Below are 57,671 nucleotides of genomic sequence, written 5' to 3'. Positions count from 1 at the left end.
AAGATAGCCATATTTATCATTTATGTGTTTTCCTACTTTTGTTTTAAAGCCTAATTTTGTAATGAAATCTAGTCCTTTTTGTATAGATTCTGGTTTTTCAGGACTTGATGGGGATATAACACCTATGGTATCACCATAATTTAATTTTTTACCAAGCAAAAAAATCACCTTCCTAATTAACAATTTTTGCAAAACAGTTTCGTTTATAATTAATTAACTTACATGTGTATATCTTTTTTATATAAAGCGATGGCAGCTATTATTACTGCAACAAGGGAAATTCCACAAATTACTTCAAAACCATATTTATAATTTGCGAGAGGTATGCCTTGCACATTCATTGCGAATAAGTTAGATATCATTGTAGGTATTGAAAGTATTATTGTTATTGTAGTTAAAAATTTCATGACTAAGTTTTGATTATTTGATACAACTGAAGCAAATGCATCCATAGTTCCACTTAAAATATCACTATAAATACTTGCCATTTCTATAGCTTGTTTGTTTTCTATTATTACATCTTCAAGAACATCTTGATCTTCAGGATATTTTTGAGTTATTTCAAGTTTTAGCATTTTTTCAAGAGTTATTTCATTTGATTTTAATGATGTTGAAAAATAGACAAGAGATTTTTCAAGTGATAAAAGTTGAATAAGCTCTTTATTTTTAAGTGACTTATGAAGTCTTTTTTCTATCATAACACTTTTTTTATCTATTTGTCTTAAATATATTAAGTAATAAGTTGCAACTTTATAAAGAATTTGAAGAATAAATCTTGAACGTTTAAAAGTAAAAAATGTTTTAACCTTACCTTCGATAAAATCTGTTACAGCCTTACTATTTTTTAGGCATATAGTTATAATTTCTCTTTTTGTATGTATTATTGCAAGTGGATACGTATCGTAAGTTAAAGAGTTATCTTCCATCTCAGTGAAAGGAATGTCCACAATAACTAATATATTTTCATCTTCTATTTCAAGTCGTGAAGTTTCTTCATCATCTAGTGCAGCTTTTAAAAAATCCATAGAAACGCCAGTCTTTTTATTTATCAGCATGAGTTCTTGTTCTGAGGGAGCTACAATGTTTATCCAACAACCTGGTTCTATATTTTCTAGCAGTTCAAGCTTTGATGGATTGGACTGATCCTTACTTTTGTATATAGATATCATTGTTCACCGCTATCCTTTTATAGGTTAACGGCTTTTCACCTTCCTTTCGCTATTAAATTCCATATTAATTATAACTTAAGGGGAATGAAATTAAAACAGTGGTTATGCCATAATATAAATTATTGCAAAGTAACTTAATCAATTCACAATTCACAGTTCACAATGCACAATGAAGGAGGATTTGCCTTCCTTTCGTAAGGTAAATCTTAAATTTAGATGTTATAAGCTTCGCTTAGCACCATAAATGGTGCCATTGCGTAAGCAATAAAAAATGAGTTTTAAGATTTTCCGTAGCAAAGCGGAAGAAAATCACCTTTCATTGTGAATTGTGCATCGTGAATTGTGAATTGATTTAGTTGGTTCGTATTTTTTAAACATGTGAAAATCCAATTATAATTAAATATAATGTTCACTATACTTCATGTTTGTTGTATTGCTTTTTAATTCTGTTTTGGCTTCACCAATTAAGGATTGTTTTGAAATAAGGTCAAAGGCTGTAAAAGCTAAAGCTGCTGCTGATTTCATTATTACATCTTGGGCGTATGCGGAAATAGTTGCATCAGCAAATTGCTTTGTACCATATTTTATTGAATTATTTTCAACAATTGAAACATAGGGATGTATGCATGGTACCACATGGCTTACGTTCCCAAGAGTTAAAGGTGAATATATATTTTTAACTCCATCAATATTTATTATTCCACTTTCTTTAAGATTATGCGAAAATAGCCTATCTAATGTTGAGTTTGTTATTAATTCTTTACAAGGCATACCATAAAGATGAAGTTCTGAGGATATATTTAATAATGAGCAGGTCATATTTATAAAGTTTTTAATTTTATCTTCTATGGCATTAGCTATCATGCTTGATGGTGCTCTTAAGCAAAATTTTGCCTCCACACTTTGAGGAAAAGCATCATTGATACTATTTACATTTACACCGTTTATAAAGCAGTTATCTCCAAAACCTTTTGAAAGCATATTTAAAGCATCAAAAGTAAATAAACATGCATCAAGAGCACTGTAATTTCCTGTTATATCATTATTATTTTGATTTTCAGTATATTTAATTTGAAGCGGTAGAACTGCCATGGAATTTCCACTTTCACAAGTAACAACGTGTGGTTGAACCATTAAAACAGCATCTAAATCTTCAAAGGTACCTTGTTCTAACATGGTAATTTTGGAACCGCTGAGTATTTCACCGGGGCAACCGATAACTATACAGCTTCCACCAACCTTTGGTATTATCCTTGAGAGGGCAAGAGCAGCAGCTGTAGATATTGCACTTTCAGCATTATATCCATATACATGACCTTTCTCCTTTAAAGCATCGTATTCACATATAAAACAAATTTTTGGGTGCCCTTCACCGTACTGAGCATAAAATGAAGTTGGCATGTTTAAATAGTTTGATTCAACTTTAAAACCAAATCCTTTTAATAATCCAGATATATAATTATAGGCTTTGTATTCATAAAAACTTTCTTCAGGATTGTTGTAAAGGTATTTTGTAAGATCTAAGATATCATCTTTCAGAACACTTAAAAAAGTAACCATTTCTTGTTTCAAGATACCACCTCATTTTTTATTATTATCAGTAGTATTACCATAAAAATAAAAAATATAAAATAAAAAATTTATTGGGACAAAATAAAAATAGCTACTTTACTGAATAAAATATAGTATAAGTGGCAATGATTTTAACTGATAATATTCAAGGAGGAAATAATTTTATGAAAAAAAACTGCATTATATGTGGAAAGCCCCTCAAAGATGGTATAATATTTAGTGGTAAGGGTATGTGTAAAACTTGTGAGGAAAGATTGGTTAAACTTAAAAATGGAAACGATATTTATGAATACTATAAAGAATGTATAAAAAGAGAGATTGTTCATAATATAGCAAGGGGAGCGGATTGCGAGTGTCAAAATTACCACTTATAGATGGTGTTATGAAATATATAAGAGAAAATAATAGTTTGCTTTGCATGCCTGGACATAAGGCAGGGAAAGGATTTTTATGTACGGAAGCAGGTAAAAAGTTTTATGATAATGTTGTAAAATTTGATTTAACTGAAGTAGATGGTCTTGATAATTTGCATCATGCAGAGGGAATTATTAAGGAAGCTCAAGAGAAGTTGAGAGATTTTTATGGTACTAAAAAGTCATACTTTCTTGTAAATGGAAGTACAGGTGGAAACTTAGCTATGATATTTGCAAGCTTTAATGAAGGGGATAAGGTAATAGTAGAGAGAAATTGTCATAGATCGATATTTAATGGCATAATAATGAGAAAATTAAAACCTGTTTATATAAAAAATAATTTTAATACTCATATTAATGCTCCTTTATCAATTGACGAGGAGTATTTTTTAAGTGTTTTAGATAAAAATAGTGATGCTAAAGGAATAATTATTACTTATCCCAATTATTATGGAGTGTGCTGTAATCTTCAGTTTATAGCTAATGAAGCCAAGAAGAGAGGAATGAAAGTACTTGTAGATTCTGCTCATGGTGCTCACTTTGGGTTATGCGATGAATTACCTGAAAGTGCTGTTAATTTAGGATGTGATGCTGTTGTAATGAGTTCACATAAAACGTTGCCAAGCTTTACTCAAACTTCATATCTTCATTTATGTAGTGATGATATAGAACTAGACAAGCTAGATTTTTATGTAAGTGCATTCTCGACTACTAGTCCATCTTATATGCTTATGAGTTCTATGGATTACGCGAGATATTATATTGAGGAATTTGGAAGAGAAGAATATAAAAAACTTATAGGAATGTGCAATGAATATTTAAAGAAAATAAACACAATTAAAGAAATTCATATTTTAAATGAAGAAGATTTAAAGAAAAGTGAGTGTATTGATAAAACAAGGTTTATAATAAATGTTTCTAAGGGATACAGTGGCTTTAAACTTTATAACCATTTAAAAAATAATTCAATTCAGCCGGAAATGTGTGATAGTCAAAATGTGATTCTGATATTCTCGCCATTTAATACAGAGGATGAATTTGAAAAATTATACGAAGTGATTAAAAATTGTAATTTAGATGAAATAAAAATAGATGGAATGAGTGATGATGTAAACTTTCAATATATTTCTAGAGGAAGTACTTTCCCGAATATAAAAATGAATCCATGGGAAGTATTTAATAAAAAAGGCATTCAATTAGGTCTCGATGAAAGTGAAGGTTGTATATGTAAGGATGCTATTGTACCATATCCACCAGGAGTTCCGATACTTATGCCAGGAGAAGTTATAAGTAGTTCACTAATTAAAGAAATAAAATATTATTTACATAATGAAACAGTAGTGCTTGGGATAGAAAAAGGTGAAAAAGATAATTATTTAATAAACATCGTATAGATTGGAGAGTTATTAATGGGTAAAATTTTTTGCGTTATGGGAAAAAGTAGTTCGGGTAAGGATACCATATTCAAGGCATTGAGAGATGACAAAGCTTTAATGCTAAAGCCTATTATAACGTATACCACAAGGCCTAAAAGAATTAATGAAACAGATGGCATTGAATATCATTTTATTAATGAGGATGTTTTAGAAGGATATAAAAGGGCTGGAAGGATAATAGAAGAAAGAGTTTATAACACAATAAACGGCAAATGGCATTATTCTACTATAGATGATGGACAGGTTGAATTAGAAAAATATAATTACATTTTAATAGCTACCTTAGAATCTTACCAAAATTTAAAGAAATATTTTGGTGATAATAATGTTGTTGCATTCTATATAAATGTTGAAGATGGAGAAAGATTAGAAAGAGCAATAAGAAGAGAAAAAAACCAAATGAATCCAAATTACAATGAAGTTTGTAGAAGATTTTTAGCTGATAATGAAGATTTTTCTGAGGAGAAACTTAAAAAATGTAATATCTATGATTTTTATAATAATTTAAATTTAAAAAAATGTATACATGATATAAAGAATGATATATTGAAGTTTATTATATAATTTTTAATAGACAGAGAAAGTATCTTAAACCATAGCCAAATAAAAAGCTGCCTTTAAATAAAAGTTACTAATTTTTATTTAAAAGGCAGCTTTTTTATTTGTAAATAAACCTCAATTACTTGTAATGGTGCAAGATTATTTGCTGAAGTTCGTGTTTTTTTCATAATTATTCATGTAGGATAATATTTTATCAAAAACATTAATTTGAGGTTTTAATACAGGATTATTTGATAAACTTAATAAATTTTTGTACTCATCGTTGATATTTTTCTTTAATTCAAACCAAGCTGCACGGTAATTGACATCAATGGAATCTTCAATATCTTCGGTTAATGGCTCCATATTATATATATAGTCCCAGTATTCATAAACCTTTTTTCCGTCTCCGTAGATTAGCGGCTTATCAAGTGTTACTATACAATATTCATTTATATCCCATAGGTCCTTTATTGTCCCCGTCATTCCATCTACTCTTGAGTCACATCCATAATCGATGTCAGCTTTAGTATAAGGTCTCCTCAAGTTAAATTTTATTTTTGTCCCAATTTTAAATTCATCTTTATTCATGTATATCACCACACCTTTTGATTATTATATTCAGTTTAATTATATAATAATTATAATTAAAATAAAAATAATTGTAAAGAGTAATATAAATTGTGATAAAATATATATAATAAATAATGTTAAAAAAGTGTAAGTTATAGGAGGGGGATAAAATGAAATTAATAATTGTTATTGTTCAAGATGATGATGCAGGTGACTTAATAGATATTCTTACAGATGGAGGTTTTAGAGTTACCAAGCTTGCTACAACTGGTGGATTTTTAAAGGCAGGAAATACTACGCTTATAATAGGCGTTGAAGAAAAAGATGTCGATAAAGTAATAAATACCATACAGGATGAATGTAAAACAAGAGAACAGATTGTAACATCACCTTCTCCAGTGTCTGGTTCAACTGGAGTATACGTACCTTATCCTATTGATATAGAAGTTGGAGGGGCAACAATATTTGTTGTGGATGTAGATAAGTTTATAAAAATATAGATGGAGGCAGTTTAATGAATTTTAGCGATATAATAGGACATGAGAAAATTAGAAATCAGCTTGAATTGTTAATAAAAGAGGGAAAATTTTCTCATGCGCATATTATATGTGGAGAAGATGGTATAGGAAAAAGTTTAATTGCACAGGAGTTAGCCGCTAAAATTTTAGAAAAAACTGAAATAAAGCAGTATGCGGATGTAATTGAATGGAAAATAAAATCTGGGAAGAAAAGCATATCCGTAGATCAAGTTAGAGATATAATTGATGAAGTTAGTAAAAAACCTTATGAGGGCGATAAAAAAGTTATAATTGTTCATGATTTAGACTACATGACAATTCAAGGACAAAATGCTTTCTTAAAAACTATAGAAGAGCCGCCGAAGGGTGTTTTTATATTTTTATTGTGTCAAACACCAGGAAGGCTTTTAGATACTATAAAGTCTAGATGTCAAATGCATAAACTAAAAAAGTTATCTAATGAAGAAATGGCAAAATTCGTGAGAAATAAATACCCTAATTTAACTGAAGCTGAAGTTAAGACTGTCCTTGCATTTAGTGAAGGTATTCCTGGAAGGTCCGAGAGCTTTATTGAAAATACTTCACTTAAAGTTATAAGAGATAAAATTGTAGAAATTTTATTAAATATAAAAAAATCTAATTACGAAGATGTAATTAACTATTCCGAAGAACTGGTAAATTATAAGGGATATTCTGAAGAAATTTTTGAATGTTTTATTCTCTATATAAGAGATAGTTTAGTATATAAAGAAACTGGAAAAGATGACTTGATTATAAATAATGACAAGATAGAAAATATAAAGAAGATATCTATGCAGTTTTCAATGAATAGGCTAAATAAAATTTCGGATATAGTAGATTATGCCAAAAGCAATATAGAAAGTAATGTAAGCAGTGAATTAACATATAGTATGATGCTATTTAAAATACAGGAGGTTTAATATGGTAACGGTTGTAGGAGTTAGATTTAAAAAGGCGGGTAAAATCTACTATTTTTCGCCTGGAGATTTTAAAATAAATAAATTAGATAATGTAATAGTGGAAACAGCAAGAGGTATAGAATTTGGAACATGCGTGATAGAACCTAAAGAAATCAAGGAAGAAGATATTGTAAGTCCTCTTAAGGGAGTAATAAGAATTGCCACCGAAGAAGATAAAGCTAAATATCTTGACAATAAATCTAAAGAAAAAGAAGCACTTAAAATATGCAGTGAAAAGATAAGTAAACATAAGCTTGTGATGAAATTAATTGATGTAGAATATACTTTTGACAATAATAAAATAATATTTTATTTTACAGCGGAAGGTAGAGTTGACTTTAGAGAACTTGTTAAGGATTTAGCATCAGTTTTTCGAACAAGAATTGAACTTAGGCAAATAGGTGTAAGAGATGAGGCAAAAATGATAGGCGGACTTGGTGTTTGTGGTAGACCTATGTGCTGTGCTGTTCATCTTGGCGATTTTGCACCAGTTTCAATAAAAATGGCTAAGGAACAAAATTTATCTTTAAATCCAACAAAAATTTCAGGCGTCTGTGGTAGACTTATGTGTTGTCTAAATTATGAGCAGGAAACCTATGAAAGTATAAGAAAAAAATTGCCTCAAGTAGGTTCAGTGGTACATACTGAAGAATATGGAAATGCAGAGGTAATGTCAAATAGTGTTGTAAAGGAAATGGTAAAAGTAAAGTATACCAATAAAGAAGGTGAAGATGCCATTGCCGAAGTGCCAATTAATGAGCTCACTCTTGTATCAGGAAAGTATGAAGGAAGTATAGATGAATCTCAAATAAAACTTGAAATTCAAAAAGAGGGTTCAGAAGAAATAAAACAATTGTATAGAGCTGATTAGGAGGCATATTTAGTATGAAATCTGTTTTAAAGGTAAGCAATATGAACAACTTAAATGATGTAAATAAAATAAGAAATTTAATCTCTCAAAATGAGGGCGTAGTTGCTTGTTATGTAGATAGAAAAAGTTCAATAATAGAATTAATATATGATGAATACCTTTTAAAATTAGATGATATTATAGACTCAATGGAGAGTTTAGGATATATTATTGTATAAATATGAAAAATAAGTCATTAATGTTTATGTAAGGCTTGGACAAAAAAATAAGTTCCAAATTTCAAGGATTCGTGATACAATGTAATGGGTATTAGTGCTTTAAAATACCAACGATGGTAAGGAGGTGTGTTAATATGGCATATAAAATAACAGATGCATGTGTTAGCTGTGGATCATGTGCTTCAGAATGTCCAGTTAGTGCTATAAGCCAAGGAGATACTCAATTTGTTATCGACGAAGCTACATGTATAGAATGTGGAAACTGTGCTAACGTTTGTCCAGTAGGAGCTCCAGTTCAAGAATAGTCTATAGGCAGTTTTGTATAAAAAGTTCGCATTTATGCGAACTTTTTTATTTTTTGGCAATTTTGCTAGAAGTATACCGTTTCAAAATTTATATTAGCAAGCTTTAATTTGTAGAAAAAACAAATAAAATATAATATAATGAAATATATATATTAAAACAAAATAAGGACAAGCTAGTCAATAAATTTTAAATATAAATGTAGATTGTTGTAAATTTATATTTAATTTTTACGATAATAGCACTATGAGTAATTTTAATCTTAAGTTAAATTATTTTTTAGTTAAATTATAAAAATTTACATATATAAAGAGATTAAATAACTACATAAAGGGTATTAAGGAGGAGAAAAGTTTGGATAGTATTATATTTTTAGTAGTGGCACTTGTTGCAATTGCAGCAGGATATACAATGGATAAGGGACAAATTAGCCATCTTTTTCACTTGTCACCAGCTCTAATTGTTTTTGGAGGAACAATTGGTGCCATTGGTGTAGCCTTTCCTATTTCTGAATTGAAAAACTTAGGAGCGGTTTTTAAAGTCGTATTTTCAAAACCAAAAACAAATATGGTTGAATTAGTAGCGTATTTTAAGCAAATTGCTTTTAAAACTAGAAAAGAAGGTTTGCTTAGTATTGAAGAGATGATATCTGGAGATGATATAGATCCGTTTATAAAAAAAGGACTTCAAATGGTTGTTGATGGAATAGAGCCTCAAACTGTAAAAGATACTCTTGAACTTAGTGTTGAGCTTATAGAAGAAAGACATAAAGGTGGTATAGCTATATTTGAAGCTGCCGGAGGTTTTGCACCTACACTTGGTATCATAGGTACAGTTACCAGCCTTGTTGTTGTTCTTGGAAATCTTAGTTCGGATACTTCTGCACTTGGAGAAGCAATATCAAGTGCATTTATAGCAACACTTTATGGTATTAGTTCTGCCAATCTTTTATGGCTTCCTACAGCAAGTAAGCTTAAAAGATATAATGCCATGGAAATGAAAGAAAAGAACTTGATAATTGAGGCTATATTATGCATACAGGAGGGTATAAATCCTAATACACTTGATGAGAAATTGAAGGGCTTCTTGGATAAAAAAGAGCTTCAAGAGTATGAAAGTCAAAATGGAAAAGAGGGAGAATAAGCATGGCAAGGAAGAAGAAAGGTGGGGAACCACCAGAAAATGCAGAACGTTGGCTGCTTACTTATTCCGATTTAATAACGCTTTTAATGGCATTTTTTATAGTAATGTATGCATCTAGTACAGCAGATTCGGCTAAAATGGCAAAAGTAGCAGAAGCAATAAAAGCAGGTATTAGTGGTGGAAGTGGAAAAACACTTATTGCTAATGAAGATGCTATCGACATAAAAGCCAATGCAAGCTATATACAAGAGGCACAAAAGCAGCAAGCAGATGCAAGTACAGGAGCAGCTAAAGCAGAGGAAAATAAGCTTCAACAGGTAAAACAAAAAATAGATAACTATACTGCACAAAATGGATTAAGTGGGAAGGTTAGCACTATAATTCAAGAAAAAGGTTTGGTAATAAATATTGTGGATTCTGTTATGTTTGATCCAGCAAAGGCAGATATTAAACCTGATGCTCAAGCAAGTCTTGTAGGAATAGCTAAAATATTAAAAACAGTAAACAATCTTATAGTTGTAGAAGGCCATACAGATAGTAGACCACTTGTAAATGCACCTGAATTTGAAAATTCTAATGATGTTTTATCAGCGGTAAGAGCAATACATGTTCAGAATATTTTGGTTGGTGGTGGAGTAGCACAAAATCAAATATCTGAACAAGGATATGGGGCAACTAGACCGGTTGCTACAAATGATACAGAAGATGGAATGGCTAAGAATAGAAGAGTTGATATAGTTGTAGTTAATTCTAAATTTAGTGCAGCAGAACAAAGCGGCATTGGAAATAGCAGTATTAATACAACACCTAGTGTTACAAATGGTAGTGGACAATAAAGGGATGTAATACAGAATTATTTTATACACAAATCTTAAAAATAGAGTAGAGAGTAGAGAGTAGAGAGTAGAGTGAAGGATGATTTACCTTTCCTTACGTCAGGTAAATCTTAAACTTAAATGTTGTTCAGCGAAGCTGATCAACATGATAGAGGATGATTGCGTAAGCAATCAAAAATAAGTTTTTAGATTTTTCAAAGCGATAGCGGAGAAAAGTCATCCTTCACTCTACTCTTTACACTCTACTCTCTACTCTTGTTTAATGTATAAGTTTGATTATAATACAATAATAAATTATAATATAAAGGATTTAAGAGGTGATATAGATGGATTTTTTAAAAGAAGATGAGACTTTAGATGATTTGCAATTAAAAGGTATTCAAGTTATACAAAAAAAGAATGCTTTTAGATTTGGAATAGATGCTGTGCTTCTAGCAAATTATGCAAGGGTTAAAAAGAACAGCAGGGTAATTGATTTATGCAGTGGAACGGGGATAGTACCATTTATAATTGCGGGAAAAACAGAAGCTGCATCCATAACTGGAATTGAGATACAAGAAGAACTTGTGGAAATGGCAAATAGAACTGTGAAATATAATAATTTGAAAGATAAAATTAATTTTATACATGGAGATTTAAAAAATAAAAATTTAATTAAAAACATAGAAAAAGCAGATGTTGTAACAGTTAATCCACCATATAAGCTTTATAATTCTGGAATAATAAATGAAAATGATAGAAATGCTATTTCTAGGCATGAAATATGCTGTAATATCGAAGATGTAATTGTAGCCTCTAGAACACTGCTTAAGGATAATGGAAGGCTATACATGGTTCATAGGCCGGAGAGAATAGTTGATATAATTTGTGCCATGAGAAAGTATAAAATAGAACCAAAATCAATTAGAATGATACATCCAAATACAAAGAAGGCTCCTAACATAATGTTAATCGAGGGGCAAAGAGATGGTGGCAAATTTTTAAAATGGGAAGCACCCTTATATGTACATACAGAAGATGGTGGATATACTGAAGAAATAGAAAAAATATATGGAAGAGATAAGATGGGAGAATAAGAATGTCGGGAAAATTATTTTTAGTTGGTACACCTATAGGTAATTTACAGGATATAACCTTAAGAGCACTTGAAACTTTAAAAAGCTGTGATATTGTAGCGGCTGAGGATACAAGACAAAGCATAAAGTTATTGAATCATTTTAATATAAAAAAGGCACTTATGAGTTATCATAAGTTTAACGAAAAGGAAAAAAGCGGTGAAATCATAGATCTTATAAAATCAGGAAAAAACGTAGCGATTATAACAGATGCAGGAATGCCCGGAATATCAGATCCTGGAAGCGTGATTGCATTAAAGTGTATAGAGGAGGGGGTTGAATTTGAAGTTATCCCAGGGCCTACAGCGCTTATAACGGCTTTGGTTTATTCTGGATTAGATACTTCAAAATTTTTGTTTAGAGGTTTTCTACCTAGGGAAAGTAAGGATAGGAAAGCCGTAATAGAAGAAGTTAAAAATGTACGTGATACTTTGATTTTTTATGAAGCACCTCATAGGCTTAAGAATACTCTTGAATTTTTGCTAGATAGTTTAGGAAATAGAAATATAAGTATATGCAGAGAACTTACAAAAATGCATGAGGATATAAAAAGATGTAATTTATCAGAGGCCTTGAATTTTTATAATGAAAATTCTGCAAAAGGTGAATATGTATTAATTATTGAGGGAAAAAGTGATGAAGAAATTAAAAATGAAGAGATGGCTAAATGGGATGGCGTTAGCGTAGAAGACCACATAATTAAATACATTGAAGAAGGATTTTCAAAGAAAGAAGCAATAAAAATGACGGCAAAAGATAGAAATATGCCTAAATCTGAAATATATAAATTTTCTATAAATTTAAAATAAGTTATAATTGTAGAATATACTAAACTATATTGTAATTTTATAAAGAATACTTTAAATAACTTTCATATTGTACTGTATATGAAAGTTGTAACTTTCTGAATAATGATGGTATAATATATTAAAATATTATAGTTATAAAGTTGCATAAGGGCAATGTAGCTTTAAAATATTTTAAAAATATTTACACAGCGTATCCAGGGGGGAGATATTAGTGCACAAGAGGATTTTGTCAACTATTGTTGCAGCGAGTGTAGTCCTTTCAATAGGTACTACTGCATTAGCAACTCCATCGCAAGAACAGTTGAACCAAAGTAAGACAAATCTTAGTCAAGCTGAACAGAAAGTTCAAGATTTGAACACTCAAATTCAAAAACTCGACAGTCAAATAGAGACAACTATGAGACAAAAAAATGACATAGATAATCAAATTACTAAAATACAAAAGAACATAAAGAATGTACAAGCTAGTATAACTGATACACAAAATAAAATAAGTACAGAACAAAAGTTATATAGTGACAGAATAAGGGCAATGTACATGAATGGAAAGAACGAAGGCTATTTAGGTATTTTACTTGATTCTAAAAGCTTTGGTGAATTAATTTCTAATGTAGAGGCTATAAAAAGGATTACAGACTATGATAAGAATCTTGTAAGCAATTTAAATGATGCCAAAGCAAAAGTAGAAAGTGAAAAGCAAAAATTAAGCGATCAAAAAACTAAACTAGTATCATTAAATGCTGAAAATGCGAAGAAAATAAGTGATCTTCAAACAAATAAGGCTAAGGCAGTGGCTCTTTCAAATCAGGCAGAAGACGAAGTGGCAAAAAATAAATCTGTATTTGATAAACTTCAAGCTCAAGCAGATGCAGAGAAAAAGACGCTTTTAGCGCAGGCAACAACAGCGTCGACTTCAACTTCAACTTTTGTTTCACATGATAGAGGTGGAATTACTGTTACTAATGCTGCTAATGTAATTCAATTTGCAGCACAATTTGCAGATAAAGTGCCATATGTTTATGGAGGTACAAGCCCATCACCTGGTTTTGATTGTTCAGGTTTTGTGCAGTATTGCTATGCACGTTTTGGTGTAAATCTTCCAAGAACTACTGGGGAACAGGTGCATGTTGGAACGACAGTAAGTTCTTTGCAGCCAGGAGATTTATTGTTCTTTGGATCAGCATCAGCACCATATCATGTTGCAATGTATGTTGGTAACAACATGATGATTGAAGCACCTAGAACAGGAGAAGATGTCCATATTACACCTGTTAGAGGTTACAGTATTGCCAAAAGGGTAAATTAACATTGAATATAATTAGGGGCACAATTTAGTATGCCCCTTTTTCATTTTTAATAATCTATACATAATAAGAAAGAAGGATGATAAAAGTGCATAAGAAATTATTAGCTGCATTTGTTGCTTTAGGAATAACACTGTCTTTTAGTGGAAATGCATTTGCTAGTCCTCTTCAGGATCAGTATAATAGTAGTTTGCAGCAATATCAAAACGCAATGAAAAACGTACAAGCATTAGAGAGTCAAATTGAAATTATGGATGGAGAAATTGGAAAGGTAAATGATACTATAACAGCTACTGATAAAAAGATTTCTCAAACCAAGTCAAGTATAGCTGCTACACAAAGAAAACTTGATGAAGCAAAAGTACAAATGGATAATGAAGAAAAAATTTATGGACAAAGGATAAGAGCTATGTACATGAATGGCAATGTGCAGTATCTTAGTGTTGTTCTAAACTGCAATAATTTTAGCGATTTTGTGTCAAATATAGAATTAGTGCAGAAGTTAATGCAATATGATAAAAATATTATACAGAATTTTGATTCTCAGAAGCAGCATATAGAGGATGTAAGCAAGGATTTAGCTAAGAAGAATAATGATTTAGTATATCTTCAAAATCAAAATAAAAATAAACTTCAAGATTTGAATGATAAAAAAGCAAAGCAGAATAATCTTATTGTTGAAGCAAAAGCAGAAGAAGCAAAGCATAGTAGTGAAATGAAAAGCATACAAGCAGCTATAGACGCAGAAACAAAAAAACTTCAGGCTATTAAAATTGCTGCAGCTGTTACTCCGGCAAAGGTTATTCAAAATACGGCTAATAACACTATAAATAATAATAATAATAACAATAAGCCATCTCCAATATCTACACCAAGCGGCGTTAGTGGAATGGCAGTAGTAGCATTTGCTAGTCAATATGTTGGTGTGCCGTATTTATGGGGAGGTACAACGCCAAATGGGTTTGACTGCTCAGGATTAGTGCAATATGCATATGCTCGTTTTGGTATAAGTTTACCAAGGACTAGTCAAGAACAGGTTGGATCAGGAGTGCCTGTTACTGGAAATCTTCAACCAGGAGATTTATTGTTCTTTGAGCCGAGCTCTAGTGGACCACAACATGTTGGTATGTATGTAGGTGATAATATGTTTATTGAGGCACCACATACGGGAGCAAATGTTAGAATAGTTCCTATAAGACCATATTGTGCGGCTAGAAGAATAATAAGGTAAATAAGGACTATTGAACTAAAAATATTTAACCATAATTTAAAATTATTGTGAAGTAAGTGCATTGCACCATATTAAATAAAATTAAAAGCCTAAGAAGCTTCAATAACTCGCTGAAAACATGCCTGAAAAATTGAAACATCTAAGGCTTTTAAAATTTTTTACGTAAGATTCTTTATCATTTATAAATAACATAATAAATTTAAATATTGAGCAAAAAACAATACAGTTAAAAAACTGTATTGGAATAAATAGTATATTTTTTTATTAACTAATTTTATTAGAATTAATTATAGTTAATTGGGGATATTAACCTTATTGATTGCTTTCTTTTAATTCTTGTAAGCAATGTTTGCAAATGTTTTTGCCTTTGTAGTTAACAACATCTCTTGCATCGCCACAGAATATACATGCTGGCTCATATTTCTTTAGTATAATTTGTTCACCATCAACATAGATTTCTAAAGCGTCTTTTTCTGCTATATTTAAATTCCTTCTTAGTTCGATAGGTATTACTATTCTTCCTAACTCATCTACTCTTCTTACAACACCTGTACATTTCATTTAAATTCCTCCTTAAATCACACGATTCGACAAATATTACAATTAAATAATAACAAATATTACATTAAAAGTCAATGCCTATTTCTTAATTAAGTTACAATTTTTTTAGTAACTTCCATCTAAAGTTAATATACTACCATATAATTCAAAAGTCAATAAGTTATTTCAATAAAATACAATTTTTTTCCAATGCCTTGAAGTAAGAAGAATCAAGGTAAGGCAAATCACTTACTTTTTTTGCCTTTGTAAAAAATGTAATATAATTTAAATAATTACATGCAATATTTGGAAAATATAAAAAAGTAATAATATGGATTAACACGATAAAAATGTCGAACGATTATGAAAAACATATTTATGTAAGCATATGATATAATTGAAGTGAGGTGATATACATTGAAAAAAGTTATAGAGGATGCAAAAAAGGTTATACTTGCTGTAGGCGGAGATGCGTATATAGTTGGAGGATATGTAAGAGATAAGCTCATAAGTATAAGAAATGCTCCTGAGAATTTAGATATAATATTAGATTGTGATATGGAAGAGGCAATTAGGGAGTTTGAATTGAAAGATTATAAGTTCTCTCTAGTAAATGACGATAAAGAGACGTATGTATCAAATTTTAATGGTAAAACATTAAGACTATCAAAATTAAAAAGCGAAACAATAGAACAAGATTTAGCATCTAGGGATTTTACTATGAATGCTATAGCTATTAAATTAATAGATAATAAAGTTATCGATCCATTTCAGGGAAGAACACATATTAAAAGAAGAATAATACAAAGAGTAAGTGAAGAGAGTATCAAAAATGATCCAGTAAGAATTCTTAGAGGAATAAGATTTTACATAAAGTATGGTATGCATTTTAGTGCTTATACAGAAGTTGATATAAGAAATGAGGCGAAAAATATATTAAGTTGTCCAAAGAAAAATGTTTTGGATGAGTTAATGAATATAATTCATAACGATGAAAATGGAGTGTTTTTTGAAACGGCAGATCAATTTTATGTACTGAAACACTTACTTCCATATATGGATGAACTTAAAACAGTGGGAAAATGCAAGTACCATGCGGTAGATGCATTTACACATATGAATACTGCATATCATGTCTTTAAGGATCTCCAAAGGGGATATATTAGCCTAAAAGATATTAATCTAGATGATTTTAATAAAGATATTGGAAAGTGTAGCTGCTTAGACTATTTGGCCTTTTCAATCTTTGTACATGATATAGGAAAATTTGAAAGTTATAAAGCAGATGGAGATAAAATAAGTTTTAAAAATCATGAAGAAACCGGTGCGAATATAATTGAAAATTTCTGTGAAAAATTAAATTTTCCTAAAGATGCGTATAATATTATATATGCAGTTGTGAAAAATCACATGTATCCATTAAATATATTCAAAGGAGAAAAGGAAGGATATAATGAGAGATTTTATGGCTTTTTTAATAAATTTAAAGAGTACTCTCTATATATAATAATAGCATCATTTTGTGATGTTTATGCTACGAAGATGTATATTGATGTAGATAATGAGAAAACTAAGTATAAGCAATTTATTGAAAATATGATTATTGAGTATGAAAAGTTTATAAATAAGAAATAAATAGTAAAGTTACTCACAAAAGAAAAAATATTGTCAACAGATTAATTGTTGATAATGTTAATTATGTGTATAAATTATATGGAAGATACTAATTTTAAATGATATTGCGCTGTAATTTAATATAAGGTTATAAACAATTTCTGTGGACAAAATTGTGAGTTTTGTGGATAACTTTTAAATAATCCACAATCCATAATTCACAATTCACAGTTCACAATGCACAATACACATACTAGGGGTTTGGACTTTAGCCCATGTAAATTCATGAACCTATGCATATTAATTTCAATATTTCAGGTTGTATATCTATATAGATATACAATCTGGAATATTGAAATTGTTAATACCAAGTTCATCCTGTTAAATTACAATTTTTAGAGCAGAGTACAGATGACAGAGTACAGTGAATGATGATTTACCTTTCGCTTTTCTCAGGTAAATCTTAAACTTAAATGGTGCCAGCTTCGCTGAGCGCCATATATGGCGCGATTGCGCAGCAATAAAAAAATAAGTTTTGAGATTTTTCGTAGTGCTAACGGAGAAAAATCGTCCTTCATTGTACTCTGTACTTTGTACTTTGGCTTCTCCTCGATAAATTGTAATTTGTCAGGATAAACTTAGTACTTGTAATTTCAATGTTTCAAGTTGTATATCTATAGTCTAAATAAAGAATTAGGTTATATATAATGATACAAAATATTTACTGTATCAATATATACAATATAAGGTTTACTTTTTAAGCTTAAATATAGCTTAAAAATGATTCGAAAAAAGGTGGAATTATGAATAAATAAAAGAAATAGTTAGATAAATATAAATAAACTTTATATTTGCACGTGAAAACGATTAAATTAACTTATTGATAAGATATTACTAGTTATGTTATATTATATTCATGAAAACGTATTTCACGTTTGCTGCTTATGGACGCGGTTCCATAAACGATTAATTTATGTATGGTAGGATTTATAGATAAACCATTTCAACTACTAAAATCAATTTGCATCAAAATGCCCAAAAGACGGCGTTTTGATACAAATTGATTTTAAAGCTTCAAGTGGCTTATCTTTAATCCTACAGAATATAGGGGGGATATAATGAATTTTTCAATCAAATCAAGATGTATAAGAAACTCATCAATTGCTTTTATATCCATAAGTTTAGCAATGTCTACGGTTACACCAGTATTTGCAGCTACTACAACGGGTACAAGCAAAACTGATGCTACAGGTAGCATATCTCAAAGTATGAATAATAAAGTAAATCAAAGTAACTTATTATCAAATGTTTCACAGGGTGTGTTATCATTAAGTTCTTCGCAAGGAGCAGCTAATACAAATGGAGTGGCATTATCAATAAAATATAAATTGAATCAACAGTTTATAAATGGAAGTATAACGTTTACAATACCGGATGGATTCACTGTTGATGATACAGCAACAATTCAAATTGGAGATTCTGCTGCAAAACTTATTTCGGACACAGGTTCAAATACAGTTATTAACGGTAAAAATGTTAACGTTTCAAAGATAAATGCTAATAGTGGCACGGAAATAGTTTTAACACTGCCACAGCAAACACTACCAGATGTCAATGAATACGTGTTTAGTGCTTCTGAAGATGCAACTGGATTGAATTCTCAATCAAGTAATGATATATCCAAAGCAACGTTTACTTCGACAAAATCGGATTGGACAGAGGTTTGGAAAGATGATTTTAATGAAAGTTCTATAGACAGTAGCAAATGGAATGTAATTAATACTGGCGACGTATATAATAATGAACAAGAATATTATTCAGATAAAAATGCATACTTAAAGGATGGAAATCTTGTACTTCAAGCACGTAATGAGAAAATGGGTAATCAACCGTATACTTCTGCTAAATTAACAACTCAAGGCAAAGTGGATGTAACCTATGGAAGGATTGAAGCAAGAATAAAGGTACCAGAAGGTCAAGGAATGTGGCCTGCATTTTGGATGTTACCAGAGGATCAAGATAAAATATATGGTGGTTGGCCTGAATGTGGGGAAATAGATGGAATGGAAGTATTGGGAAACCAACCTAGTACGGTTTATGGAACAATACATTATGGTAATCCACATGGTAGTTCACAAGGAACCTATACACTACCTGATGGAAAGAAACTTTCCGATGATTATCATGTATATGCAATTGAATGGGAACCAGGAGAGATAAGATGGTATATAGATGGAATACTATATCATAAAGAAAGTAATTGGTTTTCAAAGGATACTAATGCAGCAGATTCATTCACTTATCCAGCTCCTTTTGATAGAAACTTCTATATAATATTGAATTTAGCTGTAGGTGGAGATTGGCCAGGAAATCCTGATAAGTCAACTGTATTTCCAGCTAGCATGTCAGTAGATTATGTAAAAGTGTACAAGCTTACAGGAAGACCTTATCGTGAAGCCGTAACTCCTGCACCAACTACTGTCAGCGCAGTTAGACAACCTCAAGCAGATGGTAATTACATTTATAATGGAGACTTTTCAGATAATTTAAATGATTGGAATGTATTGCATACGGATGGAGTAGCTACTACTACAGTAGAAGATGGAGCAGTGAAATATGATATAACCAATGCTGGAAGTGTAAATTATGCAGTTCAGCTTGTACAATCCCCATTACTTATAGAAAAAGGCAAGTATTATAGAGTATCATTTAAAGCAAAATCACAAGGTATACCTAAAATTTCATCAAAGGTTACACAGGTAGGCGGTTCATATGTTGCTTATTCAGGTGAACAAACACATAATTTGAATAGTGACTGGCAGGACTACAGCTATGATTTTAAGATGGAATCTGATAGTGATAATAAATCAAGGCTGGATTTCAATCTTGGAGATAATGGTACAGGTCAAGTATGGATTAAAGATGTTTCTGTAAAGGAAATTCCTGGACCAGCTGGTAGAGAAACATTACCTTCAGGAAACTTGGTGTATAATGGAACATTCGATGAAGGTACTAGTAGTCAGGGCTTAAAGAGCATGGAATATTGGAATTTTGCTACAAGCGATGGAGCAGTTGCAGATGGATCAGTAAATCAGGATCCAGCAGATAGAGAATTTAGTGCAAAAATCACTAATGGAGGTAAAGACAATAATTCAATATTGCTTACACAAGATTCATTAAATATTGAAAAAGGAAAAACATATAATGTACAGTTTGACGCAAGAGCTTCTGCAAATAGAAAAATTACTGCGAATATTGGTAGTTCATCTAATACGGATTTAAGCTATAGTGGTGAGAAAGATATAGATATTTCTCAAGATATGAAAACTTATAATTTTAATTTTACTATGAATTCAGATACAGATCCAAAGGCACAAATTCAGTTTAAATTGGGAGGAGATTCAAACGAAGTATATATTGATAATGTTGTATTAAGTGAAGTAAAGCCATTAATAACAAAGCTAATAAGTTTTGATGATGACAGTACTGCTGGTTTTACAGCACATGTACTTAATGATGATGGCAAAGGATCCGACAACCCAAATCAAACTTTGGCCTCATTATCAGTAGCTGATACGCATGCAAATATTGGTAATAAGTCACTTAAACTTGATATGAAAGCTTCTGCAAGCTTGTTTGATTTAAGACTTGATAACCCAACATTAAAAGCAGGAGATGTAATTAAATATAAAGTATATATTCCTTTAAATGCAAAAATAGTTAAGCTTACACCTTACGCACTAGATAAAAATTGGGCATGGATTGGCCAAGATTATTTAAGCAGCCAATTAACTCCAGGTACATGGAATTTAATTGAAGTTACTGTACCTCCGGATGCAGTTACACCTATAAATAGAATGGGACTTCAAATAAAGACCGATGGTTCATGGTCTGGATCCGTTTGGGTAGATGCTATAACTGTTGTAACTAGATAAAAATAAATTAGACCTGCGTATGCATGAGATAAGGTATACGCAGGTTTATTTATTATTTGAAAAATACATATTATGAAACTCGTAATCATTTTTAAATATTTTATAATTAAATTTGTGAAAAGGATTGCAATATTATAAAAAGTATAATATAATATGTTTATGGACACGGTACCATAAATGTATAGGGGTGGATCATTTGAATAGCAAAGACATAGCAAAAATCGCAGGTGTCTCAAGAACCACAGTTTCTAGAGTAATTAATAATAGTTCTAATGTTTCAGAGGAAACTAGACAAAGGGTTCTTGATGTAATAAACAAAAATAATTATGTTCCTGATGCTTCTGCTAGAAAGCTTGCAGGCATAAAAAGTAAGACAATAGGACTTTTTATTGTCGACATAAGATCTGGAGATAATGGAGTTGGAGGAGATAGGGTTACTTTTAGTCCTTACTACTCAAACTTTACAGCAGCAATAATTGATAATGCAGCTAAACATGGGTATAAGGTCCTTGTTGATTTAGTAAGTAATATGAGTATGTATGAAGATGTTAAAGAAGTTTTTTATGATAAGACAATTGTTGGAGGTATATTCATTGGGCAAGGTAATGATGATCCAATAATTGAGGAAATAATAGATTCTGGTTATAAGGTTGCACTGGTAGATCAGTCATTAAATTCACATAAAGCTATTTATAAAAAATCTTTAATTGTAAATTCTGATAACTTTACTGGTGCTTATGAGGCTATTAAATATTTAATTAAGCTTAATCATAAAGATATTGCTCATATTACAGGTGATATGGAGAAATTTTCATCCGTTGAAAGGTTTCAAGGTTATAAGCAAGCATTACTAGATTCTAATATTCAGGTAAAAAATAGTTTGATTGTCAAGGGAATATTTTTGGAAAGTAGTGGCTATAACGCAACTAAAAAGTTACTTTCAAAGCAAAAACCAACAGCTATATTTTTAGGCGATGACATTATGGCAATTGGAGCTATGAAGGCAATTAAAGAACTTGGACTTAGAATACCAGAAGATATTTCAATAATAGGTTTTGATGATATTGAAATTGCTAGGCATTTGACTCCTACATTAACAACCTTAAGAATGAAAATACCTGAAATGGCATCTATAGTTGTAAATACTTTAATTACTTCAATTGATAATGAATTAGATTTTTCAGCAAGTTATACTGTGCCTGTGGACCTAATAGAAAGAGAGTCTTGCATGAAGTTAAAGTAAACTTAGTTTACAAGACTCTTGTGAAATTATAAAGGTTTAATAAATATTATTAGGTATAGGCATAAATAAAGAAATTATAATAGTGGTAAGTATACGAAAAAATGGTCACGGGTTCATTAAATTATGGATGAATACGTTTAAAAGCAAATGTTTTAATTTCATAACGGTGTTTAAATTATAGAATCTTAATTTTAAGATACTATATTATTAATAAAAAATTTAGTTATATAGGGGGAATTGTAATGAAAAGAAACTATCTTAAAAGAATACTAATATTGACACTATCAGCAGCATTAACAATAACTGCACTTACTGGATGCGGTAGTAGTGGTAGCGGTAGTTCTGGAAGTTCTGACAAAATAACAGCAAGTGACCTTAATAAAAATCCAAAGGATTATAAAGGAACAATAACTATGTGGTCCTTTACTGATGAATTTAAGACATCTAAATTCTTTGATGAATTCCATAAAGAATATCCTAATATTAAGATTAATTTGACGGTTATACCTATGGATAATAATGCATACTCAACAAAACTTGCATCTGTATTGTCATCAGGTTCAGGCGCACCAGATGTATATACTACTGAAGCTGCATTTGTAAACAGATTTGTTAATATGCCATATTACGAAAACCTTTCTAAAGCACCATATAATGCAGAAGATATTGCTAAGAATTTAGTTAAATATACAGTAGATGTTGGAAGAAATCAATCTGATAATGGAATTAGAGCACTTTCATGGCAAGCCACTCCAGGTGGAATATTCTATAGAAGAAGCTTAGCAAAGAAATATTTTGGAACAGATGATCCAGCTGCAATAAGCCAGAAATTTTCTTCATGGGATTCTTTAATCGCAGCAGGTAAAGAATTAAATGAAAAGAGCGGTGGAACAGTTAAGTTACTTCCAAACTATGCTGAAGTATATACAATTGCTACTGGAAGCAGACAACATGCATGGGTAGAAAATAATAAATTAGTAATTGACCCTAACATGATGAAATATGTTGATTATGCAAAACAAATTAGAGATGCAGGTATAGATGATAAACTTACAGCATGGTCAGCACCATGGTCAGCAGGAATGGCTGGTCCAGTAAATGGCAAAAGCATATTTGGATATGTTCTTCCAACTTGGGGTTTACAATCTTGCTTAGTTACTAATGCTCCAAAGACAAGTGGAGATTGGGGATTAGCTAACGCTCCTGCAAATTACTATGCTGGTGGTACTTGGATAGGTATGTACAGTAAGAGTAAGAACAAAGCACTTGCATGGCAGTTAATTAAATTTATGACTACTCAAAAGTTCGGAACATGGGAAGCTAAGGCACACAGTGATTTTGTATCTAATTTAGGTTCAATCAAAGAATTAGCAACTTCTGATGCAGGAAACAGTGCTTTTGCTGGTGGACAAAACTTATTCAAAACTTATAATAGCATGCTTCCAAGTATAAATGGTAAATTAATTACTAAGTATGATGAGACTATAAACAGTAAATTCCAAGATGATTTAGACCTATATATAACAGGAAAAAAGACAAAAGACGAATTCTTAAAACAATTTAAAGCTGATGTTAAAACCGCATTTCCAGATTTGACTGTAGATTAATAATTACTTATGCCTTATTAATCGTTTAAAACAACAATATAATAGTATATTTTAAACAATTAATAAGGCATATTTCTTAGGAGATGGTTTAATGTTAAAAGGAAGAAGTAAAACAGATAGAGAAAGATATGGAATACTTTTTATTATACCTTATTTTGTTGTATTTTTAATATTTTCATTATATCCGATTATATATTCATTAATAATAAGTTTTAAAAAGTGGGATGGAATGTCCCCTGACGCTACGTTTGTAGGCTTACATAACTATATTTATCTTATTCACGATCCTGTATTTTATCAGTCAATAGTAAATACCTTTGTAATTTGGGGTGTTAGTATAGTCCCTCAAATTATCGTTGCTATTGCGCTTGCGGTATTATTTAATAATTCAAAATTTAGAGGAAGTGAATTTTTTAGGGCAGTTTTTTATCTCCCTAATCTTGTAACTCCTGCAGCTGTAGCAGTATTATTTGCATTTTTATTTGATTGGCAAACGGGTGCAATTAATAAGTTCTTAATGAGTGTTCATATATTTAGTCAACCCTTTAACTGGTTTCAGAGCGTAATTGCTTCTAGAGGAATAATATCACTTATAGGTTGGTGGATGTGGTTTGGCTATAGCATGATAATTTTTGGAGCTGGACTTAAAAATATACCTGCTGAATTATATGAAGCTGCAAATATAGATGGAGCAAGTCCTTGGCAGGGATTTTGGAGTATAACACTTCCATTATTAAAACAAACTATGCTTTATACTTGTATAACATCACTTATTGGAGGTATGCAAACATTTGATATTCCTTATGTTATAACTAATGGAAATGGTGGACCTACAAATAAGACCTTGACAATGGTTATGTACTTATATAATACAGCATTTAAAAATTCAAATTATGGATATGGTGCTGCAATTGGTTACGGTTTATTTGTATTGATACTTGTATTCTCAGCAATATCTTATAAGGTTATCAATAGAAAACCTGACGCTGAATAGGAGGGATGGCAATGTTAGCAATAGAAAAAAAGACTAAAACTAATAATGTAAAGATAAGTCCTAGTAAAATATTTTTATATGTACTGTTGATACTTCTTGCAGTAATATGTTTTGTTCCTTTTTATATAATGATTATTAATGCTACACATACAAATGGAGAAGTAGCATCAAAAATATGGCTTACACCAGGTACAGCTCTAATGAGTAATTATCACAGGTTAACACAAAATACTAATATCTGGCGTGGATTTTTTAATAGTGTTTTTCTTGCAGTTGCAACAACAGTAGTAAGCGGATATTTTAGTGCATTAACTGCTTATGGATTTTCAAGATATAAATTTAAAGGAAGCAAGGCACTTTATGCAGTTGTATTAGGTACAATGATGATTCCAGGGCAATTAGGATTAATAGGATTTTATCAATTAGTAGTTAAAATTGGTATGGCTAATAGCTATCTTCCTTTAATACTTCCAGCCATGGCAAATGCAAGTTCTGTTTTCTTTATTAAAGGATTTACAGATGGAGCAGTAAATAAATCTTTAATTGAAGCGGCAAGAATAGATGGCTGCAGTGAATTTGCTATATTTAATAAAATAGCACTACCTCTTATGTCACCTGCTATAGCAACTATGTCAATATTTACCTTCATAGGAACTTGGAATAGTTACTTAGTACCTCTTATTATATTAACAGATATGAACAAGTATACACTTCCAATTATGCAGGTTGTTGCAAAAGGTGTTTATGCAACTGATTATGGTGCTATATATGTATGTATTACAATTTCTGTTGTTCCAATAATGTTGGCCTTTGCATTTATGTCAAAGAAGATAGTTGGAGGACTTACAATAGGTGGAGTTAAGGGTTAATTCCATATAACCCTTAAGTTAAGCCATAAAAAATTAAAAATGGACGGTGGTATTTATGGGATTTAAAGAAGACTTTGTATGGGGCTCAGCTACAGCTGCATATCAAATTGAGGGAGCGGCATTTGAAGACGGCAAAGGTCTTTCAGTTTGGGACACATGTTGTAAAAGACCAGGCTTTGTAAAGCATGGTCATACAGGAAATGTAGCTTGCGACCATTATCATAGATACAAAGAAGACGTTAAGCTTATGAAAGAAATGGGATTAAAAGCCTATAGAATGTCGATTTCTTGGCCAAGAATACTTCCTGATGGTATTGGAAAAATTAATGAAAAAGGTTTAGATTTTTACGATAAATTAGTGGATGAACTCCTACAAAATGGAATTACACCATATATAACTCTCTTTCATTGGGATTACCCACAGGAATTGTATAAAAAAGGTGGGTGGCTAAATCGTGATAGCTCAAATTGGTTTGCTGAATACACTAAGGTTATTGTTGATAGATTGTCGGATAGAGTTAATCACTGGATGACTGAAAATGAACCTCAATGTTATATTAATTTGGGGCATGGAGAGGGTACTCATGCTCCTGGTTTAAAACTTGATTTAAGTGATGTTTTGTTAGCAGGACACAATTCTCTTCTTGGACATGGAAAGGCAGTTCAAACTATAAGGAAGTATTCAAAGCTGGACTGTGAAATTGGATATGCACCTATTGGAGTAGTATCATTTCCAGATACAAATTCAAAAGAGGATATAGAAGCGGCAAGAAAAGCAACCTTTGGATTTGATGGCCCTAATTTATGGAATGCAGCGTGGTGGATTGATCCAGCATATCTTGGACATTATCCAGAAGAAGGCCTTAAGGCTTTTGAAAAATGGATGCCTAAAATTGGCGCAAATGATATGGAAACAATTCATCAACCTGTTGATTTTTTAGGAATTAATGTATATCAAGGTGGCAGAGTAAGAGCCGGTGTAAGCGGAAAACCAGAAGTAGTAGAATTGAAGGCAGGATATCCTGAAACAGCAATAAAATGGCCAGTAACTCCTGAGGCTCTGTATTGGGCACCAAAATTCTTTTATGATAGATATAAAAAGCCAATAGTAATAACTGAAAATGGAATGTCAGGTTTAGATTGGGTAAGCCTTGATGGAAAAGTACATGATCCTCAAAGGATTGACTATTTAAATAGATATTTGAAAGAATATAAAAGAGCAGCAGAAGATGGAGTAGATGCAAAGGGTTATTTCTGTTGGTCCTTAATGGATAACTTTGAATGGGCAGAAGGCTATGGTGAAAGATTTGGACTTATTCACGTAGATTACGAAACACAGAAAAGAACCATAAAGGATTCTGGATACTGGTATAAGCAAGTTATGGAGACTAATGGAGAAAATTTATAAGCTTGTTTGTAGATATTTAAAATTATTGCCAACAAAGGTGTAGTGCAAAACAAAATAATAAGTGGGAGCTCTGCATAAAAATGATGTGATTAATAGCATCTTGAAACCTTAAATAAAATTAATAAATCTAAGAGACTAAATCGCAAAATTCTAAGAACTTTCAATAACTCGCAAGAGGCAGCTCAAACAATTGAAAGTTCTAAGACTTTTCCAATTTAGTCCATAAGATTTATAAAATTTTATTTAAATGTTTCTTCAATGCTATTCCTCACATCATTTTTTTATGCAGAGTTCCCACTTATTATTTAAGTTTTTGTACTACACCCTTGTTTTTGCAAGTTTTTAATATCTATTGAAACTAGCTCAACTATCAAAAGTTCCTAACTCCAAGTTTTGTAATACGAACTTATTTAAACATTGGAAATAAAGTAATTTTAGTGTTCTAGAAGATTATAAGCATCAGCAGCGAAATTGAAGTCATCTTCTGCAGTTATTTCACCATAAGAATCTTCCCTAATTCCAGGATAATAATACAATATAAATCTTTCACCATCTGATAAGTTTTCAAGCAGAATATATCGCTTATCCTTTAAACTATCTTGAACTATTGCTAAAACAGTATAGCTATCATCTATACCAGTTGAATTGTTTAATAAATCTAAGGTTTTGTTTTTAAAAACTACTACATTAGTTCGTGAATGATCACAGTAAGCAACTCGTCCAGATTTTTCACATCTATTACAGGTATCAAACTTACATTCCGCAGTGCATTTCAGGCATTCACAAGAACAGCAATTTTCAAGTTGATCTAGATCTTCTCTGTGATCAGCTTTATATGACTCAAGAAGATCTATGTATTTATTGCTCTCAAACATGCTGCCAAAGAACCCTTTATTTTTTTTTGCTTCTGTATTAGCAGAATTAAGAAGCTCCATATATTTACTTAATACAGATTGCCTTGATATATATTTTCTATTATTAAGAGTAGATTTATCAAGTAATCCTGATATATCATCTATAGCAAATGCTATAGATGAATAAATTTTTCCATAAGTGTCTTTTTCTCTAGATATAAATTCTTCTGTCTTACTCATAAGGAAGACCTCCTACTTATTTTCATTAGCAGCATTTTTGTATTTTGCTAATTCATCATCAAGATTTGATTCTCCTAATTTTTCAAATTCTTTATCTAAGGAGGTGTCGTTCTGTAAATCTCCTAGGCCTTCTGCAAGAGCTTCTTTCTTTTCAATTTTTCTTTCTATATCATCTAAATTTATTTTATTTGAGCCAGCATCAACGTTTGAAAGAACTTCATTTACTTGCTTAGTTGCCTCAGCATTGTTATACCTTGCAGCAGCTTCATCTCTGTAAGTCCTTGTTTTTTCGATTTCTTCTTCAAGATCCCTTAATTTGTCCTTTATTACTGCTGCTTTTTTAGATGCATCTTCGTAACTTTTTGAAAGAGATTCATATTGTTTGTCAGCATCTAATTTCTTTTGAAGTGCTCTCTTAGCTAGATCATCATTTCCTTTTTGTACAGCAAGTTTTACTTTTGCATCAAAATCAGCTGATTCTAATTTTGCCTTTTCCATTTTCTTTTCAATTTCATGAACGTTTCCTAAAATTTGAGCAGAAGAAACTTTGGCGGTATTAAGGCTTTCTTCCATATCTCTTATTTTTTGATCAAGTAATTCAATTGGATTTTCCATTTCATCTAAGGTATCATTAACCTTTGCCCTCATCATATTTGATATTCTTTTAAAAACTCCCATAATTATAGCCTCCTAAGATTTTTTATTTAAATTTTTTAATAAAGCTAATTTATCTTCTCATTTTCTTTATCAACTTATAAATAAATACCACTATTATGATAAATAGTATGAATTTAAATAAGAAGCCTATTGCAGAAAAACCACCTCTACCATAATAATGACTATGACCAAATGGTATTGGTATAGGTATTGGAACGTAGCTTCTTTTTGTTGATGTATTGCCACTATAACTGCTTGATTTGCCGCTTGAATTTCCAAATGAACTTGATTTAGAACTTTTGGAGGAATTACTAAAACTTCCAGATTTAAAACTATTGCCAGAACTTGAGTGACTACCACTGCTAAAACTGCCAGAATGAAAACCAGCTCTTGGTGCAGCGGATACAACGTTGTATTTGACACATCCATTAGAATTTAAGTAATTTATATTTAATATGTTACCAAATGTAAAAATAAAAAAGATTAAAAGAGATAGAATAAGTTTTTTATGCTTAATTTTAAACACCTCCGCAATATGGGACTGTACTCTGATTTAATGGTTCACATTAATTTTAAGTTACGTATTAAATAAGCTTATTGCGACAGCCCCATAAAGTATAATATATAAATATTATATATTAAATTACTAAGTTTTTGAATGACTAGAAGATTTATTTATTAGGCTGTGTTTTAAATTTATCTATGAAAAGATTATATGATAATTTATACTACATTACAATATACAAATAAACTCATTTTATGTTTTGATAAACTGCTTGTCCATAAAAGAATCATTTAATCTTTTTGTATCTCTCTTTTTCGCAATTTTTCATATGAATTGGATAGAAATAAACTTGTAATAGGTTTATGAATAACTTATAATGGAATTATTAAGATTGTAGGAATTGTAAGTGAAGAATACAAAATACAAAATACGATAAATATAGATTTGAGCTATAGAGCATTAAATTTTAATAGTTGAGCTAGTTTAACTATATTTGTGATTTGTATTTTGAAGTAAGATGGGAGGGCAAGAAATCATGGAAGAAAAATTTAATATAGAAAAAATGAAAAAATTAGTAGAGGATATGTCAAAGAGCAGTACAATAGAGTATGAAGAACTTCCAAATCTTGATTTATTTTTATCTCAAGTTATTGATTTTTTAAATGATAAATTTCAAAATGAAAATTATACTAAAAACATAGTTCAAAATTATATAAAAGGATGTGTTATATCTAAGCCTGAAGATGGAAAAAAGAAAGGATACACAAAGGAACATGTGGCACAACTTTTACTTTTAAGTTATATGAGACCTGTACTTACAACAGAAGAGATAAAGAAAGTTTTTAATCTTGCGTTTAATGAAATAAATGATAGAAGTGATGATATAATATCATGGGAGCAGGCATATAAAGTGTTCGCAGATGTTCAAAAAAATTATTTTGAAAATGTATTTAATGAACAGTACTTAAGCAATAATAAGCTTCAAGAGATAATAAAGGGGTTTAAACTTGATGAAAAAAATGAGGAAAGAATATTAGTATTTTTAGTTGTTATGAATTTGGTAGCACAGGCAAGTGTTATTAAGAATATAGCAAAAAAAATTATAGATGAATATGAGGAAAATTAGAAAAACCTATGCAAGAATATGCATTTTAAATTAAAGATAATGGGGCTGTCGAGCTAATACTATTTGATACGTAACTTAAAATTAATACGAACCATTATTCAGCTGTACTCTGAATAATGGTTCGTATTTTTTTATTTCCGTATAAAGTATTTTGTTCGACGGCCCCATTGAAATTAACTTAAATATGAACATAGTGAAAAATTCTATTTACTGAATTTTTTTATGGCTGGTAAAATTCATCTTGAACATTTTGATACAGTATGTTATAATTATTCAAAAGAATGAATAATTATAACACAAGTAATCAATTTAATGTAATATAAATAAAAGTATAAATAGGGGAGGGGACCTTAAAATTGAATTTAAGGAATAGAAGTTTTTTAACACTTTTAGATTATAGTCCAGAAGAAATAGATTATCTTTTAAAGCTTGCTAAAAAACTAAAGAAGGATAAGTATGAAGGTTGTGAAAAGCAGTATTTAAAAGGAAAGAATATAGCGCTTATATTTGAAAAAGATTCTACTAGAACAAGGTGTTCTTTTGAAATTTCAGCATATGATCAAGGCGCACATCCAGTTTATATAGGTTCGGCAGGAAGTCCTATAGGGAAAAAGGAATCTATAAAAGACAGTGCAAGAGTTCTTGGAAGAATGTTTGATGGAATAGAATACAGAGGATTTGAACAAGAAAGTGTTGAGATTTTAGCAAAATATTCTGGAGTACCTATATGGAATGGATTAACGGATACAGATCATCCAACTCAAACACTTGCAAATTTTCTTACAATACAGGAGAAGGTTAATAAGCCATTAAACGAAGTAAAATTAGTATATTGCGGTGATGGAAGAAATAATGTTGCAAATGCGCTTATGATTGGTGCTGCAAAGATGGGTATGAATTTTGTTATTGCTGCACCGAAAAAGCTTTTTCCAGATAAAACTCTTGCTGAAAAGTGTATAAATATTGCAAAAGAGACGGGCGGAAGTGTAACAATAACTGATAATGTGGACGATGCTGTTCTTAATGCTGATGTTTTATATAATGACATATGGGTATCTATGGGTGAAGATGATGAGATATGGAAGGAAAGACTTAGTATTTTAATGCCTTATCAGATAAATATGGAACTTATTAAAAAGACTAAGAATCCAAATGTAAAATTTACACATTGTTTGCCATCCTTCCATGACTTAAATACAATAGATGCAAAGTGGGTTTATGACAAGTTTGGCGTTGAACCTTTTGAAGTTACAGATGAAGTATTTGAAAGTGAATACTCAATGGTATTTGATGAAGCTGAAAATAGGTTGCATACTATAAAGGCAGTAATGGTTGCAACACTTGGTGACATTTAATATTTGAAAATAGCCTAACATACTAAAGGAAGCTATGTTTTAAATAAGTGTGAAAATCAACACTTATTTAAAACATAGCCAATTAAAAAGAAGCACTAATCTTTAATGGATTGGTGTTTTTTTTGTTTGAAAACTGTGAAAGTATACATCATTATGTGCCCAAAATAATAAAGGATAAGGAAAGTTATACCCATACTATAGATTTTGATTTATATAAATACTTACATTATATGCTATATTTATGATATTAGTATATAATAAGAGTAATTAATTAGTTATTTGGTTGGTGATGATAATGGAAAAGAAGATTTTAATTATAGAAGATGATTTAGAAATTTGTAATTTACTCAAGGAATTTTTAGAGGAAAGTGGATATGCTGTAAAAACTGTTTGTAGTGGCATAGAGGGAATGAAAGAAATAAGAAATTATACTTTTAATCTGGTTATATTGGATTTAATGCTTCCTTTTAAAAGTGGTGATGAAATATTAAGAGAAATGAGAACATTTTTAGATACACCTGTTATTGTGGTGTCTGCAAAAGATACTGTACATACTAAGGTTGATTTGCTGCGATTAGGTGCAGATGATTATGTAACAAAACCCTTTGATTTAAATGAACTACTTGCAAGAATAGAAAGTAATTTAAGACGATGCAGCGCGAATGAAAGCTTAGAAAAATCAATTTTAATTTATAAGGATATAGTATTAAATACAGAACAAAAGAAAGTAACAGTAAGAGGAACTGCACTTGTTTTAACTTTAAAGGAGTATGAAATTTTAGTATTGTTATTGAAGCATCCGCAAAAGGTGTTTTCAAAAGCTAATCTTTTTGAAAGTGTATGGAATGAAGAATATTTTAGTGAGGATAATACATTAAATGTTCACATAAGCAATATCAGAAGCAAATTAAAAAATGCAAACCCCAATGAGGAGTATATAGAAACTATTTGGGGGATGGGGTATAAACTAATGTGAAGTAAGTGCATTGAAGGATGATTTAAATAAAATTTTATAAATCATCCTTCAATGCACTTACTTCACATTTCACGGTAGTTCAAGGTAAAAAATTTAGTGCCTACGGAATTTTGGGAATGATTTAAGGTTTTCTTTATAATTTATTTAAGGATTTCTTTAAACTAGAATTTTAAAATTAAAGTATAGGTAAGGATAAAATGCTTGAAACTTCAAAATTAATTTGTATCAAAATGTCATCTTCTAGGCATTATGATGCAAATTGATTTTGGAAGTTGAAACGGTTTATCTGTAAAACGAAGGGGCGAAGCTTATGAAATATATTTTAGAAACCAAGAATTTAACTAAAAAGTATAGAAATACATTGGCACTAAATAATGTAAATATAAAGCTTGAGAAGGGTAATGTTTATGGCTTTATTGGACAAAATGGTGCAGGAAAAACGAGTTTAATAAGACTTATTACTGGACTGTCTTTTAAAACTTCTGGAGAACTTTATTTGTTTGGAGAAACTGGAGAAAAAAAGCTTCAAGAGCAAAGAAAGCGTATAGGCTGTATGGTTGAAACTCCAGCGCTATATCCTAATATGACAGCATATCAAAATTTAGAGATTCAACGTATGCAAAGAGGTATTCCGGATAAAAAAGTTATTAAAAATACTTTAGAATTAGTTGGGTTAAAGGATACAGAAAAAAAAACTGTGAGAAATTTTTCGTTAGGAATGAGGCAGAGATTAGGAATAGCAATTGCGTTGATTAATGACCCGGAATTTTTGATTTTGGACGAGCCTGTTAATGGACTTGATCCAGTTGGAATTGTTGAAATAAGAGAACTTATAAAAAAATTAAATAAAGAAAAAGGCATGACTATACTAATATCAAGTCACATTCTTGAAGAACTTTATCAAACGGCAGATCACTATATTATTATTTCCCATGGAGTTATTTTAGAAAACTTAACTTTAGAAGAACTTAATGAAAAATGTAAAAAGCATATTGCAATTAAAGTTGATAATGTAGCACGTGCAACCACTATATTAGAAGAAAAATTGCATGCTGAAAACTATCAAGTAATGCCAGATAAAACAATTCGATTATATGATTATTTAGATGATATAAAATCTGTTTCAAGAGAACTATCTAAAAACAATTTAATAATAACAGGTATATCTTTAGCTGGAGATTCTCTTGAAGATTATTTTATTAAGAGAATTGGAGGGGATAAACGTGATTAACCTTCTTAGAACAGAGCTTTATAAAATGTTTCGCAGTAAAAGTTTCTGGGTTATACTCATAATCAGTACAGCTCTCGGAGTTATGATGTCTCAAGATGGTAAGGCACGTGTTGCGAAAGACCAAATTATTAGTATTAGTTTTTATTGTACATGTATTTTAATGTTGTTTCCAATATTACTTGGATCTATATCTTTTGGAAATGATTTTATAAATAGAACTATAAATAATGAAGTTTCTGCAGGGCACAACAGATTAAAGATATTTTTTTGTAAGGTTATTGTGTATTTTATTGGAGTTAATTTCATTATTTTAATGGCTCCATTTGTAAATTTGATTTTTAATTATAGTTTACATAGTATTCATAATGAATTTATTAGTGAAGGAGCCATCCTAATAAAAACCTTTTTTATAACAGCTTTATTGGGAATGGCTGCATCAAGTGTGATTATATTTATGGCTTTTATATTTAGAGATGTTGGAAAAACGGTTGGAATTTCAGTTTTTATGTATATTTTAAATATTCAAATGTTAGCAAGCAGTTCTATAAAAACAACTTGGATAAGATTTTTACCATTATCAGAGATGCGTCTGATTTTATATAGACCTTTAATAAAAGGGCAATTTGAAGAAGCAGGAGTAGTTTCCATTACTACAATAATATTTTTTTTAGCAGGTTCATATTTATGCTTCAAAAGAGCAGAATTGCGTTAGAAGGAAGTGAAGTTAAATGATAAAGATATTAAAAACGGAATTGTATGAGTTTAGGCATGATTTTATTTGCTTATGTATGCTAGTTATTCCTTTATTTTATGGGATATTTTCTGGAAGTGGATATATAGAATGTAATTATTTTAATTTGAAACAAGGCGGATATGAGGTGCTAATAGCAATGCTTTATGATGCACCAGGAACTTGTCTTTTGATTTCTGCCTTTCCTGCGCTTTTAATAGGAAAAAGTTTTTCAAATAGAACTATAATGCCTAAAATAACAGCTGGAAATAGTAGAAGTAATGTGTTTTTTAGTAAAGCTATTTCAATACTTAGTATTTCAGTTATAGCAACAATAATTTATTCAATTTCGGGTGCTGCTGCTGTTACACTAAAATATGGTTGGAATGCACCAGTTTTGGAGTCTGTATTTACTTTAATAAAAATTATGATTTGCACCATACTCTTATATGCTGTTATATTTTCAGCCATAATATTTTGGGCAGTAATATTTAAAGATACAATTAGAACTATTATAGCCTCGGTGATTACAATTTTTATAAATGCAGTGTATATAGCTTATGGCAGGGGATGGAGATTACCAATATCTATGCACCCAATGATACTACTTAGAACAATTTTACAAAGCAATTCGCTGGTGAAATTTATAGGATTTTCTTTATATGCAGCAATACTACTAAGTATTATGTTAATATTAAGTTATAATATATTTAGAAGATGTGAACTTAAATAAGGCTAAAGGATGAGCATGATGATAATCTTAATTCTACTAAGCATTTCTATGATTTTATTGATGTTCTATATATTTTACTTAAAAACACAAATAAAAAGCATAGGAAAACAATTAGAAAATATATCCGAAGGTAAGACGGAGAAGAAAATAGATATATCGTTACTTGATAGGGATATAGAAGCCTTGGCTAGTAATATTAATAGAAATATTGATTTTCAAAGGCAGCTCAGGATAGATGTTTTCAGGAATGAACAAAAGCTTAAAGATTCTATTGCAAGCATTTCTCATGATCTAAGAACACCGCTTACATCTATAATGGGTTATCTTCAACTATTGGAGAAGAGTGAATTATCAGATAAGCAAAAAGAAAAAGTAGATATTTTAAAGAAGAAATCTGAGCTTCTGCAAAATTTAATTACAAGTTTTTTTGAAATAACTATTATTGAAAATGATAATGTTAATGTAAAATTGGAAAAGATTAATTTGAATAATTTTATTTCAGAGATTATGCTCTCCAGTATTTATTCTTTTAAAAATGCAAATATTCAACCGATTTTTGATGTGCCAGATACTACTATATTTATAGAAGCTGATAAGTTAATTTTACAGCGTATAATACAAAATTTAATATCTAACACACTAAAATATGCTAATGGATATATTAAAATTTCACTTGTTCAAAAGGAACATGTTGAATTGAGCTTTAAAAATAAAGTTGAAGCTCCTAAAAATATAAATGTAGATTTACTATTTGAAAAATTTTATACAGCGGATAAAGCAAGAAGTTCTGGTAGCACTGGACTTGGACTTGCCATAGTTAAACTACTAGCTGAAAAAATAAATGCTAAAGTTGCAGCAGAAATTAATGGTAATATATTGAGTTTGAAAATTATATTTTAGAAATAAAATCCAAAACGAGAGATAATCCAAATATATATTACCATGAAGTACAGTATTATTTGCAATCGTCCTTTAAGTAAGAATAATATTTAGTGGACCCAGTAAACAACTATATAAATTATTCAGAAATGATAATGCCAACATCAAATTATTGGAATGTGATTCACGGTACAAAACCAGGAGAAACAGTACAGGATGAAGAAGGAATGCAAATAATGAGAGTTTTAGGTAAGAATATGGCATGGTTATTAAAACTTTCTGAAACAGCAAAAGGTAAGGTAGAAGAAAATAAGATGGAAGATAAAATATTTACGAATTTCATAAGATAAATGTTTAGGATATTTATTAAAAAACGTAAAATTTCAATCGCGAGGAAATTATATATGACATGATGCTGTCATATATAATTTATTACAATGGTGAAGTGAAATAAATTATAATTTTTGGAGGATATCTATGGGAGTGGTAATAATTTCAGGTTCACCAAGAAAAAATGGTAATACAGAGCTACTGTTATCTATATTGAACATTGAATTGAAAAAAAATAACATAAATACGGAATTCATTAGTTTGTCTGGGAAGAAAATAAATCATTGCATAAATTGTGATAAGTGTATAGGTATTAATAAATGTATTCAAAATGATGATTTTAATAGTATTTATAGTAAGGTTTTAGAAAATAAAGGACTTGTTATTGGAAGTCCTGTGTATGTAGGTATGCCAACATCTTTACTTATGGCTTTTATTCAAAGATTAACTTATGTTTCTTATAATAATAACCATACGTTGTCAAAAAAGATAGGAGGTCCGATTGCCGTTGGTGGGGAAAGCGGACAATTGACAACTATAAATTCACTAGTCGATTTTTATCTTGTGAATGAAATGCTTATACCAGGGTCTAATTATTGGAATATTGGTGTTGGAATTAATAAAGGAGATATTAAAAAAGACGAAAAGGGAAAAGCATATATTATGAGTTTTGCACAAAATTTATCATCAACGATGAAAATAATGGAGGAGAAAGTGATATGAAAAAAGGGGACAAATTGTTTGTAAGAATTGATTACGAAAAAGGTGAATTAAAGACTACTTCAAAAGATTTTGAGGATCATGTAGAATATTTGAAAGGTATTGCAGCGGAAAGATATTTTGCTGGTGGCGGGTTTAATAATGCTGAAGGTGGGTTGATTATATTTGAAGCTAAGGATTTGAAAGAGGCTAAAATAATTGCTGAAAAAGATCCCATAATTGCAAGAGGTTTATATAAAACTAAAGTATATGAATGGGAGTTATTGATAACTAGTGACAAAAGAATTTAAACTCTTGTATTGGTATATAGCTTCAATAATGGGGCTGTTGAACTAAATATATTTAAACATAATTTTAGTGTGACAGCCACTATATATATTAAACTCTTTATTTATCACAGGCTTATATATTTTGATCCAATACTGTTACAATTTTTTTTAAGTCTAAATCATGAAATCTTCTGCCAACGATTTGTACTCCTATGGGCAATCCTTCTTTAGATTTTCCAATCGGTATAACAATGACAGGACTTGAGGTTAGGGAAAAGGGGGTTGTATATCCCATATTAGCAGTAGCATAAGAAACTTTTTTGCCATCTACAAGCATATCGTCGTAAATTACTTGATATCCTCTTGTTTTAATAGGAAGTTTGTGCTTAAATGCTGGAGTGACTGTAACTGGAGATATTAAAATATCATAATTATCAAATAGAGAATCAAGCTGCATTATGCACTTTTCTCTAACTTCTTCCGATAATAAAAAGTCTCTAAGTTTGGAAGACATTTTCCATTTTAGTAAAAACCTTATAATAGGTGGCAGAGAAATTGACATATTACCATAAATAAGCTTTAAGAAACAATCGCGTGCTTTTGAAAAATCAAATTCGTCTTGATTTATTTTTTTTACTTGAAAATTTCTCTTCAGTTTATTTATATATTCAGTATAAACGTACCTATAATCTTCAGATAAAGGTAAACCACTACTGTTTTCTGTATAAATAATTTTTATAGGATTATTACTATAGGTAGAAGGAAATAGCATGCTTTTATTTGCTAGTACATTAAATAAAAAATCAATATCTTCAAGAGTTTTTGCCTGAATACCTATACGAAGAATGTTTGACATAGTGCTTCCATATGGTTTCCCACCTACAATATTTTCTAAGGGAATAACCTTATCGGTTCCAATCATACCATAAATACCACAAAAGTGAGCTGGAACACGAATAGAGCCCATGAAGTCGTTGCCAATATCTGCATCACTAATACCTAATTTTATAGAAGTAGCTCCTCCACCACTGCTGCCTCCGCAAGTATACTCTGGAAAGTCAGGATGATTTGTTCTGCCATAAATAGCATTAAAGGTTTGCATGTCCATTGCAGCAGCAGGCATATTTGTTTTACCTAGGATGATAGCATCTTCACTTTTTAAATTTTTTACTACAGAACAATCTTCTGAGGCAATGCTATTTTTAAATTTTTCTATGCCGCCTGTAGAGGGAAGACCTTTTACATCTAAATTATCTTTTATTGTAATGATTGCGCCACAAAGTTTGCCAACACTTTTACCTGCTTGAATTTTGCCATCTATTTTCATTGCTTGTGATAAAAGTTCTGTTTCATTATAAGCTACAACTGAATTGTAAGTTTTATATTTTTCTAAAAGAATTAATCTATCTTTTAAAATTGTTTCTAGTTTTATGCCTTTATTTTTTACGGTATCTATGTTTTTTAACATTGTTGATTCCATAAAAACACCTCCTATTTAACTTTAATATTTTAGGAGGTATTTTACTGTTCATTTCTTGCTTTTTTTACGGGTACGCAAAAAGTAATTGTAATATTGTTATTTGCATCTGCTCCGTAAAATTCCACAAAAGGACGGAAATCAGGCAGCAATTGATGCTGTACTAGGTAAAAACCGTAGAGATATCTCATATATTTGAAAAAAATCTCGGCAAAATTTTTTTGATTGCGATTCATTTTGCAGCATATATATTGGCCAGAAGTTTTAAAGGTACGAAAAGTTAGAGTGTCGGTAAATACATAATCCTTTACAGCAGCGCAAGCATAATATTTACAGCTATCTAATGCTTGTACTTCTGGCGTATCAACAGTTATGCCGCAAATTTTTATTTCACTATTTAGTGGATTTTTTTTTAGCCAATAAAAGATTTCATGATATGCTTTTTCAATTTCAGGATTTTCAAAGGACTCAGATAATCCAGTTACACCTATACAGAGAGTTTTTAAGTTTGATAAGGTGGTTTCATAAAAACACTTATCTATATGGCTATCATAGGTATATTCAGGAAATGATATTTTTGCAAATCTAACTGGATATTTTCGTTCTTTGTAAGCTTTATATTGTGTAGGGGTACATCTAAATAGCTTTTTAAAATTTTTAGAAAATGCACTTGGAGTTGAAAAGCCACTATCTAAAGCTATTTTAGTAATATCGCAGGTTTCATAAAGTAGCTGGCTTGCGGCAATATTAAGCTTTCGTGTTAAAACGTATTCGTGCAAAGATGTACCAGTTATTGCGTAGAAAATTCTATGAAAATGATATGGTGAAAAACCAGCTATTTTAGACAATGCTTGTAATGATAAGTCAGAATCAATATTATTATCTAGATACTCTAATGCGGCTTCAATACGAAGTTTATATGAATTGATTTTATCCATTTATTATACAGACCTTTCACAGTACTAAACTAATTGCTTATAAATTTTTTGGCTATGTTTTAAATAAGTGCTGATTTTCACACTTATTTAAACATAGCAAATTTTTTAAACGAGTCTAATTCTCTAACTTTTTTTAATTCTTCGTCCTCTAAAATGTATTTTAAAAACTTAGGATATAATTTTAAAGCCACGATTATATCCTCACATGCCTTATTTTCTTCATTAAGTAAAGCATAAAAGCAACTTCTATTGTAGTATAAAAAGTGTACTTCACTGCAATTATTAATTCCAGCTGATAAAATTTCTATACCTTTTTTTGTGTCTTTATATTTATAAATTATAGCTAAATTTAAGTAACTATAAGAATAAGAACTATTCCTTTCAATAGATGCTTCATAGAAATTAATAGCTTTTTCTATCATATTAAACTTGCTATAAATTACACCCATATTAAATAAGGCTAAATAATTATTTGGTTCTATTTTTAAAGCCTTTGAAAACAATCTGTATGCAAGGTTATTCTCGTTTTGTTCTTCATAAATGGAGCCCAAATTTAAGTTTGCCCAAAAATCCATTGGATTTAAATTTAAAAGCTTTTTATAGGTTTCTATTGCCAAGTTTTTTTTACCCGATACATCATAGGCATTTGCAAGGAAGAAATAAGCTGCATAATAATTTGGATTTATATAGATAGCTTTATTATATAAATTTATAGCTTCTTCGTATTGGCCTTCATCGTCATATATTGTAGCTAAACCATAGTAGGCTCTTTCTTCATAATCGTCTATGCTTAAAGCCTTTCTATAATATTCCTTGGCCTTTTCTACTTTTTCTAAGGAGTCATATATTAAAGCTAAATTAATTAGTGCTTCCAAATTTTCACCATTTGAAAGTTCATAAACTTTGTTATACAAATTTAAGGCTTTAATTAATTTATCCTCGTTAAAAGCCTCCTCTGCCTTTTCTAAATATCTATTAATCTGTATATCATTCTTCATTTATATAGTTTCCTCCTCATGCATCTTATACTAAGTATACCATAATTACAATTTGAAGCAGAGTACAATATGTAAGTAGGTACACAATTTGAAAAATTAAAATTGCTAATGCCAGATTCATCCTGATAAATTACAATTTAACACAGAGTACGGAGTACAGAGTACAGAGTACAACGAAGGATGATTTTTCTCCGTTAGCACTGCGAAAAATCTGAAAACTTATTTTTTTATTGCTGCGCAATTGCGCCATTGATGGCGCTCAGCGAAGCTGACAACATTAAGTTTAAGATTTACCTGAGAGAAGCGAAAGGCAAATCATCATTCACTGTACTCTGTACTCTGTCATCTGTACTCTGCTCGACAAATTGTAATTTGTCAGGATAAACTTGGTATTTCAAATTTCAATGTTCTAAGTTGTATATCTATGAAAGTTTTTTGCACTAATTATACTTGAAGAATCCTTAGTGCAGCAGATTTAATTGGTTGGATTTAAAACATAGTCTAAAGAATTTATTTTTGTAAATTAAATGTCTATTGACCTTAGTGTAAGGTTAAGGTTTACAATTAAAACATGGCCATAGAATAAAATAATAAATTATAGGAGTTGTCTACAATGTATACTATAGGGGATATCTCAAGGATTGTAAATATATCGGCAAATACTTTAAGGTATTATGATGAAATTGGACTTCTTAAGCCGCACTTCGTAGAAAACACTAATCAGTATAGATATTATTCAGATCCTCAAATTAAGGATATTACGTTTATTTTAGAACTTAAGCAATACGGATTTTCTTTAGAAGAAATAAAAATTTTGGTGAAGGATGAAAATGGCAAAAGATTAAAACCTATGCTGGAGAAAAAACTTATTGAATTACAAGAAAACATGGACAAGCTTAAGGAGCGTTATGTAATTTTGGAAAAGAGGATTTCTAAAATTAATAGGGAGGAATTTAAAATGAGAGAAGATAAAGTACTTATAGTTGATGATTTTGTACTTGCTAGAAAAATGATAAGAAATATTATAGAAGATTATGGATATACAGTAGTTGGTGAAGCCTCAAATGGCGAAGAGGCTGTATCAGCTTATAATGTGCTAAGACCTGAAATTGTTATAATGGATGTTACAATGCCTAAGATGGATGGAATATGTGCAGCAAGTAAGATTATGGACGAGCATAAAAATGCTAAAATAATTATGTGCTCTGCGATGAGTAAGGTTAGCATTGTACTAGAAAGTATTAAGCTTGGTGCAAGAGACTTTGTTTCAAAACCAATATCCAGTATGAGATTAATTGAAGCTATGGAAGGAGAACAGACTATTAATATAGAGAGAATTAATAATATTGCAAATATGCTTCAAAAAGAATCTAATGAAAAGGTCCATATAAGAGCATTAAAACAAGAAGAAATTGATTTGATTATTTTTAAAGATGAGAGACAAGAGGAGGAAGCTATAAATAATATTTTTTATGATAGTGTAAGTGAAAATAAAGATTACATTAATGGTCCAGAAGCAGTTGATTTAGAGGACATAACTTATATAAAAGATAAATTTTCTGAATCGTTACAAGAATTTTCACGGGGTTTGTATAGCCGATTAAATATTACCTGTAAGCTAGGATTTGTAACAATACAAAATGTTACTATAAGTGAATTTAAAACATTAATGAGTGAAGATAGCGATATAGGAGTAATTAAGTATAACGTGTCGAGTTTACCTATTAATATATATGTGTCAGGTAGTTTTAATGATAAAAGAAAACTTTTAACAGAAATTATTAGCTTAACTGAGAAGTTGCTTGAAAGAATAATACACGGGTTTGATAATGTCAATAAGTTTATATCTTTAGGTGAGGATAAGCTATTATCTGAAAATTATTCTACAATAGCAATTTCTTTTAGTATTGAGTTCTCTAATAAAGATAATGGTTTTATAAATATAAGTTTGCCGCATGATTTTTTACAGTACTTAGACAAATAGTACAAAGAGTAGAGAGTAGAGTGAAGGATGATTTTTTACCTTTCCTTGCGTCAGGCAAATCTTAAACTTAACTGTTGTCAGCAAAGCTTACAACAGTAATAAAGTGATTGCGTAAGCAATCAAAAGATAAGTTTTAAGATTTTCTGTAGCAAAGCGGAAGAAAATCATCCTTCTTTGTACTCTGTACTTTATACTTTGTACTTTGGTTTAATACTTTTTTATAGAATTTTTATATTTAGTTTACTTTAAATTAATTCTATTAGGATAAGATATAAATATACTCTTTTGATAAGGAGGAAGATAAGTTGTCTATAAAAGCTAAACTTGTTTTATCTAATATAGCCATGTTATTAGTACCACTAATTTTATTTGCAATAACCTTTTTCAGTATACAGAGTTTATATTTAACAAAAATTCATAATGAATATGATATAGTCCAACGAAGGAGAGGAGTAATTTTTACTCCATATGAAATTCATGCTATAAATTTAATGAGATTGGGAAAGATATCTCAAGATTTTGCTAAGTATCCTGATGAATTAAATGATAAGGATTTACTTCGAAAAACAAATGATGATCTTTTGAAGAAAAACACCTTTATGATATTAAAAAAAGGAAAAAGTATAATATTCAATGGTGAAAAAACAAAGAATAAAGAAGTTATTTCTAAAGTAGAACAATCAAATAATTCAGAAGTTATTTCTAAAGTAGAGCAATCAGATTATAAAAGTTCAGATAAATTGGGTGATTTCTTCATGGTTTCAAGTGAACTTATGGGAAGACAATATTCAGTTCGTTTCTCAGATGGTACAGAAGGAAGCATATTTTTTATAGTAGATGCAAGTAGATTAATTAGTTTATACAAGGAATTTTTAGTGGAATTAATTATATCTGCAATTTTAATAATTTCTATTATGGGAGGGCTTCTTACCTTTATTGTTTCACGCTCCATACTTAATCCTTTAAAAGAATTAAAAAAAGGAACAGAAAACATAAAAAATGGAGATTTAGATTCTGAAGTTAAAGCTAAATCAAAAGATGAAATAGGTAATTTGTGTGAAGCCTTTGATAGTATGAGGAAGCAGCTTAAAAAATCTATAGAACTGCAAGCTCAATATGAAAATAATAGAAAAGAACTTATATCAAATATTTCACATGATTTAAAAACACCAATAACTTCAATAAAGGGATATGTAGAAGGAATCAAAGATGGGGTGGCAGATAGTCCAGAAAAGATGGAGAAATATATAAACACTATTTACACTAAAGCACAAAGCATGGATTATCTAATAGATGAACTTTTGACTTATTCAAAGTTAGATTTAAATAAACTTCCATTTGATTTTAAGAAAGTTGATATTGGAAATTATATGGAAGATGTTATGGAAGAACTCAGTTTAGATGTTGAAAAGAAAAATTTTAAATTTTCATATACTAACAAATTACCAAAAAAAATAAGTGTAGAGCTTGATATTCAACAAATAGGCAGAGTTTTAACAAATATAATTTCAAATTCCATAAAGTATATGGATAAAAAAAATGGAAAGATAGATGTTGAAATGAAACTTGACAAAGATGAGGTAATTATAGGGGTAAAAGACAATGGTAAGGGGATATCAAAAGAAGCTCTTCCATATGTTTTTGATAGATTTTATAGAGAAGATTCTTCAAGGAACAGTATGACAGGTGGCAGCGGGCTTGGACTTGCAATATGTAAAAAAATAATACAAGAGCATGGAGGAAGAATATGGGCTGAAAGTGAAGAAGGCGTTGGCACAAATATGATATTTTCAATAAAAATTCAAAATAATTAGGAGGGTCAATCTTATGAAGGGTAAAGTTATAAAGGCAATAAGCGCAGTTTTAATAGTTTGTTTAATAGGTGGCGGTGGATACTATTTTTATAATAAATCATCAAAGGCAAAGGCTGCCAGCAATACTACTAGATATTATTCAGTAGCAGCACAGAAATCCAATATTGATGTTACTGTATCAGCGACAGGAACTGCAGAAGCAAATCAAACTAAGGATGTAGTGGCAAATAACAGCGGAACAGTTCAAAATTTAAATGTAAATGTAGGCGATACTGTAAAGCAGGGAGATACTCTTGCAAAGGTTCAAGATGATAGCCTTGACCAAGCAGTAAGCAAGGCTAATTTAACAGTTCAGCAGCAACAGCTTCAAGTAAACAATGCAAAAAATGCTAATGATCAGCAAATGCAGGAATTAACGCTTCAATCAGACCAAAATGACTTAAATAGTAAAATTGAGCAACAAAATCAAATGACTTTAACAGCACCTATTGGCGGCGTTGTTGTGGCAAAAAATGACAACAATGGAGATAGTGTTCAACCAGGAAAAGCATTATTAACAATAGCTGATTTAAGTTCAATGAAAGTAGATGTTCAAGTTGATGAACTTGATATATCTAAAGTAAAGGTAGGACAAGCAGCGGATATTAAATTTGACGCTATAAGTGATAAATCATATACGGGAACTGTATCAAGCATATCTCAAATGGGAACAACAACTAATAATGTAACAACTTATGATGTAATTGTAGATGTAAATAATCCAGATGGTGTAAAACTTGGAATGACTGCTAATGTAGATATAAAAGTAACTTCAAAAGCAGATGCACTTACAATTCCTATAGAAGCTCTTATTGAAAGAAATAACAAAAAATATGTTATGTTAAAAACTAATAGTACAGATTCATCATCTACTCAAGGTTCTTGGAGCAAAAATAGTAACGGTGGAAGTTCTCAAGGTAATGGTGGAAATGGTTCTTATAGAAGAAACGGTTCAGGTGGAAATGGCTCTTTTGGCGGAAACAACAGAGTATCAATGGCTGGTGGAAAACTTGTAGAAGTACAAACAGGACTTGAAAATGAAACTACTGTTGAAATAACTTCTGGTCTTACTGAAGGACAACAAGTTATGATACAATTGCCTCAAGTAAGCAGTACATCTTCTCAAAGATCAAGCGGTGGCTTTGGTGGACTTGGCGGCGGAAGCTATGGTGGTTTCGGTGGCGGAAGTGGAAGTAGAAGCGGCGGAAATGGCGGCGGAAATTCAAACAGTTCTTCCGGAAGTAATTCATCAAGCAATAGCGGATCTGGAAAATAGCATTTAAGGGAAGGTGAAAATTATGGCTTTAGTAATTAAGATGCGAAATGTAAATAAAGTATATAAAATGGGTAAAAATGAGTATAAAGCCTTATTTGATATAAACCTTGATATAAAAAAGGGTGAATTTGTATCAATAGTAGGACCTTCTGGAGCAGGAAAATCAACACTCATGAACATCATTGGCTGCCTTGACAACGCATCCTCCGGAGAATATTTTCTAGATGAAATAAATACAAATTGCAATGATAACAAACTTGCAGAAATACGAAATAAGAAGATCGGTTTTATATTTCAAAACTATAATCTACTATCAAAACTAAGCGTGCTTGAAAACGTGGAATTGCCGCTTATATACCAAGGACTTAAGAGTTCAGAAGTAAGAAAAAGAGCCTTAGAATCCTTAGAAAAGGTTGGATTAACTTCTCACATAAAGCATAAGCCAGCTGAACTTTCAGGCGGACAAAAGCAAAGGGTTGCTATTGCTAGGGCCCTTGCCACAAAACCTGAAATAATATTAGCAGATGAGCCTACAGGTGCTTTAGATAGTAAAACAGGAAAAGAAGTAATGGAAATGCTTAAAGCTTTAAATAAAGAAGGAAATACCATAGTCCTAATAACCCATGATAGAGATATCGCAAAACAAGCAAAAAGAATGGTCACAGTAATGGATGGTAAAATCACTTCTGATGAAATAAATAAAGCCGTATAAAATAAAAAGGCTATGTTTTAAATAAGTGCGAAAATCAACACTTATTTAAAACATAGCCAATAAAAAAAAAGGAGGCTAAAATATGCAATTTTCACGACTTATCAAGATGGCATTACAATCAGTATGGTCAAATAAAGTAAGATCATTTCTTACAATGCTTGGCATAATAATTGGTATAGCTTCTGTTATTGTACTTGTTGGAATGGGAGAAGGAACTACACAAAGCGTTTCTCAGCAAATAGAGAGTTTAGGAACAAACTTGATAACAGTAAGTATAACTGGCAACAGAAATAAATCTTTTTCAACTAATGACTTGAATGAAATACAGAAGAAACCGGGGATTAAATCAATAGCTCCTGAACTTTCCTCTACTGCTAATGTAAAAGCTGGTGACAATACAGCAAGTACTAGTATGGAAGCAAGTACTCCAAGCTATGCAGAAATAAGAAGTTTAAGTGTAAGTTCTGGTAGATTTATAAATCAAAGAGATGTAGACAATAGATATAAAGTTGCTGTAGTTGGAATTGATGTTGCAAATGAACTTTACAGCTCAACTGATGTTGTAGGTCAAACTATAAATGTAAATGGCGTTGATTTTCAAATAGTTGGAGTTCTTGCAGCACAAGGAAGCTCTGCAGCTGGTTCAGGTGATGATAGAATCATAGTACCTCTAAGCACTGCGGAAAGACTTACAAAGACTACTAGCGTAAGAACCTTTTATGTTGAAGCAAAAAGTAAAGATACTGTAGATGAAGCAATGGGGTATTTACAACTTTTCTTAAATACTAAGTTCGGTAGCACACAAAGCGGATCATCAAATAACAGTAACTATAGAATTTTTGATCAATCAAGTATATTAGATACAGCAACTAAGACTACAAGCAGTTTAACTGCAATGCTTTCAGGAACAGCAGCAATATCATTACTTGTAGGTGGTATAGGTATAATGAATATAATGCTTGTTTCTGTAATAGAAAGAACAAAAGAAATAGGAATCAGAAAAGCAATAGGTGCAAAGAGAAGAACAATACTCTGCCAATTCCTTTTAGAAGCAGCAGGAATAAGTGCCGCTGGTGGAATACTTGGTGTACTCCTTGGTTATGGCTCGGCATATATTGTGCAGAAAATTTTAAAGATGAATATAGTAATTTCATCAAACGTAGTTCTAGCAGCCGTCGGATTTTCAATCCTTGTTGGAGTTGTATTTGGAATGTACCCAGCAAATAAGGCTTCAAAATTAAGTCCTATGGAAGCATTAAGATTTGAATAGATAACAAAGCGAAGCAAGTGTATCACAGGATATTAAATAAAATTAATAAATCTAAGACGAAAAACTTTAAAAATCTAAGATTTATAAAATTTTATTTAAGTCATCCTGTGATACACTTGTTTTGCATTAAAAGTTTAAAATCATTTTTATAGAAATGTGCTAAGTATTTGACATTATGATGCAAATGATTTTGTTTGTTGAAACTGTACATCCATGGTTTGCAATAATTTTATGGTGTATAATATTTGTAGAGATATATCAGTTGAAGTATAGAAATTACAATTTATCGAGGAGAAGCCAAAGTACAAAGTACAGAGTACAAAGTACAATGAAGGACGATTTTTCTCCGTTAGCACTACGAAAAATCTGAAAACTTATTTTTTTATTGCTGCGCAATCGCGCCATCGATGGCGCTCAGCGAAGCTGAGGACATTTAAGTTTAAGATTTACCTAAGCAACGCGAAAGGTAAATCATCCTTCTTTGTACTCTGTACTTTGTACTTTGTACTCTGCTCTAAAAATTGTAATTTGTCAGGATAAACTTAGTATTAGCAATTTAAATGTTACAAGTTGTATATCTTTATTAAGTTTTGTGGGGTGATTATATTATGAAGAAGATATTAATTATTGAAGATGAAGTAAGCATTGCTGAACTTGAAAAGGATTATCTTGAGTTAAGCGATTTTGAAGTGGATATACAAACATCAGGTAAGAAAGGACTAGAGGCGGCCATAGGACAAAAGTATGATCTTGTAATATTGGATTTAATGTTGCCGGAGATAAATGGGTTTGATATTTGTAAGGAAATACGCAAGGTTAAAAATTTACCTATTTTAATGGTTTCGGCAAGAAAAGAAGATATAGATAAAATAAGGGGACTTGGTCTTGGCGCAGATGATTATATGACGAAGCCATTCAGCCCAAGCGAACTTGTAGCAAGGGTTAAGGCTCATATAAATAGATATGAAAGGCTTACAGCTGATGGAAGTAATTTAGAAGAAGAAATTGAAATTAGAGGTATTAATATAAATAAAGCATCAAGAAAAGTTTTAGTAAACGGAAAAGAAGTTGCATTTACAAGCAAGGAATTTGATCTTCTTGTATTTTTAGCACAAAACCCTAATAGAGTTTTTAGTAAAGAGGAGCTTTTTGATAAAATATGGGGCATGGATTCCTTTGGCGAAATAGCGACAGTAACTGTTCACATAAAGAAAATAAGGGAAAAGGTAGAAAAAAACACCTCAAATCCTGAATACATAGAAACTGTTTGGGGAGTAGGGTACAGATTTAAGGGATAGAGGCAGAGTACAGAGTAGAGAGTACAAAGTACAGTGAAGGTTAATTTTCCGTTGGTATGGAAAATTTTAAAACTTAATGGGCGTTGCCCAAACCTATAAGGGTTCAGCGAAGCTGAACTCTTTTTTGTTTTAGGATTTACCTGACGTAAGGAGGGTAAATCATCCTTCATTGTACTTTGGTTTAATATTTATTAAAAGTTTTGAGCACTTTTCATAATTAAGCATATATACATTGTGAAAGGGGTTGATAATATGGCAGCTAATGCTACTAAATTTCAAACAACAATGCAGCTAGTTTATACTACAGGAAAGGGGGGCAATGGAAAGGACATATCTAAAACAATCAAATTTTCAAAGGTAGATCTTTCAGCATCAGATGATAATATTTACGTGGTTGGAAATGCGTTAGCATCATTAATGTCTGTAACAGTAACAGCAATAGAGAAAGTTGACTATAGTAAAGTTTTAAATCAATAAATAAATTTTTTAAGGAGGGGTTTAAATGGCTAAGAGTTTAGTTATGAATTTTTTGACAGAGACAGGTAAAAAGGTAGCACTAAAGGTTCCAAATGTAAAAGATGATGTTACTAAAGATCAAATACTTTCAGTAATGAATACGGTAATCTCTAAAAATATATTTACCACTTCTAATGGTGCACTTAGCAAAGTAGATTCTGCGAGAATAGATGATAGTACTTCTACTGCAATAGATCTAAAATAAATTGGAAGTAAGAGCATTCTGGAACATTGAATCAGAGTACAAAGTACAGAGTACAATGAAGGATGATTTACCTTTCCTTACGTCAGGTAAATCTTAAACTTAACTGTTGTTCAGCTTTGCTGAACAACAGTAATGCCACACTAATGGTCAAATAGATTGAAGGCTCTAAGGATTTTAAGAATATTCCTCTAAGATTTATAAGCTGTTATTTAAATCGTTCCAGAACGCTCTTACTTGGCAATTACAGTGGTTTAATGTAAGAACACATACCAGAGGCTTGGGTGTAAGCCCATTAAGATTCTTGAACCTATATTATTAATTTCTGTGCTCCATTTCTAAGACATAGATTAATCAAGAATATTAGTGTGCCTAGGGAATTTTGGTGCAGTACAGAAACAATAATTATTACTGAAATCATTAAAATTACGGTATTAATTTGTTAGAAAATAATTATATATTGTGAAACAAAGATGTAGTTGGATTAATCAAATAACCTTTGGTAGGTGTAGGAAAAAAATGATGTTAGGGAATAGTGGCGAAAAAATTTCTAAAAGAAAATTGTATAAAACTTAGTGGAAAATTTTTTAAGGCTTTAGAGATTTAGATTGTCTGAGCGTTTTTTTGCGAGTTATCGAAAGCTCTTAAGCTTTAAAAAATTTGCTGCTTAGTTTTATTAATTTTATTTAGGATTTTGAGCCGCTATTCACTAACATCATTTTTCTACGCCTACCAAAGGTTATTTGATTTTGCACTACATTTTGCTTGGCAATATTTATTACATAAACACTGCATACGTCTAATTGTTTTATTTAAAGATATACTGTATAATTAGTATATAAGATTAAGGGATGGTGATCTATTAATGAAAAAAAGTGCAGCTGATATAAAAAAAATAATAGCTGATAAAAATTTAAATATAAAATTTCAGCCAGTGGTATCCGTAATACAAAAATCTGTAATTGGATTTGAAGCAATTTTCATAGGAGCGTCAGATGAAAGTGGCAAAAATATACCTGCATCAGAACTTTTTGAGATTGCCGAAAAAGAAGGAATTGCAATAGAACTAGATAGACTTTATAGAGAAAAAGCTTTTGAGGAATTTCAGAGTATTTACAATGAAAATAAAGAATTGCTAATATTTATAAATATAAACATATCCATAATTGATAAGCATATTGGTTCTGGTATAATAATGAATTTAGCTTCTGACAAGGGAGTTTCTTCTAAAAATGTTGTTCTTCAAATTGTGGAAGAAAAAATTGAAAATATTGATGCCTTGAAAGAATTTATATATTTATATAGAAGTAAGGGGTTTGTAATAGCGCTTAAGAACTTAGGTGAGGGTTTTGTAAATATGGATAAAATATCATATGTAGAACCTGACATAATTAAAATTAATAAGGCTATAACAAAGAATATAGAAGGAGACTACTATAAACAAGAAATATTTAAGTCAATAGTAAATCTTTCAAAGAAGATTGGTGCACTTGTAGTATGTGAAGATATAGGAAATGAGCAAGAAACAATGCTCATAATGGAACTTGGAGCAGATATGTTAGAAGGAGAATACTTCAAAAATAATTCTGAAGATGTAGCTGAACTTAAAGCTTTTGTAGATAAAACAGCTATTAAGTATAAAGAGTACATGAAAGAAGAAATAGAGGCAAGAGAAGTTATTCACAAGGGATATGATGAAGTTATAAATAATGCACTAAATAAACTTTCAAAATCTAGCGAAAAACAATTTGTAGATGTTATAAATGAAGTTATAGAAAAAAATAATGAATTAGAATGTGCATATATATTAGATAAAAATGGAATACAGGTTGGTGATACGGCAACAAGGTGCACTAATATGAGAGAACAGAGAGCACTTATATTTCAACCTGCTAAGAATGGCACTGACCATTCATTAAAAAAGTACTATTACTATTTGAAGAATATGAGTCTAGAGAGGTATGTTACGGAACCATATATATCACTTGCCACAGGAAATTTGTGTGTGACCATTTCTGCGGTGTTTAAAAACTTAGATAAAAAAGAATATATACTTTGTATAGATTTTAATCCAGATTATATAAATATGTAATTGAGTTCAGTTACATATTTATATAATAATAATTTGTAAGCAACATAAAAGTGCAATTATAGGCACATTTATGTTGCATTTTTTTATAAAAAAATATATGATGTATTAGTAAGTAGAAATATCCTCATCGTGAGGAAAATTAAGTAAAAAGATAAAGAAAATAATTTATCATGTATTTGAATGTGGGGGATTTAAATGATTGTTCAAAGTGCTAATGGAGGAAATACTGATACAGGTTATGATAATATTATGAAAAAAGTAATGATTTCTTTTTTTGCAATATCGGCATTACTATATATTTTCTTTGAGGTTCTTTTTATTAACAACAATAATTATATAAGCACTGTTGAAATTTTTAGTGTATTAGTTAAGTTTACAGCATTTTTAGGGGTAATAGCTGCATATAAGTTGTCTAAAAATCCAGCTCTTATATATTTAGAGATAATCTTTGGAGCTGTTTCAATGATAAACATAATTTTTTTATTTGCAATTATTAAAATAGGAAATGTCTCAACCGATGTGATGTATATGTGTTATTTTATACATGATATTATGGATTATATTACCTATGTTTCTGCAATTGTTTTAAGCAAAAAATCATTTAAATTTTTAACAGGGAAGTTTTTAAAAATATCTTATTTTATATATTCAATAGTTCCATTAGCAATAATAATTTCGATAGTTTGTTTATATAGATTTTCTCATTACAGAGAGATATTAGATTTTAAAGATATTTTTTGCGGTAATCAATTTATATTTTTAGCATTACTAATAATTAGCTTGTCTATTTTGCATCAAAATTCAAATAAGTTAATTGAACTAGGAATCTATAAATCTTTAGTAATTGCTAATATTTTATTTTTAGTAGCGCATATTTTTTCTATAGAATATATTCCGTATTTTAATTTATTGTATAGATTTAGCTATTTTATTAGATTATTTGCAATGATTATAGTATGCTATTTAGTTGTAAAATTAACTTTTGATAAGTTTTCAAAAGATTTAGTTGACGCTATAAAGCATAAGGAACATACTATTTTAGACATGAAGGATTCGTTTAAGAATATCCTAGATTTTATGCCCTATGGAGTTATTATGAGGGATGAAAATGATATAGTTTATGCAAATGATAGTATGGTTAAGCTTTCTAAAGCAACTTCAATGAAAACTTTAAAGGAAGTTAGTGTAATAAAATTAGTTGCAAGTGAATATGAACAAAAAATTAAGGAATATAGTAAGGATGTGTATGACGGAAAATATATATCTAAGATTGAAGAGGAAATAGTTTGCTTTAATGGAGAACGGGTATTAGTTGAAGTAAGTTGCTTTAAAGTAAATATGGGCAGCAAAGATATGATATTGAGTTTGGTTCATGATATTTCTTATAAAAGATACGTAGAAGAAAGTGAAAAACAACTTTTGAAGGCAAAAGAAAGAGAAAAGGTAAGAGGCGAATTTTTTGCCAATATATCTCATGAATTGAGAACACCAATAAATGTAATATATAGCGCACTTCAAGTAATGCAGATGCATGTGGCTAATGAACATATAGAGAATCTTAAAATTAAAAACTACATGAAAGTTATAAGACAAAATTGTTATAGGCTTTTAAGGATTATTAGCAATTTAATTGACATAACAAAAATTGATGCAGGTTTTCTTAAACCTAATTTTTCGAAAATGGAAATTGTGAGTTTAGTGGAAAATATATCCATGTCCATAGTAACATATTTACACCAAAAAGGTATGGAATTAGTATTTGATACAAATGTAGAAGAAAAATATATCGAATGTGATGCAGATATGGTAGAGAGAGTTATGCTTAATTTGTTTTCAAATGCAGTGAAATTTGGAAAGAAAGATGGTCATGTATGGGTTAATATTCATGATACAAAGAAAGGCAATATAATAATAGAAGTAAAAGATGATGGGATAGGTATTGCTAAAAATAAGCAATCATTGATATTTAAAAGATTTGTTCAAGTAGATAATTGCTTAATAAGAAGATCCCAAGGTAGTGGGATAGGACTTTCACTTGTAAAATCAATAGTTGATATGAACGGTGGAAAGATTAAATTTGAAAGTAAGGAAAATGTAGGTACAAAGTTTATAATGGAGTTCCCAACTATTAGAAATGAAATAATGGGAGGATATGGAGACGTAAAAACTATAAAAGATAGTGATATTAGCAATACTTCAGAAAAAGTTAAAATAGAGTTTGCGGACATAATGAGCTAAAAATTATATAACGTATATAACAAAAATATTGTATACTTGAATGCTATATGATAATATTAGAAATGAAAGTAATTATTATTTTATTTGGTTATTAAAGGGGGTAATTTAATGTATTGTCCAACTTGTGGAGCAGAAAATCCAGAAGGATCAAAGGTATGTGAGAAATGTGGAGCTAATTTAACCGAAGGTATTGAAAACATCGGTAACAGTCAGCTTAGTGATGAGGTTGAAGTAGAATATGCGGGTTTCTTTAGAAGAGCAATTGCGTATATTATCGATTTAATTGTCTTGTTAATAATAGGGTATATTGTAAAATTAGCAACAGGTACTGGAGCAGTTTATGATATAGCTGAAATTATAATAGCCATAGCTTATTTTGTAATTATGGAAAGTTCTAAGTTTCAGGGAACCCTTGGTAAAATGGCATTAGGAATTAAGATTACGGATGAAAATGGAAGCAGGATATCTATTATAACAGCATTACTTAGGTATATAGTTTTTCAAATTTTTACTATCGTATCAACACTTGTAGCTTTAACAGAGACTAAGATTAAAATTGATCCTAATAATATTCAGCAGCTTTCAAAAATATATACTATGCCGTCTACTATAGTATCATATGTAGGACTAGTATATGATATAATTCTATTAATTACTATTCTTTCTTCAGAAGCTAATCAAGGACTTCACGATAGAATAGCAAAAACTTATGTTGTAATGAAATAGTAATTATATGGGAAACTGGTTTTTGATTAAAATTGTAACCAAAATGTAATTTATATTTGTAGATTGAAATATAAAAGTTTGATATAATGTAATGTTGTAGTGCAGCTTAATTTTAAGCTGCACTTTGTAATTTTATAGAAACCAATGAGGTGTTAAAATATGAATAAGTTTTTGCAAAAAATAAAAACTATTAAGCTGGATATATTTTTCATTTATACATTTTTAATTATATTCTTGAAGTTTACAATCTTTACAGGGTTTATAACTTTAAGTAATCCTAGCTTTTTAGGACTTTTTAAGGGCTTTTATAACATACAATCGTATGCAATTTTTGTGATATTTATATTAGCATATCTATCTATAGCATTTTTGTTTAAAGGTAGATCAAGAGGAACTGCTTTAATAATTTTAAACTTGTTAATATCCATACTACTTTTAGCAGATCTTTGGTATTTTAGAGGCTACAATACATTTATATCACCAAACCTTTTAAAGGAAACGGGAAATTTAGACAACCTTCAAGATAGTGTGTTTGCAATGGTTCATAAAGAAGATATTGTATTTGTAGTTGATATAGTTATTGTTACTATAGCATATATTTATTTCAGAAAAATATATGTAAGTTGCAAGAGAAATATAAAACTTTTTGCAGTTACTATGTTGGTGGCAATATTTTACATACCGGTTTCTATACGTGTTTTCCATCACTACATATATCAGTATTGGCTAGGTTCAAAATGGAATCCTATATATACTATGTCAAGGATATCTCCAATAGGCTATCATGTTTATGATACTATGGATTTTCTCGAGAATTTACAACCTAAGAGCCTTAATGCTTCAGATAAAAGTGAAATTAAAAATTGGTATAAAGCAAATGAGGAAAATCTTAAAGATAATAAATATAGCGGAATGTTTAAGGGAAAAAATTTACTTGTTATTCAGTTTGAGTCGCTTGAAAACTTTGTAATAGGTCAAAAACTTGATGGTCAAGAAATAACACCTAATTTGAATAAACTTCTAAAAAATAGTATATACTTTTCTAATTATCATGAAAATGTTAATCAGGGTACAAGCTCCGATGCAGATTTAATGACTAATGCATCTATATATCCAGTTACTAAAGGAAGTACATTTTTTAGATTTCCACAAGATAAATATAATTCACTTCCAAGTATAATGAAAAAGTATAACTATTATACAATGGCAATACACCCAGATAAGGCAATGTATTGGAACTGGTTACCGGCACTAACAGCTATGGGCGGATTTGATCAGAGACTAGATTCATCACATTATAATGAGTATGAAAAGATAAATCTTGGAATATCTGATGGTGCATATTTGAAGCAGGTTGAGCCAATAATTGAAAAAGAGAAAAAACCTTTTTATGATTTCGTTGTAACACTTACAAGCCATACTCCATTTGAATTGCCAAATAAGTATAAGGAAATTAAAATGAGCAGCAGTATGGAAAATAGTGAAATTGGTGGGTATTTACAGTGTATTCATTATACGGATAAACAGCTTGGTATATTTTTAGATAAACTGCAAGCGGACGGCATTCTTAAAAATACAGTTGTTGCAATTTATGGGGATCATACAGGAGTTCATAAGTATTTCCCTAATGATATTCCAAAAACTCCAGGGGTACAGCCTTGGATGATAGATGATGAACTTAAAATACCACTTATAATATACGATGGTGACCAAAAAATGGCGGGCACGGAGAATAAAATAACAAGTGGCCAAATAGATATAATGCCTACACTTTTATATTTGATGGGTGTAGATAAAAAATATTATGCTGATACGGTTATGGGAAGAAATCTATTGGATACAAAAAAAGATTATGATCTTTTAACTAACGGAAAAGTTATAGGTAATCCAACTAAAAAGGATTTGAGCCATCTTTCAAATGCTTTTGACGTATCGGATAAAATTATTGAAGGGGAATATTATGGAGTTGCCACGAAGTAGTAGTATTCTGTGGCGTTAAACAAAATTAATAAATCTAAGGGGTACATTCTTAAAATCCTAAGAAGTTTCAATAACTCACTAGCGTTCAGACAATTGAAACTTCTAAGTCTTTTAAGAATGTACCCCTAAGATTTATAAAATTTTATTTAAATCGCCACAAAACACTACTACTTCGTGGCAAAAGTGGCTTAAGGTAAAAATTCCTCCGTGCCTACGGAATTTTCATTGAATACTATGAATTATTTTAATAATATGGTTATCATTG

Annotated in this window: 53 protein-coding genes and 1 pseudogene (1 of these 54 cut by a window edge); 43 read left to right on the top strand and 11 right to left on the bottom strand. The window is 30.3% G+C overall.

The window, feature by feature from the left end; all coding sequences use genetic code 11:
- From CUEA01_RS22960 to CUEA01_RS22950, 3 genes are all read right to left on the bottom strand, one after another.
- Window positions 1–159: the 5' end (the start) of a S66 peptidase family protein gene (locus CUEA01_RS22960; protein ID WP_234124597.1), read on the bottom strand. The gene continues 759 nt to the left of window position 1, outside the view; only the first 159 of its 918 coding nucleotides appear in the window; the start codon lies at window positions 157–159; its stop codon lies beyond the left edge, outside the window.
- Between the two features lie 59 nt (window positions 160–218).
- Window positions 219–1,169: a magnesium transporter CorA family protein gene (locus CUEA01_RS22955; RefSeq protein WP_234124596.1), complete on the bottom strand. Its 951-nt coding sequence runs from the start codon at window positions 1,167–1,169 to the stop codon at window positions 219–221.
- A gap of 396 nt (window positions 1,170–1,565) precedes the next feature.
- Window positions 1,566–2,741, bottom strand: coding sequence for a zinc-binding metallopeptidase family protein (locus CUEA01_RS22950; RefSeq protein ID WP_234124594.1), 1,176 nt, complete (start codon window positions 2,739–2,741; stop codon window positions 1,566–1,568).
- Window positions 2,742–2,905: 164 nt separating this feature from the next.
- Between CUEA01_RS22950 and CUEA01_RS22945 the strand changes: the two genes are divergently transcribed.
- From CUEA01_RS22945 to CUEA01_RS22935, 3 genes are read left to right on the top strand one after another with little or no spacing between them, the layout of a single operon-like run.
- On the top strand, window positions 2,906–3,115 hold the full coding sequence (locus CUEA01_RS22945; protein WP_234124591.1) for a sigma factor G inhibitor Gin: 210 nt from the start codon (window positions 2,906–2,908) through the stop codon (window positions 3,113–3,115).
- On the top strand, window positions 3,094–4,548 hold the full coding sequence (locus CUEA01_RS22940) for an aminotransferase class I/II-fold pyridoxal phosphate-dependent enzyme (RefSeq protein ID WP_234124589.1): 1,455 nt from the start codon (window positions 3,094–3,096) through the stop codon (window positions 4,546–4,548). Before CUEA01_RS22945 ends, CUEA01_RS22940 begins: the two co-directional genes overlap by 22 nt.
- A gap of 15 nt (window positions 4,549–4,563) precedes the next feature.
- Window positions 4,564–5,154, top strand: coding sequence for a nucleoside/nucleotide kinase family protein (locus tag CUEA01_RS22935; protein WP_234124586.1), 591 nt, complete (start codon window positions 4,564–4,566; stop codon window positions 5,152–5,154).
- Between the two features lie 135 nt (window positions 5,155–5,289).
- Here CUEA01_RS22935 and CUEA01_RS22930 read toward each other — a convergent pair whose 3' ends face one another.
- Window positions 5,290–5,721: a hypothetical protein gene (locus CUEA01_RS22930; RefSeq protein ID WP_234124584.1), complete on the bottom strand. Its 432-nt coding sequence runs from the start codon at window positions 5,719–5,721 to the stop codon at window positions 5,290–5,292.
- 152 nt (window positions 5,722–5,873) lie between these two features.
- Here CUEA01_RS22930 and CUEA01_RS22925 point away from each other — a divergent pair, with 152 nt between their 5' ends.
- From CUEA01_RS22925 to CUEA01_RS22875, 11 genes are all read left to right on the top strand, one after another.
- A complete protein-coding gene (locus CUEA01_RS22925; protein WP_234124581.1) occupies window positions 5,874–6,203 on the top strand; it encodes a cyclic-di-AMP receptor in 330 nt (109 codons plus the stop codon).
- 14 nt (window positions 6,204–6,217) lie between these two features.
- Window positions 6,218–7,162, top strand: a complete 945-nt coding sequence (locus CUEA01_RS22920; protein WP_234124579.1) for a DNA polymerase III subunit delta' — start codon at window positions 6,218–6,220, stop codon at window positions 7,160–7,162.
- 1 nt (window position 7,163) lies between these two features.
- A complete protein-coding gene (locus CUEA01_RS22915) occupies window positions 7,164–8,072 on the top strand; it encodes a PSP1 domain-containing protein (protein ID WP_234124577.1) in 909 nt (302 codons plus the stop codon).
- A gap of 14 nt (window positions 8,073–8,086) precedes the next feature.
- Window positions 8,087–8,290 carry a heavy-metal-associated domain-containing protein gene (locus CUEA01_RS22910; RefSeq protein ID WP_234124575.1) on the top strand — a complete coding sequence of 68 codons (204 nt, stop codon included), beginning with the start codon at window positions 8,087–8,089 and terminating at the stop codon, window positions 8,288–8,290.
- Window positions 8,291–8,424: 134 nt separating this feature from the next.
- Entirely contained in the window at window positions 8,425–8,595 is a 171-nt protein-coding gene (locus tag CUEA01_RS22905) for a DUF362 domain-containing protein (protein ID WP_234124572.1), read from the top strand.
- 352 nt (window positions 8,596–8,947) lie between these two features.
- Window positions 8,948–9,736 (top strand): motility protein A, encoded by a 789-nt coding sequence (locus CUEA01_RS22900; protein ID WP_234124570.1) that lies wholly within the window; start codon window positions 8,948–8,950, stop codon window positions 9,734–9,736.
- Window positions 9,737–9,738: 2 nt separating this feature from the next.
- Window positions 9,739–10,572: an OmpA/MotB family protein gene (locus CUEA01_RS22895; RefSeq protein WP_234124568.1), complete on the top strand. Its 834-nt coding sequence runs from the start codon at window positions 9,739–9,741 to the stop codon at window positions 10,570–10,572.
- A gap of 326 nt (window positions 10,573–10,898) precedes the next feature.
- Window positions 10,899–11,648: a tRNA1(Val) (adenine(37)-N6)-methyltransferase gene (locus tag CUEA01_RS22890; RefSeq protein ID WP_234124566.1), complete on the top strand. Its 750-nt coding sequence runs from the start codon at window positions 10,899–10,901 to the stop codon at window positions 11,646–11,648.
- Between the two features lie 2 nt (window positions 11,649–11,650).
- Window positions 11,651–12,496, top strand: a complete 846-nt coding sequence (rsmI, locus tag CUEA01_RS22885) for a 16S rRNA (cytidine(1402)-2'-O)-methyltransferase (RefSeq protein WP_234124564.1) — start codon at window positions 11,651–11,653, stop codon at window positions 12,494–12,496.
- A 211-nt stretch (window positions 12,497–12,707) separates the two neighbouring features.
- On the top strand, window positions 12,708–13,802 hold the full coding sequence (locus CUEA01_RS22880; protein WP_234124563.1) for a C40 family peptidase: 1,095 nt from the start codon (window positions 12,708–12,710) through the stop codon (window positions 13,800–13,802).
- An 86-nt stretch (window positions 13,803–13,888) separates the two neighbouring features.
- Window positions 13,889–15,031: a C40 family peptidase gene (locus CUEA01_RS22875; protein ID WP_234124562.1), complete on the top strand. Its 1,143-nt coding sequence runs from the start codon at window positions 13,889–13,891 to the stop codon at window positions 15,029–15,031.
- Between the two features lie 312 nt (window positions 15,032–15,343).
- Here CUEA01_RS22875 and CUEA01_RS22870 read toward each other — a convergent pair whose 3' ends face one another.
- Complete coding sequence (locus CUEA01_RS22870; protein WP_234124561.1) at window positions 15,344–15,592, bottom strand: AbrB/MazE/SpoVT family DNA-binding domain-containing protein; 249 nt, start codon at window positions 15,590–15,592, stop codon at window positions 15,344–15,346.
- 396 nt (window positions 15,593–15,988) lie between these two features.
- Here CUEA01_RS22870 and CUEA01_RS22865 point away from each other — a divergent pair, with 396 nt between their 5' ends.
- From CUEA01_RS22865 to CUEA01_RS22835, 7 genes are all read left to right on the top strand, one after another.
- Window positions 15,989–17,206, top strand: a complete 1,218-nt coding sequence (locus tag CUEA01_RS22865) for an HD domain-containing protein (protein WP_234124560.1) — start codon at window positions 15,989–15,991, stop codon at window positions 17,204–17,206.
- A 1,097-nt stretch (window positions 17,207–18,303) separates the two neighbouring features.
- Window positions 18,304–21,120: a carbohydrate binding domain-containing protein gene (locus CUEA01_RS22860; protein WP_234124559.1), complete on the top strand. Its 2,817-nt coding sequence runs from the start codon at window positions 18,304–18,306 to the stop codon at window positions 21,118–21,120.
- A gap of 187 nt (window positions 21,121–21,307) precedes the next feature.
- Entirely contained in the window at window positions 21,308–22,363 is a 1,056-nt protein-coding gene (locus tag CUEA01_RS22855) for a LacI family DNA-binding transcriptional regulator (protein ID WP_234124558.1), read from the top strand.
- A gap of 242 nt (window positions 22,364–22,605) precedes the next feature.
- Entirely contained in the window at window positions 22,606–23,970 is a 1,365-nt protein-coding gene (locus CUEA01_RS22850) for an ABC transporter substrate-binding protein (protein ID WP_234124556.1), read from the top strand.
- Window positions 23,971–24,061: 91 nt separating this feature from the next.
- A complete protein-coding gene (locus CUEA01_RS22845) occupies window positions 24,062–24,964 on the top strand; it encodes a carbohydrate ABC transporter permease (protein WP_234124554.1) in 903 nt (300 codons plus the stop codon).
- Window positions 24,965–24,975: 11 nt separating this feature from the next.
- Window positions 24,976–25,833: a carbohydrate ABC transporter permease gene (locus CUEA01_RS22840; protein ID WP_235699991.1), complete on the top strand. Its 858-nt coding sequence runs from the start codon at window positions 24,976–24,978 to the stop codon at window positions 25,831–25,833.
- 55 nt (window positions 25,834–25,888) lie between these two features.
- Complete coding sequence (locus CUEA01_RS22835) at window positions 25,889–27,241, top strand: GH1 family beta-glucosidase (protein WP_234124552.1); 1,353 nt, start codon at window positions 25,889–25,891, stop codon at window positions 27,239–27,241.
- A gap of 434 nt (window positions 27,242–27,675) precedes the next feature.
- Here CUEA01_RS22835 and CUEA01_RS22830 read toward each other — a convergent pair whose 3' ends face one another.
- From CUEA01_RS22830 to CUEA01_RS22820, 3 genes are read right to left on the bottom strand one after another with little or no spacing between them, the layout of a single operon-like run.
- Window positions 27,676–28,335, bottom strand: a complete 660-nt coding sequence (locus CUEA01_RS22830; RefSeq protein WP_234124550.1) for a DUF1292 domain-containing protein — start codon at window positions 28,333–28,335, stop codon at window positions 27,676–27,678.
- A gap of 12 nt (window positions 28,336–28,347) precedes the next feature.
- Entirely contained in the window at window positions 28,348–29,013 is a 666-nt protein-coding gene (locus CUEA01_RS22825; protein WP_234124548.1) for a PspA/IM30 family protein, read from the bottom strand.
- A gap of 49 nt (window positions 29,014–29,062) precedes the next feature.
- Window positions 29,063–29,518: an amino acid permease gene (locus tag CUEA01_RS22820; protein WP_234124546.1), complete on the bottom strand. Its 456-nt coding sequence runs from the start codon at window positions 29,516–29,518 to the stop codon at window positions 29,063–29,065.
- Between the two features lie 514 nt (window positions 29,519–30,032).
- On the opposite strand from CUEA01_RS22820, the gene CUEA01_RS22815 reads away from it, so the two are divergent.
- The 10 genes and pseudogenes from CUEA01_RS22815 (at window position 30,033) to CUEA01_RS22770 (ending at window position 37,867) form a co-directional block, all read left to right on the top strand.
- Window positions 30,033–30,623 carry a DUF1836 domain-containing protein gene (locus tag CUEA01_RS22815; RefSeq protein ID WP_234124543.1) on the top strand — a complete coding sequence of 197 codons (591 nt, stop codon included), beginning with the start codon at window positions 30,033–30,035 and terminating at the stop codon, window positions 30,621–30,623.
- 356 nt (window positions 30,624–30,979) lie between these two features.
- Entirely contained in the window at window positions 30,980–31,978 is a 999-nt protein-coding gene (gene argF / locus CUEA01_RS22810; RefSeq protein WP_234124541.1) for an ornithine carbamoyltransferase, read from the top strand.
- A 295-nt stretch (window positions 31,979–32,273) separates the two neighbouring features.
- Window positions 32,274–32,954, top strand: coding sequence for a response regulator transcription factor (locus tag CUEA01_RS22805; RefSeq protein WP_234124539.1), 681 nt, complete (start codon window positions 32,274–32,276; stop codon window positions 32,952–32,954).
- 310 nt (window positions 32,955–33,264) lie between these two features.
- A complete protein-coding gene (locus CUEA01_RS22800) occupies window positions 33,265–34,185 on the top strand; it encodes an ABC transporter ATP-binding protein (RefSeq protein ID WP_234124537.1) in 921 nt (306 codons plus the stop codon).
- Window positions 34,178–34,897, top strand: coding sequence for an ABC transporter permease (locus tag CUEA01_RS22795; protein WP_234124534.1), 720 nt, complete (start codon window positions 34,178–34,180; stop codon window positions 34,895–34,897). Before CUEA01_RS22800 ends, CUEA01_RS22795 begins: the two co-directional genes overlap by 8 nt.
- Window positions 34,898–34,913: 16 nt before the next feature.
- Window positions 34,914–35,648 carry an ABC transporter permease gene (locus CUEA01_RS22790; RefSeq protein WP_234124532.1) on the top strand — a complete coding sequence of 245 codons (735 nt, stop codon included), beginning with the start codon at window positions 34,914–34,916 and terminating at the stop codon, window positions 35,646–35,648.
- An 18-nt stretch (window positions 35,649–35,666) separates the two neighbouring features.
- On the top strand, window positions 35,667–36,548 hold the full coding sequence (locus CUEA01_RS22785) for a sensor histidine kinase (RefSeq protein ID WP_234124530.1): 882 nt from the start codon (window positions 35,667–35,669) through the stop codon (window positions 36,546–36,548).
- Between the two features lie 95 nt (window positions 36,549–36,643).
- Window positions 36,644–36,877, top strand: a pseudogene (locus tag CUEA01_RS22780) (flavodoxin family protein); the annotation flags it as partial.
- Window positions 36,878–37,004: 127 nt separating this feature from the next.
- The gene (locus tag CUEA01_RS22775) at window positions 37,005–37,580 is read left to right on the top strand and encodes a flavodoxin family protein (protein ID WP_234124528.1); all 576 of its coding nucleotides are present in this window, start codon (window positions 37,005–37,007) and stop codon (window positions 37,578–37,580) included.
- Window positions 37,577–37,867 carry a YciI family protein gene (locus tag CUEA01_RS22770; protein ID WP_234124526.1) on the top strand — a complete coding sequence of 97 codons (291 nt, stop codon included), beginning with the start codon at window positions 37,577–37,579 and terminating at the stop codon, window positions 37,865–37,867. The genes CUEA01_RS22775 and CUEA01_RS22770 overlap by 4 nt, the downstream gene beginning before the upstream one ends.
- A 112-nt stretch (window positions 37,868–37,979) precedes the next feature.
- On the opposite strand, the gene CUEA01_RS22765 is transcribed toward CUEA01_RS22770, so the two are convergent.
- The 3 genes from CUEA01_RS22765 to CUEA01_RS22755 all read right to left on the bottom strand — a co-directional run bounded on the left by CUEA01_RS22765 (window position 37,980) and on the right by CUEA01_RS22755 (window position 41,259).
- Entirely contained in the window at window positions 37,980–39,326 is a 1,347-nt protein-coding gene (locus tag CUEA01_RS22765) for an amidase (protein WP_234124524.1), read from the bottom strand.
- Window positions 39,327–39,367: 41 nt separating this feature from the next.
- Entirely contained in the window at window positions 39,368–40,261 is an 894-nt protein-coding gene (locus CUEA01_RS22760; RefSeq protein ID WP_234124523.1) for a helix-turn-helix domain-containing protein, read from the bottom strand.
- A gap of 83 nt (window positions 40,262–40,344) precedes the next feature.
- A complete protein-coding gene (locus tag CUEA01_RS22755) occupies window positions 40,345–41,259 on the bottom strand; it encodes a tetratricopeptide repeat protein (RefSeq protein ID WP_234124522.1) in 915 nt (304 codons plus the stop codon).
- A gap of 613 nt (window positions 41,260–41,872) precedes the next feature.
- On the opposite strand from CUEA01_RS22755, the gene CUEA01_RS25235 reads away from it, so the two are divergent.
- The 12 genes from CUEA01_RS25235 to CUEA01_RS22695 all read left to right on the top strand — a co-directional run bounded on the left by CUEA01_RS25235 (window position 41,873) and on the right by CUEA01_RS22695 (window position 57,406).
- On the top strand, window positions 41,873–43,243 hold the full coding sequence (locus CUEA01_RS25235; protein WP_234124521.1) for a response regulator: 1,371 nt from the start codon (window positions 41,873–41,875) through the stop codon (window positions 43,241–43,243).
- Window positions 43,244–43,548: 305 nt separating this feature from the next.
- Entirely contained in the window at window positions 43,549–45,057 is a 1,509-nt protein-coding gene (locus tag CUEA01_RS22745) for a sensor histidine kinase (protein WP_234124520.1), read from the top strand.
- 13 nt (window positions 45,058–45,070) lie between these two features.
- Window positions 45,071–46,372: an efflux RND transporter periplasmic adaptor subunit gene (locus tag CUEA01_RS22740; RefSeq protein ID WP_234124519.1), complete on the top strand. Its 1,302-nt coding sequence runs from the start codon at window positions 45,071–45,073 to the stop codon at window positions 46,370–46,372.
- 22 nt (window positions 46,373–46,394) lie between these two features.
- A complete protein-coding gene (locus CUEA01_RS22735) occupies window positions 46,395–47,084 on the top strand; it encodes an ABC transporter ATP-binding protein (RefSeq protein WP_234124517.1) in 690 nt (229 codons plus the stop codon).
- An 82-nt stretch (window positions 47,085–47,166) separates the two neighbouring features.
- Window positions 47,167–48,354, top strand: a complete 1,188-nt coding sequence (locus tag CUEA01_RS22730) for an ABC transporter permease (protein ID WP_234124515.1) — start codon at window positions 47,167–47,169, stop codon at window positions 48,352–48,354.
- Between the two features lie 608 nt (window positions 48,355–48,962).
- Window positions 48,963–49,652 carry a response regulator transcription factor gene (locus CUEA01_RS22725; RefSeq protein ID WP_234124513.1) on the top strand — a complete coding sequence of 230 codons (690 nt, stop codon included), beginning with the start codon at window positions 48,963–48,965 and terminating at the stop codon, window positions 49,650–49,652.
- 252 nt (window positions 49,653–49,904) lie between these two features.
- Entirely contained in the window at window positions 49,905–50,129 is a 225-nt protein-coding gene (locus tag CUEA01_RS22720; RefSeq protein ID WP_234124511.1) for a DUF1659 domain-containing protein, read from the top strand.
- Between the two features lie 25 nt (window positions 50,130–50,154).
- The gene (locus CUEA01_RS22715) at window positions 50,155–50,373 is read left to right on the top strand and encodes a DUF2922 domain-containing protein (protein WP_234124509.1); all 219 of its coding nucleotides are present in this window, start codon (window positions 50,155–50,157) and stop codon (window positions 50,371–50,373) included.
- A gap of 862 nt (window positions 50,374–51,235) precedes the next feature.
- Window positions 51,236–52,462: an EAL domain-containing protein gene (locus CUEA01_RS22710; protein WP_234124507.1), complete on the top strand. Its 1,227-nt coding sequence runs from the start codon at window positions 51,236–51,238 to the stop codon at window positions 52,460–52,462.
- A 195-nt stretch (window positions 52,463–52,657) separates the two neighbouring features.
- On the top strand, window positions 52,658–54,700 hold the full coding sequence (locus tag CUEA01_RS22705) for a sensor histidine kinase (protein WP_234124506.1): 2,043 nt from the start codon (window positions 52,658–52,660) through the stop codon (window positions 54,698–54,700).
- A 108-nt stretch (window positions 54,701–54,808) separates the two neighbouring features.
- Entirely contained in the window at window positions 54,809–55,426 is a 618-nt protein-coding gene (locus tag CUEA01_RS22700) for an RDD family protein (protein ID WP_234124504.1), read from the top strand.
- A gap of 159 nt (window positions 55,427–55,585) precedes the next feature.
- The gene (locus CUEA01_RS22695; protein WP_234124502.1) at window positions 55,586–57,406 is read left to right on the top strand and encodes an LTA synthase family protein; all 1,821 of its coding nucleotides are present in this window, start codon (window positions 55,586–55,588) and stop codon (window positions 57,404–57,406) included.
- The last annotated feature ends 265 nt before the right edge of the window (window positions 57,407–57,671 follow it).

The organism is Clostridium hydrogenum (genome assembly GCF_021432385.1).
GTDB classification, from domain to species: Bacteria; Bacillota; Clostridia; order Clostridiales; family Clostridiaceae; genus Clostridium_S; species Clostridium_S hydrogenum.
This window is presented reverse-complemented; position numbering and strand designations above follow the sequence as displayed.

What these genes read in the sequence shown, in the direction of transcription:
- CUEA01_RS22895 (WP_234124568.1), top strand. Translation starts at nt 9,739, where the DNA reads ATGGCAAGGAAGAAGAAAGGTGGGGAACCACCAGAAAATGCAGAACGT.
- CUEA01_RS22930 (WP_234124584.1), bottom strand. Translation starts at nt 5,721, where the DNA reads ATGAATAAAGATGAATTTAAAATTGGGACAAAAATAAAATTTAACTTG.
- CUEA01_RS22805 (WP_234124539.1), top strand. Translation starts at nt 32,274, where the DNA reads ATGGAAAAGAAGATTTTAATTATAGAAGATGATTTAGAAATTTGTAAT.
- CUEA01_RS22870 (WP_234124561.1), bottom strand. Translation starts at nt 15,592, where the DNA reads ATGAAATGTACAGGTGTTGTAAGAAGAGTAGATGAGTTAGGAAGAATA.
- CUEA01_RS22945 (WP_234124591.1), top strand. Translation starts at nt 2,906, where the DNA reads ATGAAAAAAAACTGCATTATATGTGGAAAGCCCCTCAAAGATGGTATA.
- CUEA01_RS22935 (WP_234124586.1), top strand. Translation starts at nt 4,564, where the DNA reads ATGGGTAAAATTTTTTGCGTTATGGGAAAAAGTAGTTCGGGTAAGGAT.
- CUEA01_RS22785 (WP_234124530.1), top strand. Translation starts at nt 35,667, where the DNA reads ATGATAATCTTAATTCTACTAAGCATTTCTATGATTTTATTGATGTTC.
- CUEA01_RS22845 (WP_234124554.1), top strand. Translation starts at nt 24,062, where the DNA reads ATGTTAAAAGGAAGAAGTAAAACAGATAGAGAAAGATATGGAATACTT.
- CUEA01_RS22695 (WP_234124502.1), top strand. Translation starts at nt 55,586, where the DNA reads ATGAATAAGTTTTTGCAAAAAATAAAAACTATTAAGCTGGATATATTT.
- CUEA01_RS22925 (WP_234124581.1), top strand. Translation starts at nt 5,874, where the DNA reads ATGAAATTAATAATTGTTATTGTTCAAGATGATGATGCAGGTGACTTA.
- CUEA01_RS22740 (WP_234124519.1), top strand. Translation starts at nt 45,071, where the DNA reads ATGAAGGGTAAAGTTATAAAGGCAATAAGCGCAGTTTTAATAGTTTGT.
- CUEA01_RS22860 (WP_234124559.1), top strand. Translation starts at nt 18,304, where the DNA reads ATGAATTTTTCAATCAAATCAAGATGTATAAGAAACTCATCAATTGCT.
- CUEA01_RS22725 (WP_234124513.1), top strand. Translation starts at nt 48,963, where the DNA reads ATGAAGAAGATATTAATTATTGAAGATGAAGTAAGCATTGCTGAACTT.
- CUEA01_RS22775 (WP_234124528.1), top strand. Translation starts at nt 37,005, where the DNA reads ATGGGAGTGGTAATAATTTCAGGTTCACCAAGAAAAAATGGTAATACA.
- rsmI (WP_234124564.1), top strand. Translation starts at nt 11,651, where the DNA reads ATGTCGGGAAAATTATTTTTAGTTGGTACACCTATAGGTAATTTACAG.
- CUEA01_RS22835 (WP_234124552.1), top strand. Translation starts at nt 25,889, where the DNA reads ATGGGATTTAAAGAAGACTTTGTATGGGGCTCAGCTACAGCTGCATAT.
- CUEA01_RS22910 (WP_234124575.1), top strand. Translation starts at nt 8,087, where the DNA reads ATGAAATCTGTTTTAAAGGTAAGCAATATGAACAACTTAAATGATGTA.
- CUEA01_RS22920 (WP_234124579.1), top strand. Translation starts at nt 6,218, where the DNA reads ATGAATTTTAGCGATATAATAGGACATGAGAAAATTAGAAATCAGCTT.
- CUEA01_RS22955 (WP_234124596.1), bottom strand. Translation starts at nt 1,169, where the DNA reads ATGATATCTATATACAAAAGTAAGGATCAGTCCAATCCATCAAAGCTT.
- CUEA01_RS22715 (WP_234124509.1), top strand. Translation starts at nt 50,155, where the DNA reads ATGGCTAAGAGTTTAGTTATGAATTTTTTGACAGAGACAGGTAAAAAG.
- CUEA01_RS22765 (WP_234124524.1), bottom strand. Translation starts at nt 39,326, where the DNA reads ATGGAATCAACAATGTTAAAAAACATAGATACCGTAAAAAATAAAGGC.
- CUEA01_RS22905 (WP_234124572.1), top strand. Translation starts at nt 8,425, where the DNA reads ATGGCATATAAAATAACAGATGCATGTGTTAGCTGTGGATCATGTGCT.
- CUEA01_RS22755 (WP_234124522.1), bottom strand. Translation starts at nt 41,259, where the DNA reads ATGAAGAATGATATACAGATTAATAGATATTTAGAAAAGGCAGAGGAG.
- CUEA01_RS22705 (WP_234124506.1), top strand. Translation starts at nt 52,658, where the DNA reads ATGATTGTTCAAAGTGCTAATGGAGGAAATACTGATACAGGTTATGAT.
- CUEA01_RS22800 (WP_234124537.1), top strand. Translation starts at nt 33,265, where the DNA reads ATGAAATATATTTTAGAAACCAAGAATTTAACTAAAAAGTATAGAAAT.
- CUEA01_RS22825 (WP_234124548.1), bottom strand. Translation starts at nt 29,013, where the DNA reads ATGGGAGTTTTTAAAAGAATATCAAATATGATGAGGGCAAAGGTTAAT.
- CUEA01_RS22890 (WP_234124566.1), top strand. Translation starts at nt 10,899, where the DNA reads ATGGATTTTTTAAAAGAAGATGAGACTTTAGATGATTTGCAATTAAAA.
- CUEA01_RS22730 (WP_234124515.1), top strand. Translation starts at nt 47,167, where the DNA reads ATGCAATTTTCACGACTTATCAAGATGGCATTACAATCAGTATGGTCA.
- CUEA01_RS22700 (WP_234124504.1), top strand. Translation starts at nt 54,809, where the DNA reads ATGTATTGTCCAACTTGTGGAGCAGAAAATCCAGAAGGATCAAAGGTA.
- CUEA01_RS22840 (WP_235699991.1), top strand. Translation starts at nt 24,976, where the DNA reads ATGTTAGCAATAGAAAAAAAGACTAAAACTAATAATGTAAAGATAAGT.
- CUEA01_RS22815 (WP_234124543.1), top strand. Translation starts at nt 30,033, where the DNA reads ATGGAAGAAAAATTTAATATAGAAAAAATGAAAAAATTAGTAGAGGAT.
- CUEA01_RS22735 (WP_234124517.1), top strand. Translation starts at nt 46,395, where the DNA reads ATGGCTTTAGTAATTAAGATGCGAAATGTAAATAAAGTATATAAAATG.
- CUEA01_RS22720 (WP_234124511.1), top strand. Translation starts at nt 49,905, where the DNA reads ATGGCAGCTAATGCTACTAAATTTCAAACAACAATGCAGCTAGTTTAT.
- CUEA01_RS22850 (WP_234124556.1), top strand. Translation starts at nt 22,606, where the DNA reads ATGAAAAGAAACTATCTTAAAAGAATACTAATATTGACACTATCAGCA.
- CUEA01_RS22760 (WP_234124523.1), bottom strand. Translation starts at nt 40,261, where the DNA reads ATGGATAAAATCAATTCATATAAACTTCGTATTGAAGCCGCATTAGAG.
- CUEA01_RS22915 (WP_234124577.1), top strand. Translation starts at nt 7,164, where the DNA reads ATGGTAACGGTTGTAGGAGTTAGATTTAAAAAGGCGGGTAAAATCTAC.
- CUEA01_RS22790 (WP_234124532.1), top strand. Translation starts at nt 34,914, where the DNA reads ATGATAAAGATATTAAAAACGGAATTGTATGAGTTTAGGCATGATTTT.
- CUEA01_RS22830 (WP_234124550.1), bottom strand. Translation starts at nt 28,335, where the DNA reads ATGAGTAAGACAGAAGAATTTATATCTAGAGAAAAAGACACTTATGGA.
- CUEA01_RS22710 (WP_234124507.1), top strand. Translation starts at nt 51,236, where the DNA reads ATGAAAAAAAGTGCAGCTGATATAAAAAAAATAATAGCTGATAAAAAT.
- CUEA01_RS22770 (WP_234124526.1), top strand. Translation starts at nt 37,577, where the DNA reads ATGAAAAAAGGGGACAAATTGTTTGTAAGAATTGATTACGAAAAAGGT.
- CUEA01_RS25235 (WP_234124521.1), top strand. Translation starts at nt 41,873, where the DNA reads ATGTATACTATAGGGGATATCTCAAGGATTGTAAATATATCGGCAAAT.